We start from the raw sequence: 56376 nt of genomic DNA, 5'->3' as shown, positions 1-56376 counted from the left end.
GGTGAGGTGCAGACCACGTGCGCATCGGGGAGATGGTCCGCCGGACCGGGGTCAGCGAGCGACTGCTGCGCTACTACGAAGAACAGGGGCTGCTAGCGCCGACACGGCTGCCCAGCGGCTACCGTGCCTACAGCGACGCGGACGTGGACACCGTTCGGCGCATCCGCACCCTGCTCGCAGCCGGACTGTCGACCACCACCATCGCCCAGGTCCTGCCATGCGTCCGTGACGACGGCCCGAACCTCGCGCCGGTGTGTTCCGACCTGGTGGCGGAACTGCGCCGCGAGCGCGAGCGCATCACCCACGCGATCAAAGATCTGCAGAGGTCACAGGGCATGCTCGACGCGGTCATCGCCGCTGGCCCCGCCGATGCCGCCCCAGCAAGCCAGCAGCCGATGTCACAGGGCTGATGCCGACCGAGCGATGACAAGGTCGCACGCGAGATCGCCACGGCATACGACGACCAGTGATCTTCCCGGAACGTGTATCGCGGGCGTATCGAAAAATGCATACGCCAGCGCAACAGTCTTCCGTCTTCAGTGGAGGCATGAACCACAGCGCACCACCGTCAGCGCCAGGTTTGTCGACTGGGAAAGGACCGTGATCATGGACTCGGATTCGGTACAGGGCATCGACCGGCGGCGGCTGTTCAGATGGGGCGGACTGGCGGCCGCCGGCGTGGTGGCGGCCGGCGCGCCTCTGGTGAACGCCGGGCTCGGCCACGCCGACTCGATCCCAACCGCCTCGTCCGGGCACGACCAGATCCCGCCGGACACCCTGCCCGGCGGCGCCTACGACCGGTACGTGGCGCAGCTGGCCGCCGAGGGCAAGTTCTCCGGTGTGGTGCTGCTGTCGCACCGGGGCCGGACGGTGCTGTCCCGCAGCTACGGCATGGCTGACCAGGAGAAGGGGATCCCCAACCGCGAGGGCACCGCGTTCAGCCTCAGTTCGGCGGGCAAGCCGTTTCACGCGGTGGCCATCTTGCAGCTGGCCCAGCAGGGCAAGCTGCGGCTGTCGGACACGGTGGGCGCCCACCTGACCGGCTTCGCCAACGACATCGCCGAGCAGGTCAACATCCACCACCTGCTGTCCGGCACTTCCGGGCTGGACAGCCCGGATGAGGACGTGCAACGCGTCTTCCAGAGCCGGGACGAGGTGCACGAGTACTACGAGCAGCGGGCCCGGCAGGCGAAACTGGTGGGCGTCCCGGGCACTCCCGACACCGCCCACTCGGAGGCGGAGGTCACCATTTCCGCGCTGATCGTGGAGGCCGTGGCCGGCACGACGTACTGGGACTACGTCCAGGGGAACATCTTCAAGCGCTGCGGCATGACCGGCTCGGCGTTCTACACCCGGCCGCAGTGGCTCACCGACAAGCACATCGCGCATCCGTACATGAAGCTGGCCAACGGCAGCGTGGTGGACGCCCTCCGCAACCTGGACCAGGGCAGCCCGTACCCGTACATACTCGGCAAGAACCCGGGCCGTGCCTTCATCGATGCCCCCGGGGACGGTGGCTTCGCCACCGCGCCGGATCTGGTCCGGTTCGCCAACGCGCTTCGCGACGGCACGCTGCTCGAGCGGCCCTGGGCCGACGTGCTCCTCGGGGCCAAGATCCCCCACGGGCCGGCGTCGTTCGGTGCGTACGGGCTCGCGATCGACATCGTCAATGGCCAGTGGCAGTACCAGCGTTCCGGTGGAAACCCCGGTGTCGGCGCCAACTGGAGCATCTACCCGTACACCGGCTGGGTCGCCGTCACCCTCGTCAACCGCGACACCGCCAGCCTACTGGACCTCCTCGAGCAGGAGACGCAGGCCATCACCGGGGCCCCGGCCGGTGGCGGGGCGGGTGGCTGAGGGGTGGGCGAGGATTCCGTGTATCGCGAGCGTATCCAAAACTGCATACGCCACCGCAACGGCCCTCCGTCTCTAATGAGGGCATGAACCACAGCGCACCCCCGTCCGCACCACCCCGCCGCACGCGCAGGATCGTGCTCGTCAGTCTGGCGATCCTGGGCGTGGCGGGCGTCGCGGTCCTCGTGCGACGGCCGCTCATGATGACCGCTCCAGCGTGCATGGCCGGGCGGTGGCACGGCTGCTACGACACGTTCAACGGTCCGCTGCTGATGATGCTGGTCGGGCTGCCGTTGCCTGCGCTGCTGGTGTGGGCTCTGGCGAGCCTCCGGCGCGCCGCCGGCGTCACCTCGGTGTGGCGGATGTCGCTGGCCGAGGTGGGCATGGTCTACGGGACGGTGCCGATGGTGTGGCTGACCCTGCAACCGGGCCCGGGGGCCGGCATCGTCCCCGGCCGGGTAAGCCTGATCCCGCTGCGGGACCTGATCACGATGGGGCCGGTCGGGATCGGCGGCAACCTGCTCGTCTTCGCGGCGCTGGGGTTCTTCGCCCCGATGCGTTTCGCGGCACTGGGGTCCGTGCCGCGGATTCTGGCGCTCGGGGCGGGCTGCTCGGCCCTGATCGAAACCGCACAGTACTTCTTCCGGCTGGACCGGGTGTCCTCTGTCGATGACATACTGGTCAACGCCGCCGGCGCTCTGCTGGCCGGGCTGGCGTCACGCCGCTGGTGGCGCAATGCGGCGGAGGTGCCGTCGGACCAGTCTCACCCCGCGTCGGCCACGACGGACTGAGTCGCGTGTCCAGTAGGCAAACCGATCGTAGGCTTTCAGCATGCGCGTGCTGATCGTGGAGGACGAGCCCTACCTGGCCGAAGCCGTCCGCGACGGTCTGCGGCTGGAGGCGATCGCCGCCGACATCGCCGGCGACGGCGACACCGCCCTGGAACTGCTCAGCGTCAACTCCTACGACCTCGCGGTCCTCGACCGCGACATCCCCGGCCCCTCCGGCGACGAGGTCGCCCGGCGCATCGTCGCGTCCGGCAGCGGCATCCCGATCCTCATGCTCACCGCTGCGGACCGGATCGACGACAAGGCTTCCGGGTTCGAGCTCGGCGCCGACGACTACCTCACCAAACCGTTCGAGCTGCGAGAGCTCGTCCTGCGGCTGAGGGCGCTCAACCGCAGACGCGCGTACGCCCGACCCCCGGTCCGCGAGATCGCGGGCCTGCGCCTCGACCCCTTCCGCCGGGAGGTCTTCCGCGACGAACGCCACGTCGCACTCACCCGCAAACAGTTCGCCGTCCTGGAAGTCCTCATCGCCGCCGAGGGCGGCATCGTCAGCGCCGAAGAGCTACTGGAACGGGCCTGGGACGAGAACGCCAACCCCCTCACCAACGCCGTGCGCATCACCGTCTCCGCACTGCGCAAACGGCTCGGCCAACCATGGATCATCGCCACCGTGCCCGGCGTCGGCTACCGCATCGACACGCAACCGGCGGCCGGAGGCGAGCGTGGATAGGAAACCGGGGTTGAGCGTTCGCGTCAAACTCACCCTCAGCTACGCCGGATTCCTCATGCTTGCCGGCGCCCTGCTGCTCGCGACGGTGTGGGTGTTCCTCCTGCGTTACGTCCCCGACCGTGCGCTCCTCCTCCCCGGCTCCGGTGACATCCCCGCTGAGGGTGTTTTTCCCATCCGATCCAGCCTCCTGCACGTTTTCGCTCCGAGGGCCGCCGCCGTGTTGGCATTCCTGCTGGCGTTCGGCCTCGTCGGAGGATGGATCCTCGCCGGCCGGATGCTCGCACCACTCACACAGATCACGGATGCGGCCCGGATGGCTGGGAACGGGTCGCTGTCCCACCGGATCCGCATGAAGGGCCGCCAGGACGAATTCCGTGAACTCTCCGACGCGTTCGACTCGATGCTCGAACAAGTCGAGTCCCACGTCGCCGAGCAGCAGAGGTTCGCCGCGAATGCCTCCCACGAACTGCGCACCCCGCTGGCGATCTCGCGGACGCTCCTCGACGTCGCCCGCAAGGACCCCACGCGGGACCGGGACGAACTCATCGAACGCCTGCACGCTGTCAATACGCGGGCGATCGACCTCACCGAGGCCCTCCTGCTGCTCAGCCGCGGCGACCGCGGAGACTTCACCCGCGAGCGCGTCGAACTCTCCCTCATCGCCGAAGAAGCCGCCGAAACACTGCTTCCCCTTGCCGAACAGCGCCGGATCACGCTCGACGTCACCGGCGGGGCGGCCCAGACCAGCGGCTCCGCGGAGCTTCTGCTGCGGATGGTGACGAACCTCGTCCAGAACGCCATCGTCCACAACCTCCCCGCCGGCGGCATCGTGACGGTCCACACCGAGGCGCACGGCGACACGAGCGTGCTGCGGGTCGAGAACACGGGCCGTCGGCTCCCACCGGAACTGGTACCGACCCTCACCGAACCCTTCCAGCGCGGAACCGAACGCGTACGCACCGACGAGCACGCCGGTGTCGGCCTCGGCCTGGCCATCGTGCACAGCATTGTCCGGGCCCACGACGGGACCCTCGATCTCGCCCCCAGCCCCAACGGCGGTCTCCTCGTCACGGTCCGGCTTCCCGGCACGCCGTAGAATCCTCCCCGAACGGCGCCTCGTTCGGGCTGGCGTCCTCAACGATCCGGTGGCCGCCGCAGCAGGCGCTCGGCGATGACACCGAGCTGGCGCTGCACAGCCGCTCCGCGATGGTGCGGGGAGTTGAAACCGCTGTCCCCGTCGCGCGCTGTACCTCATAGCCGGCTATGCGTACGGTCCCATCCTGATCGTGTTCATGCTCGCCGTCTACAGCGCGACCCGGCACGGGCCGCTGCGGCCGGCGCTGTGGTGCTCCGCCGCAGCCCTCGGGCTGATGCTCGTACACCTGTTCAGCTCGGGCCGACCGCTGGGTTGGCTCGGCGTCGTGCCGGTCGCCGCCTGGACCGTCGTGCCGGCCACGGTCGGATACGGTCTGCGGCTGCGGCACGCCGCCGCGCAGCGGTCACGAGCCGAGGCGGTCCGCCAGCGTGTCGCCGAAGAGCGGCTGCGCGTGGCGCAGGAGGTCCACGACATCGTCGGCCACGGCCTGGTCGCCATCAAGATGCAGGCCGACGTTGCCCTGCACGTCATGGCGCGCCAGCCCAGCCACGCGCAGGTAGCCCTGACTGCGATCAGCCGTACCAGCCAGCAGGCTCTCGACGAGTTGCGCGCCACACTCGCCGTGGTCCGCCGGACCGACGACGAGCGAACTCCGTCGCACGGTCTGGCCAGTCTCGAACAGCTGAGCCGACGGATGGCCGACGCCGGCATCGACGTCCGCCTGAACATCTCCGGCGCGGCGGACCACCCGCTGACGGGCGCCGTCGACCTCGCCGCGTACCGCATCGTGCAAGAGTCCCTCACCAACGTCCTTCGGCACGGCGGTTGCGATCGGGCCGAGGTCACCGTCCGGTACCAGCCCGGCAGCGTCACGATCACCGTGGCCAACCCGCGGACCGGCGCGACGATCAGCGGCGCCGGCTCGGGCATCGCGGGCATGCGGGCCCGGGTCGAGGCGTTGGGTGGCGAGTTCACCGCCGGCCCGGTGGCCGAACGATTTGAAGTACACGCGCGGCTACCGATCGGAACCCAGGCATGATCAACGTGCTCATCGTCGACGATCAGGACCTGGTCCGGTTCGGGCTGCGGACACTCATCGACAACGAAGACGACCTGGCCTGCGTCGGCGAGGCCGCGGACGGACTCGGCGCGCTGGAGGCAGCCACGCGGACCCGCCCCGACATCGTGCTCATGGACGTCCGGATGCCCGGCATCGACGGACTTGAGGCCACCCGCCGCATCACCGCCGACCCCGAACTGGCGGAAACCCGGATCATCGTACTGACCACATTCGAGCATGATCAATACGTCTTTGACGCGCTACGCCACGGCGCGAGCGGCTTCCTGCTCAAGGACACCAGTCCCGCGGATCTGCTACGCGCCATCCGGACCGTAGCCGGCGGCGGGGCGCTGATGTCGCCGTCGGTCACGCGCACCCTGGTCCGCGAGTTTGTCACCCTCGCACCGCGGGCCACGACCCCGCACCCGCAACTGCGCACCCTCACCGATCGCGAACGCGAGATCATGGTCCTTGCCGCCGAGGGCTTGGCAAACCACGAAATCGCCGAACGGCTCGGCATCAGTGTCGCGACAGCCCGTACCCACGTCGGCCGCGCAATGATCAAGCTCGGTGCCCGTGACCGGGCCCAACTGGTGGTATTCGCCTACCAGTCCGGCCTCATCGCCTAGCGACCGCCCCGATCGGCCGGCCGCTCATCGTTCGCGGCCGCCGTCGCCTTCACCGATGTGGTGGGTCTGGTCGTGGTCGGCCGTCTGGGGCGCGCCGGCGAGTTCGCGTTGCAGCGCGGTGAGGTTGGTGGGTGGGCTGAAGTACTTCAGGTCCCGGGCGATTTTCGCCTGCTTGGCCTTGGCCCGTCCGCGTCCCATGCCCGCCCCCATCATGCCTGGGTCGCCGCCGCGACCGCGCGAGAGAATGTTCGTTCGTTCCCCAACAGTACATCGGAATCGGCCGGCGACGAGACGCCGACGTGACGCACGTGGATCAGCGACGCGCGCGGCGCGCGGTGGTCACCAGTCCGAGGGCGTAAGCGGTACAAATGGTGAGCAACGCAGGCATGATCGTCATCTTGTCGGCCACGTTTCCGGCTGGGTCGCCGATGATCCGGGGATCCATGCCGAGTGCGGTGACCGGGTAGACGCCCAGGGCCACGGACGCCGAGCCGAGAGCCGACGAGCCATACACGGCAAACGCCAGCACGCACGCCAGCACGCCACCGAGCGCCAGCGTGAGTACCGCGCGGCGCCGGCGTCCCCGGCGGACCAACCCGACGGCCACTGTGGACAGTGCGCCGGTCGCCGCCCACCAGCACCCGAGGGCGGCAATCATGGGCCATGAGCCAGTCCCGTTGAGGAGCAGCACCAGCGGCAGGGCGCCGACGGCGAGCCCCGTCGGCGCGAGCGCCGAGGTGAACGGCAGCCGCGCGTGCCCCGCCAGCCAGATCGCCCCCGCTGCGATCGGGAGGGCCGCTGCCGCCGACGCGATGCGCCAGGATGTCTGGTATGTGTCCGATACGCCGGCGATGGCGGCGACAGCTGCGAATGCCGACGCGCAGAGGGTGTAGACGGCGAGGTATGCGCCGGCGAAGGCCATGGGTGCGACGACCAGGCCGGCGGCCGCGTTCAGGTGGGGACGTAGCCGCGTGTACGTGAGTGCTTGCCGGTGTTCGGCGAGCGCGCTCCTGGCCACGTCGGCCAGGTCGCGGCCCGGTCGCCGTGAGTGGGCGAGCAGGTCGGCGATCTCCGGGCCATACCGGTCCCGGACGGGGCGCGGGTAGAGGGCGAGGACCAGCCGTGCGGCGCGGCTCATGACAGGGCCAACCGGCGCAGTCCGGCAGTGGAGACGGCCCGCATGCGTGCCAGTTCCGCCTGCAGCGCCGCCCGGCCACTGTCGGTGAGCTGGTACGGCTTGCGGCGTTCCCGCTCCGGCAGTGCCTGGATGAATCCCTGCTCCTCGAGGCGGCGGATCGCGCCGTACAACGTGCCAGGGCCGGGACGGTCCCCAGCGAGAGCGGCGATGTCGTCCTGCATCGCGTATCCGTGCTTTGGGCCCTCGGCGAGGCTGACGAGGATGAGCAAGGCCGGTTCTGAGAACCGGCCGAACTCGGTGAGTCCGGACATGCCACCTCCGATTACTACGTCGGACGTAGCATCGCAGGACGGAGTAGTGGCGTCAACCACCGACAGCGCCGCCAACCGTGTCCGCCTCCGCCGTCCGAGCCTGTGTCAATCCCCCGACGCCGTCGGGTACAGCCGGGTCATCGCCCGGATCGTTGCGGCGATCCGCTCGACCAGTTCGGGAGGGGCGAGTGCCTGCGCGTCCGCGCCGAGCCGGAGTAAGCCGGCAGTGGCGTGTTCCACGCTTTCCAGCGGGATGGTGACGCGTCGCCAGCCGTCCGGATCGGCGGGTGTGAGGGTGCGCGTCGCCAGCCGGCTGGCCCTCGGGCCGAGGATGTCGGGCAGGGCTGCGATCCCTGCGGGCGACAGGCGCACCACGGCGACCTCGGCCGTCTCGGCCCGCTCGTACCGTTCGACGTGTGCCTGCCAGAACTTGGCCAGGTCGAAGCCGTCGGGGCGGGTGAAGGTCTCCGGCAGCCGCTGCAGCTCGACGATGGCGGAGACCCGGTAGGTGCGCGGCTCATCGCGGCGGGCGGCGATCAGATACCAGACCCCCGCTTTGAGGACGAGTCCCAGTGGGTGCAGCCGCCGGACGACCACACCGGGCCGAGGCGCCCAGCGACGGTACCGGACCTCGATGACCTGGTCCTGCCAGAGCGCCTCCGCGACGGCGAGCAGATGTGGCACGGCGTCCGGCTCGCGGTACCAACCCGGCGCGTCGAGGTGGAAGCGCTGCCGGATTCGTGTCGACGCCTCCCGATATGGAGTGGGTAGCGCCGCCATCAACTTCAGTTCGGCGGCGGCCACCTGGGCGCCGAGTCCCAGTTCGGCGGCCGGCTGCGGCATACCGGTCAGGAACAGCGACTCGGCCTCGTCGGCGGTCAGTCCGGTCAACCGGGTGCGGTAGCCGTCCATTAGCTGGTACCCGCCGGTAGGCCCCTGCTCCGCGTAGATCGGCACGCCCGCCGCGGCCAGCGCCTCGACGTCTCGGTAGACGGTCCGGGCGGTGACGCCGAGCTCCGCGGCGAGCTGTGCGGCGCTCATCCGTCCGCGGTTCTGCAGCAACAGCAGCAGGGACAGTAATCGGCTGGCACGCACTGAGACAGTCTTCCAGACCACTGACGGAAGATGTCAGGGGTAGCGTCTCATGATCGCCTTCATGAACGACTTCGACTTCCTCGTCGGCTCGTGGAACGTGGTCAACCAGCGCCTCCGGACGCTCTTCGTCGACAGCGACGAGTGGGACCATTTCCCGAGCACAGTGACCTGCCAGAGCATCTTCAACGGTGGCGGCAACACCGAGGAGATCGTCTTCCCGACGCTGGGCAACCGCGGCTACACGCTGCGGCTGTTCGACGTCGAACGCAAGGAGTGGTCGATCTACTGGGCGAGCAGCACCACCGGCCTGCTCTACCCGCCGGTGGTCGGCACCTTCGTCGATGGTCGCGGCGACTTCTACGGCGACGACACGCACGAAGGAAGGCCGATCAAGGCGCACTTCATCTGGTCGGACATCACTCCCACCTCGGCGCGCTGGGAGCAGCGGTTCTCCGTCGACGGCGGGCAAACGTGGGAATCCAACTGGATCATGGAGTTCACCCGCGCCTGACCGGCAAGCCTGCACACCGTACTGGAGGTCGCCCTGTGCGACGCAGGTTGACCACGCTGGCGCGCGTCGCTGGGCTCACCGCTGTTGTCACCGGCATCGGCCTGCTACCCCCTACCGAGGCCGATGCGGGGCAACGGCACCGAACCAACTGGCACGGCTGCAGACCGGCCCGGATGACGATATCGGCGGGGATCTGGACCGGGCCGGTGCCGAGCGCGGCGACCTGGCGGTGCCGCTGGACCACGCCGCCCCGCGCGGCCGGACCATCACAGCGGTTATGTCCCGGCTGCGTTCCACCGGCCGGGCGAAGCGCCTCGGAGTGATGCTCGTCAACGTGCCGCCGTAGACGTGACCTACGCGCGTGTATCGGAACAGGACGGCACCGATCAGGAATATCGTTGATCACATGGTCTCGCAACCACCGGGGTTCGTCCGCGCCGGCAGTGCCGCGACCCACCTGCAGGCGTTCGTGCTCTGCGGTATCAGCACAGTCCTGCTCACCCGGGCGTACCTGGCAGCGACCGGGTATCCCAAGATTGCCGGCGGGAGCCTGCACATCGCCCACGTGCTGTGGGGCGGCCTGCTCATGATGGTGGCGCTCGGCGTCGCGCTGGTCTTCCTGGGCCGGGCCACGCGGATCTGCAGCGCCATGCTCGGCGGTGCGGGATTCGGGCTGTTCGTCGACGAGGTGGGCAAATTCATCACCGAAGAGACGGACTACTTCTACCGGCCCGCCGCCGGCATCATCTACCTCACGTTCGCCGTGCTGGTCGTCATGACGCAGTGGCTACGCCGGCCGGTCGAGCGCACGGTGGACGAGCGGCGTGCCGACGCCGCCAACGCCGCGCTGACCGGAGTCATCTCGGGCCTGACCACACGGCAGCGGATGGAGGCCGTCGAGCTGGTGACAGGATCGGAGCGCGACGTCGACCGCGCGCTGGTCCGGCTGCTCAACGCGATACCCGACGCCGAGCCGCGGCGCGTCGACCGTTGGCGCGCCGCAGGCGACCGGCTGCGCGCTCGGTTGGACACACTGCTTCGGCCATCGTGGACCCTGACGGCGGCGTCGTGCTATCTCATCGTGCTGCCCACGCTGACGATCGTCGGTGCAGTGGCCGAATCCGTCACCGGCGCCCTCGACCATGCCGGGGAGCGGCGAGCTGACCTGGTGGTCATCGGTGCGGCGGTGTGTACGGCGCTGCTGAGCATCCGCGGTGCGGCAGCGTTGCGCGGCGACCGCGCGACCGGCATCCGGTGGCTCAGACTCGCGTTGCTGACCGATCTGCTCGTCGGACAGGTCTTCAAGTTCACCGTCAACCAGTTCGCCGCGGTAACGGCCCTCGCGGTAGACATGCTGGTGTTGTGGGTGCTGGCCCAATGGAGTCGGCGCGTCTCACGTTGACCACGTCCGCGGTTCAGGCCGGCGCTCGTCTCCGGCAGGGTCTGAGGTGCGGGCGAGCGCCCCGGGTCCGTAGGTGACGCGTCGGACGAGGGATTCGAACGGTCCGCGGTTGCCGGCGTGGCGCATGCGATCGGCGAGGACCACCGTCACGATCCAGGTTCCCGTTGCGAGCAGTGCCGTGCCTGTGACACCCATGGTGCTGGAGAGGTCGAGCAGGAAGGGTGTGAAGGCGACGGCCCAGATCACCGACTGCATCAGGTAGCAGGTCATCGACCGTTGGCCCGTGGCGGCGATCGCGTCGGTGACCGGCCGTCGGCGGCCGTGGAGCCGGGCCGCGATCAGTGCCAGCAGGGCGGCATAACCGAAGCCGCCCAGCGTCCCGGTCGTGTCATGGAGGGAGCCCAGCAGTTCGAGCGTCGGTCGGTTCGGCGGCGTCACCACGCCGGCGAGCACCAGCGAGACCGGCTGAGCGCCGAGCACCGCGGCACCGATGCCGATCGACGCTGTGACGCCCAGAAGCAGGCGGTGCCGCTCCGGGTACTCGAGGATGCGCCGGCGGCCCGCCCACAACCCCACCATGAACGGGCATATGAAGCCCAGCGGGCCGAGGAACGCCACGAAGAGCGCCACCCGAGCTCGTTCGGCCACCATGGTGACTCCGTCCGGCGGAAGCATCGCGGCGTCGGGTCCGGCCAGGCTGATGACGAGCGAGCCGTCGCTCGGCAGGGAGTTGAGCACGAAGAACGCGAGCGCTGTCAGGAGCAGCCAGCGGTCGCGCCAGCGCACCGCCCAGGCCCCCAGGAACAGCAGCACCCCGTAGGCCGCCAGGATGTCACCGACGTAGAACAGCAGCGCGTCCAGCAGACCCACGACCAGGAGCGCGGCGCTGCGCCGCCATAGCAGCCGGCGCACCGCCCGAGGTTTCGATGCCTCATGGCGGCGGACGATCCGGGCGACGCCGTACCCGAACAGCAGCCCGAACATTGGGAACGCACGGCCGTCGACGAAGGTCGAGATCAGCCAGATGACGGCCGCGTCGAGACCCGATCCGTTCTGCGGGTAGCCACCCAGTACCGATGGGCCGGTCAGGAAATAGTGCGAGTTGGCCAGCGCGATGAACAGCAGCATGAACCCACGCGCCAGGTCTGGCGCCAGAGCGCGGGCCGCGGGAGTCATCGGCCCGGGCGATCGAGTGGGCATGTCGGCCGTCATGCGGCCACCGTACGGGCCGATCACCGGGCTCCGCAGTCGCCGAAAGTAGATCTGCGGCCGCTGGCCGCGACCGTTGTGGGCCGTCCCCCGCTCCGGACGGCCCGCAACGACTCAATCCGGGAGGATCCCGTATCGGCGGGCAGTCGTCGGGTCCCGCCGTACCGCCTCCGCCAGCTCTGGTTCGAGCATCGCGCGCAGGGCAACGGAAGCGCTGACGCCGAAGGCGTCAAGCTTGGGCGGGTCTCCCTGCCGACCGCCGGCGGCCCAGTCCCGCCACGCCGCTTCCAGCTCCCGATCCGCCGCGGTGCGGTCCTCGCCCGCCGCTCTGCGCTGGGCCGCTCCGATGAACGCCAGCGCGGCCCGTAGCGCGGAGATCGCCTCAGGGCCCAGGTGATCGGCACCGTGGACCAGGTGGTACTCGTGGCCGATGTCAAGGTCCCAGAGCGCCCGATGGAGTTGCTCGGTGCCGTCCTGCATCGCGAACACGTCAGCGTCGCCGCAACGCAGGAAGATCGGCAAGCCACTGGCTCGGACAGCGTCGGCGTTGCCTCGCAGTCGGTGCAGGACACTGTTGGCGGCGAACCCACCACCCTCGTCGGCCATCTCGCTGCTCAACCGGGCCAGCACATCGAGGGTGTTGCGAGCTCGTACCTCCTCGGGCGTCAGCACGGGTAGCAGAGCGGGAGCGACCGCCGCTACCGCGAGCCACCGCGACGGCTCCGCAAAGGCGATCTTCAGCGCGCCATAGCCGCCCATCGAAGAACCCATCAACGACACGCGGGTCAGATCTGCGCCGTACTGCTTCTCCAGCAACCGGGGGAAGGCCGTCGCGATCAAACTCTCCCAGCCGTTGCCGGCCCGGTCGATGTAGAAGCCGCCGGTCGTGGGAGTCGAGGCGCTGGCGATCACGGATCGGGGCAGCGATCCATTCGCCCATGCGCCGTCGGCGATCGACTGCACCATGGCCAGAAAGTCGCTGGAGGAGTTCGCGGCGTGCAGAAACAGGATCAGCGGCAGTGTCTCATCGCTCGTCCAGCCCTCCGGAGTGAGAACGGCGTACGGCACTTCTCCTTCCACCAGCGGGTCCTGGAAAACGTCGCGGATGAGATGACTACTCATGGTTGCCACCCTCGCATGGGCAGACCATCAGGGCTAACGCATTAGCGCCTGTGCAGGCGACGAAGGTCACCAGTCGCCGGGTGGGGCGTGCCGCACCGCCACGACGCCCGGCACGTTCGCGACCTCGTCCACGAGTGCGCCAAATGCGCCCGGGCTCCTCATGTAGACGGTCAAGTACCACGGTAGGGTCCGGCCGATCGCGTCGGGCAGCCGGGCGTCGCCGCAGTACGCCGTCTGGAACTCGCGGGAATGCGGGTCGCGGTTTGGCGTCGAACTGTGTGTCGCGGTGATCCGGTCGATGGCCTCCTGCACCAGTTGGACCTGGTCGGGCGTGGCCTGCGGGCTGACGAACACCCGGGCGGTGCGGCTGAGCCGGGTGGTGTGCGGGTCGGGTTCATCCGGTGGGCCTGTCGGGGCGCATCGCGACGTCGCTGCCACGGTCGTGTTGACCGTCCGGATCAGGTCGGCGGCCCTGTTCCAGCCGTCGGCCCAGATCACCGCGAGGAGGGCGACGAGCGCGATGATCGGTACGGCCTGCGCGCGCCAGGACGGTACCGGAGCCGGATCCCGCTGGGGTCGGGCTTTCCGCGACCGGTGTCGCTGCCAGACCGCGAGGCCGATGGCGGCGAGGCAGGGCAGTCCCAGGATCACGGCGAGTTCCGGCGCGGCCGACACGGCGGCCCAGAGCAGGACGACGGCGGTGAGGACGACGACGGGCACGACCCACATGCCACGCGCCGCGAGCCGGGCTGGTTCGCGCCGCTGGTCCGCCGGCGGCCGGCGTCGTCGCGGCCAGGCGGCCACGATGAGGACCGCCAGGCCCAGGATGCCGACAGTCTTGGTCAGGCCGCCGAAGAGGGTGAACAGCACGGCCCAGACGGGCTGCTCGGGTTGCCCCTGCGGAGTCTTATCCCCGCCTAGGATCAGGCCCAGGCATAGCAGCAGCAGCACGGGCAGCAGAAGGAGCAGGGCGAACCCGGTTGTGGCGGCGGCGAACAGGGTGGCCGGCCAACTGCGTTCGGTACGGCGGCTGACCCAGGCGGTGAGTGCCCAGCCGATCAGTGCGCCGAGAAGCGCGCCGAGCACGCCGGCCGGCAGGATCCATGGCGGCTCGGTTCGCGACAACTCGAACGTGGCCGCGCCGTCCGACTCAGTGGCCGGGCGGGGCCAGTAGACGTTGGACCAGTAGACGTTGGTGAAGCGCAGGGCCAGGCCGTCGCGGGTGGCCCAGAACGTCCGGGTGAACTGCTCCTTGTGTTGCTTGTCGTCGCCCTCGTCGCCAGGGTTGAGAACGGGGACCACGTCGCTGCGGATCTGCCAACCGGACGCCTGCAGGCGGTCCCGGACAGCCTCGCTGAACGCGCGCACTTCGCGGGTGGCGGGCGTGTGCTTGACCCAGTAGACGGCGTACCCGTACTGGATGCCCTCGTTGTCGTCGGTCCGGACAAACAGCGCGGCGTCACCGCCGCCCCACACCGTCATGTCCGGAAACACGGTCGCTTTCAGCTGCTCCGCCTCGGCGCCGGATGGCAGCGGCCGGGCGGCTTCCCAGCCAAGCCGCGCCCCCGCGATCGCGCCGAGCCCGGCACCGGCGAGCGCTACGAGTACGGCGAACACGACCACCGCAACGCTGCCGGGTCGGCCGAGCCGGGCGCGGGCGCCGTGGCGTAGCAGACTGATCGAGGCCCGCACGGTCGGCCACCGGCGACCGGGGGGCGCGGACTCCAGCAGTGTGTCGAGCAGCTCCTCGCGACGCGGCCCAGGCGGATAGACAGACAGCAGTCGACGGTACCGTCGGGCGAGGTCGCCGCTCACCAGGCCACCCGTTGCGCGTCGGCCAGCCCGAGCCCGAACCGCCGGCGCGTCGCCAGTTGGCTGGTCGCTGCCTCCAGGCTCCGCCGCAGCCGCTCGGTCTCGGCGCCCAGCGCTTCCGCGCCGTCACTGGTCAGCCGGTAGTACCGCCGGGTGCGCCCATCCACGATCTCGTCCCGGTCGATCTCGATGAGCCCCTCGGCGGTGAGCCGGTCGAGCGCGGCATACAGGGTCCCGGCCTGGAGAGTCACCGTGCCGCCCGACAACTGGGTGGTCTGCTGGATCACGCCATACCCGTGACGGGGTTGGGGCGCCAGCGCGGTGAGAATCCAGAACGTTGGTTCACGCATGCGAGTCGCCATGCCGGTCAATATAGAGATGATCTGAGTATCGAGTCAAGGCGCGACCCGACTGGTTGGCGCGGACCAAAAGTCCATTGTGGACAGTCATGGAGTTGGCGTGGAGTCCCTCGGTGGGAGGGGGTCTGCGGGTCAGCTCATCGCTGACCGTGCTCAGTCGATGAGCTTGTCGAGCAGCTCGAACGTGTCGTACGGCTGGTCGTAGTCGCCGAAGTGCCCGTCGTCGCGGACGATTTGCGTGCCGCCCAACCGCTCGAACATGGCACGTCCCTGCTGTTCGTCGCAGCCGTACGGGTCCACCCGCGAATTGACGAAGTACAGGTCCCGGACGTGGGCCTTGATCGCCGCCCAGTCGTACTGCTCCTGCAGGACAGGCTCGTCGGAGGTATTCGGCCGCGTGCAGTACCCGGCGACGAGGATGGCCTGCGGCACCGTCACGTCGATGTGCTCGAGGAGCGCGAGGAGCAGCGCAGCGCCGCCCGAGTGCCCGACAAGCACGGTGTGCTCATCGAAGCGGTGATTGGCCAGCACCTTCGGCAGGAATGTCGCGATCGGCTCCACGTTGATGTCCGGATAGTGTGGGATCTGCACCGCGTACCCACGCTCGGTCAGTCGCCGGCCCAACCAGGGAAGCCAGACGACGTCCGGGTTCGCGCCCGTGCCGTGGAAAATGATCGCGTTTCGTGGCAAGGTCGTCCTCCCCGTAGCACCTGCTCCGATTGTTCCCGGTTCGGCCCGTGGGCGCTCGCCGTTCAGCGGGCCGGGCCGTCGTCGCCTTCACTGATGTGGTGGGCCTGGTCGTGGTCGGCCGTCTGGGGCGCGTCGGCAAGCTCGCGTTGCAGCGCGGTGAGGTTGGTGGGTGGGCTGAAGTACTTCAGCTCCCGGGCGATCTTCGCCTGCTTGGCCTTGGCTCGTCCGCGTCCCATTGCCTGCCCCCGTTCTTGGCGGGTCGCCGTCGCGACCGCTTGAGAGAGTCCGTTCGTGTCGGACACGGTACCTCGAAGCCGGCCCAACGGGGGACCTGGGTTCGGACGTGGTGGTCAGTCTGGTCGGTGGAACTCGTCAACCGAATTCCGCGTACTCGGTCAGCACCTCGTCGATGACGCGTTTCGCCTCCGTGGCCGCGGCATGGTCGCTGGTCGGCGCACCGGCGTATGTGATCAACGCCTTCCACAGCGCCCACCCCCGCCCACGGGTCCACGTCATGGGGTCCACGTCGAGCCTGGCACGGAACGCTTCGCGGCTCGTTCCCGACAGGAGTGTCCAAGCGATCGCCAGGTCGCACGCGGGGTCGCCGACACCGCAGGTGCCGAAGTCGATGACGGCAGCCAACGCGCCGTCACGGACCAAGAGGTTTCCCAGCGCCACGTCGCCGTGGAACCACACCGGCCGGCGATCCCAGGGCGCCCCCAGCGCCGACTGCCAAACCGCCGAGACTGTTTCCCGGGGTACCCGGCCATCGAGCGCCTCGACCGCCCGTCGCGTCTGAGCATCGTAGATCTGCAGCGGCCCGCCACGGAACCAGTTGTGCAGCCCCGGCTCGGGCCCTCCGGCCGGATCGACGCGTCGCAGCGCGACCAAGAAGGCGGCCAGGCTGTCCGCGAACTCGGTCAGGTCGCCGATGGTGTCGATGCCGGCGGGGTCGCCGTCGATCCACTCATACACCGACCAGTGGAAGGCAAACCCATCGCCGGGCTCGCCCATTGCCAACGGCTTGGATATTGGCAGCGGCACCCGTGGTGCCAGTATCGGCAGCCATCGGTGCTCCTTGTCGACCGCCAGCGCATATTCCTGGGCAGTGGGCAGCCGTACCGACATGCGGTCACCGAGATGAAAGGTCTGGTTGTCCCAGCCGTTGGTCGCGACGGGCCGGACGGGGAGGTGGGCCCACTGCGGGAACTGCCTGGCGATCAGCCGTCGCACCACGCTTGGGTCGACCAGGCGGCGATCAGGAACCGGCACGGTGTCTGGATCCGAGGTCACGCTCACAACGTCACAAGGAAGACGCCCGATGGCAACCGATTTACCAAAGATTTTAAAGAATAAATGTCTGACTATGTCCAGCCCTGTTTGTGCAAAAAGAAGCAGGCGCCTGGGGTCTATATGTTTTTGTGCTACGGGGTCGAAGATTGACACTCGATACGCGACCCCAACGAGAAAGCTGAGCCCGTGACCGATTTTCATCCCATCCCCGAACCCCGCAAGACGCTCACCCACGCCAACTGCGTGGTCTCGACCCCGCTCGGGTACCGTCCGCTGCACCTCGACCTGCATGTGCCGCCGGGCGATGGTCCGTTCCCGGTTCTGCTCTGGATCCACGGCGGTGGGTGGATCACCGGCAGTCGGGTATGGACCGTGGATCACCGGTTCCACGAGCGCATGGTGGCCCGGGGTTACGCTGTCGCCGACGTCGACTACCGGCTGGCGCTGGAGGCCACCTACCCCGCGCAGCAGGCTGACATCGACGCGGCCATCCACTGGCTGCGCCACCACGCCTCGGCGCTGCGGATCGATCCGGGCCGCCTCGCCGTGCTGGGTGAATCGGCCGGCGGCCAGCTTGCGGCGATCGCCGGGCTCACCGGCACCGGTGACGCCGCGATCCAGGCCGTCATCCTCTGGTACGGCGCAGTCGACCTCTCGGCCGTACGAGCCCAGGACGACCCGTTCGCGGAACCGGCGATCCTTCTCGGCGGGCCGCTGGCCGAGCGTGCGGCCTTCGCGCGGCTCGCGAGCCCCCTGCACAACATCCATCCGGAAGCGCCGCCGTTCCTGCTCGTCCATGGCACCGATGACGAGATCGTTCCGCTCGCGGAGGCCGTCGGGTTTGCTGAAGCGCTGCGAGCGCAGGGCGTTCGGTGCGACGTGCTGCCGGTAGAGGGCGCGGGTCACGTCTTCGCTGGCGCCTCCGTCGAGGTCGGCACCCTCACCGAGGCCGGCGCGGACTTCCTCGACGACGTCTTCGACCAGTTGCGTCTCGATGTCAGCCGCGGTGCTGTCTGAACGGTCCTGACCGGCGGGCGAGTACTTTCCACTTCCCAAAGTGGAAAGTACTCGCTATGGTTTCCAGTATGGAAAGTGGCCAGGTGCGTGAGCAGCTGCTCCTCGTGGAGCGCGCCGCTGCTGCGCCCTATGTGCAGTACCCTCCGACCCCATGGTGGTACGCCCCGATCGTGGGCGCCTGGACCGCCGCGTTCATCGCAGGATTCGCCTGGTGGCGGGAGAACGGCGCGATCTTCACGGCCTGGCTTGGGATTCTGCTCGCGGCCGAGGCGCTGTTCTTGATCTGGATGCGCCGACGGCACGGTGCGCTGCCGATGCCCGGTCACGGCAAGCCCCCCGCGGAGATCGCGGCGGTGTGGCGCGGCTACTTCGTCGGCGTCGCGGCCATCGCGGTACTGGTCGCGCTCGCATGGTGGTTCGGCGGTGTGCCGGTGGCGGCAGCGGCCGCCTTCGCGCTCGTCACGGCCGGCCTCGTCATCTATGAGCGCAAGTACGCCATCGCCGCGGGCAAAGTCCGGGACAGGCTGGCATGATCGACGGTCTCGATCCGGTCATCCACGTCCCCAAGCGGCTCGCGGCAATGGCGATCCTGGCCAACGCGCCATCGGCGTCGTTTCGATTCCTCAAAGAACAACTGCGACTGACCGACTCCGACCTGTCCAAGCAGATGTCGGCGCTGGAAGCGGCCGACTACGTCAAGTCTACGAAGGACGGTCATGGGCGAGGTGCGAGCACGACCTTCTCGATGACCCGCGCAGGGCGGAAGGCGTACGCGGCGCATTGCGCGGCACTTCGGGCGCTCATGGATCCTGCTTAGCGACCGATAACCGGCCCGACTAGACACTTTGGACGGTGCGTGGCGCCGGTCTATCGCCCGGCGCCACGCAAGGCGGCGCGAGCGGCCTCGTCAAGGCATTCCGCCGGGCTGGACGCCCGATGTGACGACTCGCCGCGCAGCGCGACTACGGCGGCGACGGTCCTTGAGACAGGATGGTCGCGTGGATGCCATCGTGTCCGTCCTCTATATCGTGCTGCTCGTGACCGCCGGGGTGGCCGGTGCCGGCTTGCGTGGCTCGCCAGCGCCCGGCGCGGCACAACGACCACCGATCGCCACCATGGCCGCGTTCGTGCTCGTCGCGGTGCCCTCCCTGCTGCAGCTCACACTCGCGCCCGCGCTGTTCGAGGCGCTCCGGCGCGACCGGGCGGCGATCGGCGACGGGCAGCTGTGGCGCCTCGTGACGTCGTTCGTCGTGCAGGACAGCGGCTGGCCCGGCACGATCTTCAACCTCCTGAGCCTCGCCGTTCTCGGCACGCTCGCCGAGCAGCTCTGGGGTCGGGCTCGATGGGTCGTCCTCGCCCTCACCGTGCAGGTGCTGGGCGACCTCTGGGGTCTCGTGGTGCAACCTGTCGGCGCGGGCACCTCGCTCGTCATCTTCGGTTCCGCCGCGTCCCTCGCGGTGGCGGCGCTCCTGCTCGAAACCGGCCCCAGAAGCCGCCTGCCGGCCACCGTGAGCCTGCTTGTCGCGCTCGTACTGCTCGTCCTCGGCGACATTCACGGCGGTGCGGCCCTGCTCGGCGCGGTGGTCGGCGCGTTGCTCGCCGTCAACCGCCGAAGGCGACGGCTCAACGGATCGTTATGAGGTTCCATGTCGCCGCCGCTCGGGGACGGCCGGTCAGCGACGGGGTACCCAGAACTCGACCTCGGTGCCCCGGCCGGGGCGGCTGAAGATCTCCGTGCGGCCGCCCAGGTCGGCGATGCGGCCGCGCATCGACTGGGCCACGCCCAGCCGGCCGGCGTCCGCGGCCTGGGTGAGGCGGTCCGGGGGGAAGCCGACGCCGTCGTCGCGGACCGTCACTCGTACCGCGTCGCCCTCGTCTTCCAGCAGGATCCAGGCGCGTGCGTCCGGGCCGGCGTGGCGGCGGACGTTGTCGAGGGCCGCGTGGATCGCGGCCGTCAGTTCCGCCGCCGTGGCGTCGGCCAGGAGCACCGGGTCGGCAGGCGTGGCGACCTCGACCGTGGCTGTGGCGACGGCGGCGAGCCCGGCGCGCAGGTCCCGCTGCGCGGCGCTCCGGTCGGGTGGCGGGGTGGTGGCGCCGCTGAGGAGGTTGCGCAGGGCGACCTCCTGCTCTCCGGCGAGGGCGGCCAGTTGCGGGCCAGGGCCACCGAGGTCGCCGCCGTGGCGCTGCATCAGGGCCAGCACCTGCAGGACGCCGTCGTGAATGGGGCGGGCCAGCCGGTTGCGCTCGGCGTCGGCGGCCTCCCGGCGGATCTCTTCGGCGTGCCGGCGCTCGGCCCGGCGGGCCGTCCACTGCTGGGCGAAGCCCAGGCCGCCGGTGGCGGCTGCGGCGACGAGCAGCAGCGCGACCGACATGGTGAGGGGGTTTACGGAGTTGAAGTACGACGATTCGGGCAGGATGTAGGTGGCCTGCACCGTGCCCTGCCCGCCGATCGCCAGCATGCCCGCGAGTGGGCCGAGGGCGGCCGGCACGGCGCCGCTGGGGGCCAGTGCGGGCGCGCAGGCGCCGACGATCGCGGCAGTGGCCGCCGCGACGAGCCCCGCGATCAGCAGCCCCGGGATGACGCTTTGCTCGGTGGCGAGCCTCTCCGGGTGGCCGGTCGTCGCCGCGTACGCGATGAACAGCGCCGCCGCGGCCGCCACCGTGACCGCCGCGGCCAGCGCGAACCGCCAGCGGCTCCAGGCGAAGGCGCCGCCCAGTGCCAGGCCAGCGATCACGGCGGCCGCGACCGACGACGTGGCGCGCACCGCGCCTATCGCCAGCAGCATCGGCACCGCCACCGCCACCTGCACGGTCGCCGCGGTCAGCGCGCCGCCGAGCGACCACGGCCCGGCGATGACGGCGAGGCCGGCCACGACGGCGAGCATGATCGTGCCGACGACCGCTTCTTCGACGTACCCGTGCCGGGTCATGGCGTGCTGGGCCACACCGAGCAGCGCGGCGAGCCGCTTGCCGGTCAGCAGGCCCATCGGGAGGATCAGGGCGACGGCCAGGCTGCCCGCGAGGATCAGTCGCAGCCGGGACCAGCCCTGGCGACCGCCAACGGCCGGGCGGTCGCCGCGGCGCAGCAGCCACGCCGCCGGGGCCGCCGCGGCGAGGGACACCGCGATGACCACCAGGTACCACGCCTGTGTCGTGTTCGGCGTCCGCAGCCACCATGGACCGGTCAGCGCCAAACTGAGCAGTGGCGAACCCAAGGCCAATCCCGCGACGGTCGCGCCGCGACCGGTCTCGCCGCTGCGGATCAGCGACTGAGCGGCGGCGAGGACGCCGACGATGACGAGCGGCCGCGCGGCAGTGACCGGCACTGCGATCCACTCGGGGGACAAAACGCCCATCACTTCGGCCAGCGGCGGCCACGCGCCGAGCAGCCCCCCGGCGAGCAGCAGCAGCGGCCACCGGCGCAGCGCGACCAGCCCGATCACGATCGCGACGACCGGTATGGCGGCGTACGCGGCGGCGAGCGCACTGCGGGCCGTCACCCGCAGCGGCAGCCCCAGCAACGGCACGGGTCCGCCGCTGGGGTTGAACCGCGGCGCCGTGGCCACCAGCAGCGCGGCTCCGGCTATACCGGCAACGAGCGTCGCGGTTCGCGCTGCCGGCGAGCCGCACGGTTGGTCCATGCGAGTCATCATGGCCGATCCACCGGCCCCGCGCTGGCCCGCGGATCCCGCTCGGCGACGCCGGAATGCGGCAGTCGTATCGGCGGACCGTCCGGCCGGTACTCGAAGTGCCACCACTCGTTGTCGTACGGCCGGTACAGACGATGGCCGCCGCCGTGCCGCTCCAGCCAGCGCGCACCTTCGGTGGGACGCACGTCGAGCGCGGTCCCGGCGACGTGCCGGGACGCGTGCGGCGGCAGGACCGAACGCAAGGCCGCGGCGACGGATCCGTCGCGGGCCACCGCCGCGTCGAACAGGCGCCCCTGCTCGAGCGGGTCACGGTACCCGGAGGTCAGCCCGATGAGCTCACCGTCACGCCACAGCGCCTCGGCCCGCGCGGCCTCGAAGGCGGCCCGGGTCGCCGCGGTCAGCCCGGTGAGGTCCTCCGCCGGGAACCGCGCCGCGAGCGCCCACTGGCACGCGGTGTGCCGGGCCCGCGCCGGCGCGGCGAGCCAGGCCACCGGCAGCAGCATGAGGGCGAGCACGCGCGTGACGACGCGGTACACCGCATCGCGCCGTCGAACGGGGCCGTAGCCCTCGGAGGCGGCATCGCGGTCGGCGATGATGTACGGCATGCAAGGAAGATCTCCTGCCCGCCACCCTGGGAGCTTGAGTCGCGATACCCAATCGCGGTAGGTACCGCCACTCAGGACTATTGCGTGTAGACGGTCGCCTCACGGGAGGTCTGCTGGATGCCGTTGGGACCGTTGAACACTCGCCGGCCCCACCAGGTGAGAGCCTTGGCGTTGAACTGGGTCGCCATGTCGAGGTTGCTGACGTCTCCGCTGTTGCCGCTCCAGGACCAGGCGAGATAGCCGATGCGGTCCTTCTGCGCCTCGGACATGACCGCGTCCTCGTCGACGTCGCCGTCGTGGTGGGTGTACGCGAACTCGGTCACCGCGACGGGAAGCTTCGCCCGGATGTACCGGCCGAAGTAGTCGTGGATGTTCGTGGCGCGGCTGAAAGCGCCGTATATGTGAATGGAGAAGACGGTGTTCCGCTCCGGATCGGCGGCGAAGACGCCGGCGGCGTTGTCCCGCATGGTGTATGACAGGTCCTGACCCCAGTCGGGCGCATCGACCATGAGGGTGTGATGGAAGCCCGCTCGGCGCAGGCGGCGGATCGAGTCGATCGTGTCGCCGGGCCAGGTGCGGAAGTTGTCGAGGACGTATGGTTCGTTCGCGATGCCGATGACGGCGTACTTCTCCTGGCCGATGAGCGCCTTGCGAATGCTGATCCAGTAGTCCACCGCCCGGGCCTGCGGAATGGCCTCCTTGCGGTAGCCCCACCCCGTGGTGTCGTCCACCATCAGGACGCAGATGAGGCGGTTGCGCCGGCACAGCGCGATCAGGTGCGCGACATCGGCCGCGTCGTTTCTTTTCGCGATCACGCCCGTGGACAACTCGACACGTACGGTGTTGGCGCCCAACGCCCTGACGTCGCTGAACATCCGCGCGGTTCTTTCCGGATACATGGCGTGGTTCTGGCCCACGCCGCGCATGACGAACTGGTTGTCGTCGCCATCGTAGAGGCGCCCATTCTCCACATGGAACCCGGATCGTCGCGGTGCCCCATTCGAATGGTGCAGATGTCTCGAATAGTGCACGTGTCCCACGAGGATGACCGAGACGGCGACGACGGCGGCGGCGATGGCGGCGGCGATGAGCGACGTGCCCGCGACGGTGCGCATTCTCATGACCCACCTCGGACGGGGCTTCCTGGCGCTGGATCAAGGCCGGGCAGACGGCCTCCGGGCAGTAGAGCACTTCCCCGGTGTCGCCACGCAAACCGCTCGCGCGGCGATTTCTCCCGGCCGGCCGTCAGGCTTTGACGCTGCCGCTATGACACCGCAACGACGAAGGTAGACGCGATGTGTTCCGATCGGCCCAGTGGCGCGAAGAAACGTGAGGCAGGCATTTCGACAACTGGAGCCGCAGTCGTTACTGCACGCAGAGTGTCAGTTCTTTCGGTACGTTCAATTCCGGCTTAAGGTTCCCCGTACCTTACTTCCTTGACCGGCCCGGGCGGCGCGACGCTGTGTCGGTGAAAAGGTCGAAGCGCGTAGGGTCCCGCAGGTTCACGGCGATCGTCGTGTTGATGAGTGCGATGCTCGTCGGCGGGGCGCTGACCGCGTCGTTCGCGTCGGCGTCGATCGGCGGTGGCGGTGGGTCCAGCGCCGGCCCCGCCCACCGCTGGTTCTTCTGGCACGGCGGCCGATCGGGCCATGCGTCCCAGCCGGCGTCCCGGCTGGCGTCCCAGCCGGCGCCCTGGCCGACCGCCGTCCCGACGTCGTGGCCCACTGCCTGGCCGACCATCCCGGGCGGAGGGGGTATCGGTACGCCCGCCAGCACCCCCGCGACAACGACGACGCCCACGGCCACCGCGACCCCGAACCGCACGGGCAAATGCGCCGACGTGGAGGTGGTGTTCGCGCGGGGCACCGGCGAGCTTCCCGGCCTCGGCGTGCTGGGCACCCCGCTGGTGACCGCGATTCGCTCCGCGCTGCCCGGCCGCACCGTGGACGCGTACGCCGTGAACTACGCGGCCGAGGCGTCGCAGGCCAGCGCCGGCCCTGGCGCCACGGACATGAGCCGGCACGTGAGCACCGTCGCGGCGGCGTGCCCGGGCACCAGGTTCGTGATCGGGGGATACTCTCAGGGCGCAACCGTCACCGATATCGCGATCGGCATCCCGTTCGGCGTAGCCCAAGGCACGGCGATCCCGGCCGACCTCGCTTCACGAGTGGCGGCCGTGGTCGTGTTCGGCAACCCGCTCGGTATCACGCACCAGAGCATCGCGCAGCGCAGCCCGGTCTACGGACCGAAGACCAAAGAGTTCTGCAACGCTGGTGACACGATCTGCGGCAACGGCGACGGCGGCAACAGGCTGGCCCACCTGCAGTACGCGACCAACGGCTCGGTCCAGCAGGCTGCCCAGTTCGCGGCCGGCAAGCTCACTGGCGCCTGATCCATTTCCGATCCCACCGCAGGTCATGACCCACGTCGGCGGCCGTTCGCCAAGCTGTTAAGAATCCTTGCTGTCATGCATCGCCGTCGCTACGCTCAGTCTCGGTCGGCCGCTCTTGTTGCGTTGATGTGCGTCGAAGCGGCCGGACCCGCGGCATGTTCACCGCACACCAGGACGACAGAGTGGCCGTGGGCCAGTCGGAGGAGTGAACAGTGACGGTGCGGACAGCCCGCTGGATACCCGTGGTGATGCTGTGCGCCGCTGTCGCACTGGGCGGCTGCACCGACGGTACGCCCGGCAAGGGCTCGGCGTCGCCGACGGTAGTGGACGCCGCTCAGGAGGAAGCGAAGACCCGAGAAAAGTACAAAATCTGGGCCGCGTGCATGCGTGACCAGGGGGTCAATGTCTCCGACGACATGAACGCGAAGCAGATCAACGACGACGGGTCCTCCATTGAGCAAGTGAAAGCCGCGTATGCCGCCTGCAGGAAGGTGGCGCCCGGCGCGGATCTCAATCCGACTCAGGCAGCGGCAGACCTCGAGAAGCGGCGCCGTAACGCGAAGTGCATGCGGGAGAACGGGTATCCGGACTGGCCGGACCCGGATCCCAACGATCCCTTCCTCTCCCCGCCGCCCGGCACTGACATGGACAAGGCGATCGAGATGCTGAGCACTTGCGCGCGCAAGACCGACAGTGCGATGCGGTGAAGCGGGCAATACTGGCAGGCGGCACGGCATTGGCGCTCGTCGCGGTCGCCTTCCTCCTGGTAGCGCGTAACCGTCCCGCCACCGCGCCGACCAAGGCCGCGGTGGCAACGGCCCCGGTTGTTCGTGGTGACCTCGTCGGCACCCGCCAGTTGCGGGGCTCGGTCACCTACGGGCCGGTGACGCCCGTCGAGTCGGCGGCGTCCGGGGTGATCACCGCCGTCGCTCCGGTCGGCAGCACCGTGTCACGCGGCCAGCCCCTGTACTCGGTGAATGACCAGCCGGTCGTCCTGCTCTACGGCGACCTGCCGATGTGGCGGCGCCTCGCGCCCGGCGTGACCGGTCGCGATGTCCGTGAGCTGAAAGAGAACCTGGCCGCCCTCGGGTACCCGGGTCTCGCCGTCGACACCGCCTACACCGAGCAGACGGCGACCGCGGTACGCCGCTGGCAGAAGGCGCTCGGCCTGCCCCAGACCGGCGCCGTCGAGCCGGGACAGGTCCTTGTCCAGCCCGGTCCGGTGCGCGTCGCCGAACACCGGTCGCTCAAAGGCAGTCGCACGGCCGGCCCCGTCCTGGGGGTCACCGGTACGACGCGAATGATCCAGGTGCCACTCGTCCCCGCCGACCGCGCCCTTGCGAAGGCCGGTACCGAGGTCAACGTGATCCTGCAGGACGGCACGAGCGTCGCCGGCACGGTCACGGAGGTGGTCGCGGCGTCTGTGACCACCAACCAGCCCACAGACGCACAGCCGACCGCTCAGGCCCTGATCGCCCTGGCCGATCAGGCCCGGCTGGGCGCGGCGGCGGACGCTGGGGCGCAGGTGCGGTTCACGGTGGCCAAACACACCGGCGTGTTGTCGGTACCGGTGATCGCACTGCTGGCGTTGCAAGACGGCGGCTATGGTGTCGAGCTCGTCGACGGCGACAGCACGCGGATCGTGACGGTGGAGGTCGGCATGTTCACCTCCGGCCGGGTCGAGATCAGCGGTGCGGGCATCACCGCGGGCCAACAGGTCAAGGTGCCGGCGTCGTGACAATGCTGGAGTTCACCGACGTGTCGAAGGCATACCCCGGCGGGGTCACGGCGCTTCGCGGGGTGAGCCTGCGCGTCGAGGAGGGCGAGCTGGTCGGCATCGTCGGGCCGTCCGGCTCCGGCAAGTCGACGTTGCTGCATCTGGCCGGGCTGCTCGACCGCCCGTCGTCCGGGCGGATCAGCGTTGCCGGCCACCAGGTCGACGGCCTGGCCGACCGCCAGCTGTCGGCACTGCGGGCCAGCTCTATCGGCTTCGTGTTCCAGAGCTTCCACCTGGCGGGCCGGGTGAGCGCATTGGACAACGTGGCCGACGGGCTGCTCTACTGCGGCGTCCAGCGCGCCGAGCGGCGCAGCCGGGCCGCCGAGGCGCTGCACAAAGTCGGGCTGAGTCACCGGCTCGACCACGCGCCCCACCAGCTGTCCGGCGGTGAACGGCAGCGGGTGGCAATCGCCAGAGCCATCGTCAGCCGGCCGGCGCTGCTCTACGCCGACGAGCCGACCGGGAGCCTCGACAGCGCGTCCGGCGACGGTGTGCTGCAGGTACTGCGGGAACTGCACGCCGACGGCACCACGATCGTCATCATCACCCACGACCGCGACGTCGCCGCCGGCCTGCCGCGCCGGATCGGCATGCGCGACGGCCGCGTGGTGACGGCGTGACCGCGATCCTGACGCCGAAGCGGTTGACGCCGGCCGACGTGCTGCGGGTCGGCGCTTCGGGGCTGCGCACCCACCCGCTGCGGGTCCTGTTGTCGGCGCTCGGCATCGCCATCGGCATCGCGGCCATGGTATCGATCGTCGGCATCACCGCGTCCGGCCGCGCCGGCCTGAACGCGGAGCTGGCCAAGCTGGGCAATAACTTGCTGGTGGTCGGACCGGCGCAGGGAGCCCTCGGCACGGACGCGAAGCTGCCGACCGAAGCCGAGACGATGATCAACCGGATCGACCACGTGTGGTCGGTTACCGCCGTCGGGGCGGTGCGGGGCGCGAAGGTGTACCGCAACGACCACGTGCCGACGGAACTGTCCAACGGCATCACTGTCGTGGCGTCCCGGCTGAACCTGCCGGCGGTAGTCTCCGCCGACGTGGCCGCCGGCAGCTGGCTCACACCGGCGGCGCAGCGGTTTCCAACGGTCGTGCTCGGCGCGAAAGCCGCCGAATGGCTGGGATTTGACGCAAGTAACCTGGGTGGCCGGATTTGGCTGGGTGGCCGCTGGTACACCGTGATCGGCATCCTGCGCAGCGCCGCGCTGGCCGAGGAACTGGACGCGGTCGTGTTCGTCGGCTGGGAGAACGCCACCGAGGACCTCGGCTTCGACGGGCATGCCTCCGCCGTCTACGTGCGAGCCGAGGAATCGGCGATCGGATCGGTCCATAGTCGCCTCGCCCGTACCGCCAACCCGGAGAGCCCCGGCGAGGTGCGGGTTTCCCGTCCCTCGGACGTGTTGATCGCCAAGGCGGCCGCTGACCGGGCGTTGACGTCGCTCCTCGTGGGTCTGGGCGCTGTGGCGCTGCTGGTCGGCGGTATCGGAGTCGCCAACACGATGGTCATCTCGGTGTTGGAGCGGCGCGCGGAGATCGGGCTGCGCCGCGCGCTCGGGGCCACCCGGACGCAGATCTGGGTGCAGTTCCTGACCGAGGCCGTCCTGCTGGCACTGCTCGGTGGTGGTTCAGGAGTGATCCTCGGCGCCGCCGCGACCGCCGCATACGCGATGGCCCAGCATTGGACGATGGCGCTGCCCGGTTGGGCGGTGGCCGGCGCGGTCGGCGCGACCTTCACCATCGGCTGTCTCGCCGGCATCTATCCCGCGGTCCGGGCCGCCCGGCTCGCCCCGACCGAGGCGCTTGCCAGCAATTGACGGACCCTGTTCATACCGCAGGCCGAGGCGGCGCGCGAAGAGCAGGATGACGGCGAGGGTGAGTATCTCGGCCGCGGCGGTGGCGCCGGCCGCGCCCAGCGGCCCGAACCGGGGGACCCCGACCGCGACGGCCACCGTCAGCAGCGCTGCCAGCAGGGCGACCGCCCGGGTTGACCTGCCGTAGCGGCCGTCTCCGATGCCGTCGAACATGAACGCCCGCGTCACCGCCATGAACGGCAGTGCCAGCATGAACACGGCCAGCCACTCGGCGGAGTGGCGGTCGGGCAGCGAGAGCAACGTGCCGGTGAGCCAGGGCGAGAGCCAGGCGACGGCGGCCGCCATGGGAATCGCACAGACCAGCGCGACCGCCACCGAGAAGTGGGCCGGGTGCCTCGAGTGCTCGATGCCCAGCCGGCTGCGCGCCCGGGCGACCATCGGGACCTGCAGCGCCGACTGCAGGACGCCGCCGATGGCCTGGTACGCGGTGACGACCGCCCCGAAGCTGCCCATGACCGCGGGCGTCGCGACCAGTGACAGCACGAGCGTGGGCAGCCGAGCCACGTACAGGTCGCCGACGGCGAAGCCGAACAGGTGCCGGCCCGAGCCGTATGCCGAGAAGGCGTGCCGGAGGGACAGCCGCCGGAAGTGGTGGCGCCGCAGGGAGCCGTGCTTGCCGAGGACGACCTCGCCGACGGCGAGCTGCGCCAGCCCGGCGGTGGCCAGCGCGACGGTGAGCGGCACCCCGAGCAGGACCATGACCAGAGAAGACGCCTTGCTGCCGCAGATCAGCATGGCGTTGGCGAGAAACCGCATCCGCCGGCTGAAGTCGGCGATCTGCAGCTGGGCGAGGCCGTTGCCGAGCACGACCACGCCCGCCGCCGCCAGCGCGGGCGCACTGTAGCCCCGCCGCCGGTAGAACTCGCCGACGAGGAGCGCGCCGAGCAGCAGGGTGGGCACCACCACGAACGTCCACTGGCTGCGCACGGCCGAGCGCTGCTCCTCGGTGCCGTTGAGGTACAGCAGCGCGGACCCGCCGCCGACGATGACGAGCACGAAGGCGAGCGCCGACGTGACCACCGTGTACGCCGCGATCTCGCCGGTCTGCCCGCGCGCCGCGCACACCGCCAGGATCGCCGCGCTCAGCAGGCCGTTGGCGACGACGGCCCCCGCCGCGATCGCCGAGTTGCGGGCGAGCCTGCGGTAGCCGGGCTCGGAGCCCTCGGCCGGCGCGGCTTCCCGGTCGGGCCGGGCCTCGATCACCGCGTCGGCGTCCCTCATGGCACGCCGGCCGCGGTTCGCATGGTTCGTACTGTACGTCCACCGGCCGTCCGCTCAGTGCGTCGCTGCGGGCGTTTTCGAGATCGCGCCGCCGCCGGCACAGTGGCAGCCCGCCAAGTCCCCTCGCGCCGGGCCAACTGGGGCTAATTTGTCGTCCAGAGATGGGTAATGACCGTTTGGGTGAACCGGAAGGGGCGAGGGAGATGCAGGTGAACGAACTGCTGGTCGAGGGCTTCGGGCGGCTGCCCGAGCTGGTGCGCGGCGCCGTCGAGGGGCTCGATGCCGAGCGGCTGCGCTGGGCGCCGAGGCCGGGCGCGAACTCGATCGGCTGGCTGGTCTGGCACCTCACCCGGGTGCAGGACGACCACGTCGCCGACCTGCTGGACGGGGCCGGGCAGCTGTGGGTGACCGGCGACTACGCCTCGCGGTTCGGGCTCGAGGCGCAGGCTCACGACATCGGTTACGGGCACACCCCGGAGCAGGTGGCAGCGGTACGCCCGGAGTCGCCGGACGCGCTGCTGGAGTACTTCGACGCGGTGTACGCCCGCACGCACGCCTTCGTGACCCGGCTCGCGCCCGAGGACCTCGACCGGATCGTCGACGAGCGATGGGACCCACCGGTGTCGCTCGGCGTACGGCTCGTCAGCGTGCTCGACGACGACACCCAGCACGTGGGCCAGGCGGCGTACGTGCGCGGGTTGCTGCCCGCGTAGCGGACGACACACTGCCGCGATCCGTGTGTGGTGGTGTACTTGAACTGCACGAGCCAATGCCCCGTCGGGAGATGCACATGGAAGAGCGTGCGAAGCAGCGGCACCGGGTCGTCATCGTCGGCGCCGGATTCGGGGGCCTGTTCGCGACCAAGGCGCTCAAGGGGGCGCCGGTCGACATCACCCTCATCAACGGCACCGCGCACCACCTGTTCCAGCCGTTGCTGTACCAGATGGCCACCGGCATCCTGTCGGAGGGCGAGATCGCGCCGCCGATCCGGGAGATCCTCAAGCGGCAGAAGAACGTCAAGACGCTGCTCGGCACCGTGACGCGGGTCGATCCGCAGGCCCGGAAGGTCTCCGTCGTCGCGCCCGGGATCGGCTACGAGGTGGAGTACGACTCGCTGATCGTGGCGGCCGGCGCGTCGCAGTCGTACTTCGGCAAGAACGAGTTCGCCGAGTTCGCGCCCGGCATGAAGAGCATCGACGACGCCCTCGAGCTGCGCGGGCGCATCTTCGGCGCGTTCGAGCTCGCCGAGCTGGAGAGCGATCCGGCCGTGATCGAGCGCCTGCTCACCTTCGTCGTGGTCGGTGCCGGCCCGACGGGTGTGGAGATGGCCGGGCAGATCGCGGAGCTCGCGCACCGGCACCTGCCGGGGCAGTATCACAACATCGACACCCGGCAGGCGCGCATCATCCTCATCGACGCGCTGCCCACGGTCCTGTCCACGTTCGGCGACCACCTCTCCACCCAGGCGCTGCGCCAGCTGCACAAGCTCGGCGTCGAGGTGGAGCTCAACACGAAGGTCGTCGACGTCGACGAGAACGGCATCGAGGTGGAGACGCCGGACGGGCGGCGCCGCATCGAGTCGGTCACCAAGATCTGGGCGGCCGGCGTGGCCGCGCCCGCGCTGTCCCGGCAGCTCGCCGAGGCGACCGGGGCGCAGACCGACCGGGCCGGCCGGCTGATCGTCAACCCGGACACCACCGTGCCCGGGCACCCGGAGATCTTCGCGGTCGGCGACATGATGGCGTTGGACAAGCTGCCGGGTGTGGCGCAGGTGGCGATCCAGAGCGGGCGGCACGCGGCCGGGCAGATCCGCAAGCGCCTCGCCGGCGAGCCGGCCGGGCAGCCGTTCAAGTATCACGACAAGGGCAGCCTCGCGACCATCTCGCGCTTCTCGGCCGTGGCGAGCGTCGGCCGGTTCCACTTCTCCGGCCTGCTCGGCTGGCTGCTGTGGCTCGTGGTGCACCTGCTCTACCTGGTCGGCTTCAAGAACCGGGTCACCGCGGTCCTGCACTGGTTCGTGAGCTTCATCGGCCGCGGCCGCTCGGAGCGCGTCTCGACCTTCCAGCAGGTGTTCGCGCGGCAGGCGATGCGGGAGTATCAGGAGAAGCTGCCGTAACCGTCTTCCGGCTCCCGGATCGGGTGCATGGCGAGCTCCTCGGCGCTCGGCCCGCCACCCGCGGCCCCGGCGTCGCGCGCGACCGCGTCCGGCTCGTCGTCCGTCAGGCCGCCCTCGTCGGGCCCGACGAGCCGGCCGACCAGCTCGTCGCGCAGACCGCCGCCGACGTCGTACATGGAGGCGTGGGAGTGCGGCGGCAGCGCCGGCGCGTCCTCGTCCTCCTCGTCCGGCGCCGGCCCGGCGGACCCGTCGTCCTCGGGCATCTCCCGGCCGAGCTTCAGCTCCAGCGGCTCGCCGGCCCAGGACTCCCAGGCCGTCGTGCCGTAATGGTCCACGGCGACCGGCGTGTCGTCGCGGTCGAGCGGGAGCGGGCCGGGGTCCGGGCCGTCGGCGATGCGGGGCGAGTCGACGTCGTCCCACGCGGTGGAGTCGGGGTCCGCGGTACCAGGTAGCCCGAGCGCCTCCGGGTCGGAGACGGGCCGCGGGTAGCAGTCCCTGCGCATACCTCCCGGATACCCGACTTCACCCGAAACGACACCTTTTCGTCTCACCATGGGGCGAACCCCGCCCACCGCGACGCCTGAAACCGGCGTCGCACCGATCTTTAAGGTTTGCTTTGCTCGCGGGTGCGGCCCGGCCTGCGCCGATACGATGCCGCCGTGGTGGACGACAGCGTGCCGGCCGCGTCGCGGTGGCGGGGCAGGCGTACATGGGCGATAGCCGGGGCCGGCGTCGTCGTGGCCGGCGCCGCGACCGTGGCCCTCGTGGCTCAGGCGTCAGGGGCGGCCTGCGCGGCCGCCGCGGCCACCTCGGGGCAGGCGACCTACTACGCCGCCGACGGAGGCGGGAACTGCTCCTTCGACAAGGTGTCCGAGCCGCTGGTGGTCGCGCTCGGCAACGCCGAGTACCGGGCCGGCGCGGCCTGCGGCGGCTACCTCGACGTCAAGGGGCCGAAGGGGACCGTGCGGGTCAAGGTCACCGACCGGTGCCCCGAGTGCGCGGCCGGGCACATCGACCTGAGCAAGCAGGCGTTCGCCCGCATCGGTGACGTCAGCGCCGGGGTCATCAAGGTCACGTACAGCCAGGTCGCCAACCCGCCGGCGCTGGGCCCGATGACGGTCCGGGTCAAGGAGGGCTCGTCGCGGTACTGGCTGGCGCTGCGCTTCGACAACACGGGCAACCCGCTGGCGAGCGCCGAGCTGCAGTCCGGTGGCGCCTGGAAGGCGCTCGGGCGCACCGATTACAACTACTGGATCGCCGAGAGCGGCGCGGGCAACGGGCCGTTCACAGTCCGGGTGACCGACACCGCGGGCCGGCGCACCACGCTCAGCGGGATCACGCTGACCCCCAGCGCCGTGCAGCGCCCGGGGGCCGAGGCGGCCGGCACTGCCGTGGCGAAGACGACCGGGCCGGCCCGTACGTCTGCGGCAGCCTCGGCGGTTCCGTCCCCTGCCGCCGCGGCCGTTCCGTCCCTTGCCGCCGCGGCGGAGGGCTCGGCCGGCGCCCGGCTGGAGCTCGCCACCACGTCGCCGGCGGCGGACCCGGCCGCCACCGGGGCCGCCACCGGCCGGCGCTGCTGATCGGCGCCGCGGATCGGGGCGGTCAGCCGACCGACGCCAGGTCGGCCGGGCTCTTCACCGGGTTGAACACGTCGTCCGGTGTCCCGGCCTCGATGGGTTCGTAGATGTACCGCAGGAACTCCCCGCCGGGCCGCTCGTCGTCGCCGCCGGGCCACATCCCGTTGGTGTCCACCCCGACGACGATGGTGTGCTCGCTGCCGGTGTCCCTGGCCAGCGCCCACGTCGTGATGGGGTACGTCACCGTTCTGTGCGTGCCGAAGCGCCATCGGGCGTACCAGCCGGGCGGGGCGGGAATGATCGACGTAAGTGACTTCATGGCTCAACTCCCCTCGGTGAGCACCTGGCGCGCCCGGTCGGCGTACCCGGCGTCGACCACCAGCTTGTACGTGGCGGCCTGCAGCTCACTCGCGGACGTGAAGTCTCGCCGGCCACCGGTCATCGCGTGGGCGGTCGCGCCGAACACGGCGCCCCACAGCAGGCCGGCGACGACGGCGAACACCACGACCTGCCACCAGGCACCCACCGCGAAGATGCCCAGCAGCACGCCGACGAGCAGGCCGAACCACCCGCCCGTGCCGGCGCCCGCGAGTGCCGCCCGGCCGACGGTCATGCGGCCCAGCACCCGCTCCACCAGGCGGATGTCTTCTCCGACGATGGCGACCCGGTCGACGGGGAAGCCCGCGTCGGAGAGCCGGTCCACGGCACGCTGGGCGTCGAGGTACTCGGGGTAGGTCGCGACCGTCACCGTCGCGCGCGGCTGCGCGTCACGGTCGGCGCCGGACCGCCGGTAGGGACGGTTGCTGGGAAACATCGTGCCGCCGTCTCGTGGTGTGTTGGGGTGGCTCGTCCCGGCCATCGCTAAACTCTCCTTCCCACGCTCAGGGCGCCCGCAGCAGCTCCCGGTACCGGCCCGGCAGTTGCGCCTGAACGTCGAGGAACGCCTCGTCGTCGACGACGTCCCGCAGCGCCGACATGACCGCCTGGATGAGCCGGATCGCGCGCTGCGGCGACAGCCCGGTGTGCCGGGCCACCGCGACCACGAACTCGGCCGGGCCCAGGTCCGGCGCCGGCGCGGCCCGGCCGCGCCGCAGTGCGGGGTGCAGCCGCACCGGCAGGAAGGTCGTGAGGTCGTCGGCATCACCGCCGACCTTCCGGGCCAGGGTCTCCAGGACCACCTCGGTCCCCCGCTCGGCCTCCGCCGGTGGCAGTCCGGCGCGGGCCGCCACCGTGGCCCCCCACTCGTCCGGGGTGGCGCCGCCACCGGCGAACTCGCCCCTCGGCAACAGCGGGGCGTACGAGTGCGGCAGCCGCTCGGTGAGGTGCCGGTAGGCCTCGTCGTCCAGCGTCTGACCGAGCGCGGTCAGGACCACGGACGCGTGCCGCTCGGCGACCTCGCGGGGCGTGCCCTCCCGGCTTGCGACCCGGCCCACGAACTCGACCGGGTCGAAGCCCTGCGCGGGTCCGGTGGTGAACAGCCACTCCGCCGCCTCCGGCGGCAGGGCCGGGACCAGGAGTCTCGCCTCGTCGCTGCCGATCCGTTCGGCGATCGTCCGCAGCGTCGCGGCGACGGCCCGCCGCGCGGTGTCGTCGTCGCCGAGGCTCTCGCGTACCGGCTCCAATAGCTGTTCCAACCCGACTGCCATCCGGATCACACCACCAAATGCGTTACCGGGCCGTTCGCCGGCCCTGCTGACCCGGCTGGCCCTGCTGCGCAGCCTGGCGCTGGATCTCGATGCGGCGCGGCTGGGCGTCGCGGGCCTTGGCGACGCTGACCGTCAGCACGCCGTTGGTGTACGTCGCCTCGACACGCTCCGGGTCGACGTCGTTGGGCAGGTCGACGGCGTATTCGAACTCGCCCGTCTGCCGGTTCTGCCGGCGTACCACGCCGCCGCGGTCGGTCTGCTGGAACGTGCCGGAGACCCGCAGTTCCTCGCCGCGCATCTCGAGGCTGACGTCGGACGGGTCGACGTTGGGCAGGTCGATGTCGACGATGTAGGCGTTCTCGGTCTCCTCGACGTCGATCGGTGGCCCGAGCGGCGAGACGCCGGCCGTCGTCAGCGCCGGGCTCTCGCCCATGAACGCCCGCATCAGCTGGCCGAACCTGCTGTTGATCTCATCGATCTCCCGGCGCGGATCCCAGCGGTACGGCACGGGCGCGAGCTGACCGCCGCCGCGGCGGCGGGACCCGAAGGGTGCGATAGACATGGCTGATCGATTTCCCTCCTGGAGCGATGTCGCGGTCTGTGGTGGCCCCGCGGGCCGCATCGGTCCGGGGACCTCCCTTCCAGCCTCTGCCGCCGTCCGGGTGGTGGGCTTCCCCTGGTGCGAATGAGGCCGGCATGAACGCGGTCGCGGTGGGCAGCGGCCATGGCATCATCCGCGGACTCATAGCGAGCCGCCCTCCTCGGCGTGGATGACGCGGAACACCGCGTTGATGAGCGCCAGGTGCGTGAGTGCCTGCGGGAAGTTGCCCAGGTGCCGCCCGCTGTGCGCGTCGATCTCCTCGGCGTAGAGGCCGAGCGGGCCCGCGAACGACAGCAGCTTCGCGCACAGCCGGCGGGCGCGTTCCGTCTCGCCGATCTCGACCAGGGCCGAGACCAGCCAGAACGAGCAGACGGCGAACGTGCCCTCGTCGCCGTTCACGCCGTCGTCGGTCTCCTCAGGGCGATACCGCAGCACCAGCTCGTTGACGGTCAGCTCGTCCTGGATCGCGAGCACCGTCGCGCGCACCCGGTCGTCGTGCGCCGGCAGGAAGTTGACCAGCGGCACCAGCAGCACCGAGGCGTCCAGGGCGGTGGTGTCGTAGTGCTGCGTGAAGACCCCGCGCTCGTCGACGCCGTGCTCGATGACGTCCGCGCGGATCTCGTCGGCGATGTCCCGCCAGCGCTTCGCGAGGGGGCGATCGTCGCGCAGCTCGGCCAGGCGGGCGCCGCGGTCGAGCGCCACCCAGCACATGACCTTCGAGGACGTGAAGTGCCGCGGCTCGCCCCGGACCTCCCAGATGCCGCGGTCCGGCTCGCGCCAGTGCTCCACGGCGGCCTCCACCTGGTGCACCAGCACCGGCCACATGCGCTCGTCGAACCGGTCCCGATGCCTGGTGTGCAGCCAGACCGAGTCGAGCATCGCGCCCCAGACGTCGTGCTGGCGGTGCGTGTACGCGTCGTTGCCGCCCCGCACCGGGCGCGCGCCTTCGTAGCCGTAGAGGTGCTCCAGCGTGTGCTCGTCCAGGTCGCGCTCGCCGCCGACGCCGTACATGACCTGCAGGTCGACGTACTGGTTGGCGATCTCGGTGATGAACCGGCGGAAGTCGTCGGCCTCCCAGTCCAGCCCGAGCGTGAACAGACCCCAGAGCGCGAAGGTGGAGTCGCGGATCCAGCAGTACCGGTAGTCCCAGTTGCGCTCGCCGCCCGGCGTCTCCGGCAGCGACGTCGTGGCCGCCGCGGCCAGCGCGCCGGTGGGTGCGAAGGTCAGGCCCTTCAGCGTCAGCGCGCTGCGCTCGAGGTCGGCCCGGAACGGGTGGTCGGGGAAGCGGCCCCGGGCCAGCCAGTGCTGCCAGTGGTGCGCGGTCCACACCAGCCGCCGATCGGCCTCGGCGAGGTCGCACGGCGGCTCGTGTTCGGTCCACGACAGCGCGCAGAACCGGGTGTCGCCGTCCTTGAGCAGCGTGCGCGCGATGGCCCGGCCGCCCTCGAAGCCCAGCCGCAGGTCGGTGGTGAGGCGCAGCTCGATGTCGCCGCTGTCGGCCCGGCAGCGGCCGTCGTGGTAGCCCGGCCCGTGATACTCCCACCGGCCCGGCATCCGCCCGTAGTCGAACATCGGCTCGCAGTCGAGCGTGATCTGGACCTCCCCGCTGACGCACCGGACCATGCGCAGCAGCACGTGCTCCGCGTCGTAGTCGGTCGGCGCGCGCCGGTGCGTGCCGGACCGCTCCGTGTCGTGGTGCCAGGGCCCCATGAGCAGCACGTCCAGCACGACGATCCAGCCGGTCGGGGTGCCCCAGCTCGTCTCCAGCACCATCGTGCCGGGCAGGTACCGCCGCGCCGCGGGCACCCGCAGGTCGGACGGGCCCAGCCGGAACCCGCCCGCGCCGCGGTCCAGCAGCGCGCCGAAGACGCTGGGGGAGTCCAGCCGTGGCAGGCAGAGCCACTCGACGTTGCCGCTCGGCGCGACGAGCGCGGTCGTCTCGCAGTCGGAGAGGAAGCCGTACGACTCGATCGGCGGGAACGGCGACAGCGTCATGTGATCACGGTGTTCATGGCGAAGGCTTTTAGATGCCGTGTGCGAAGGACGCGAAGCCGGCGTCGTGCGTCGGTGACGCCTGCCGCTCCAGCTGGTGCAGGACCCGGTGCAGGTCGGCCAGCAGCAGGTCGGCGAGGTCGTGGGTGAAACCGTTGCGCACCACGATCCGCAGGACCGCCAGGTCGGTGCGGTGCTCGGGGAAGGTGTAGGCGGGCACGATCCAGCCGGTCTCCCGCAGCGCCAGCGAGACGTCGAAGACCGAGTAGTTCAGCACGTCGTCGTGCAGCGCGACCGCCATCACCGGCAGTTGCGCGCCGTGGGTGAGGACCCGGAACGGCCCGAGGCCCGCTATGCGCTCCGCGAGCAGCATCGCCACCTCGCGGCTGTACCGCTGGATTCGGCGGTACCCGCTGAAGCCCAGCCGCAGGAAGTTGTAGTACTGCGCCACGACCTGCGCGCCGGGCCGCGAGAAGGCCAGCGTGAACGTGGGCATCTCGCCGCCGAGGTAGTTGACCCGGAACACGAGGTCCTCGGGCAGCGCGCCGGCGTCGCGCCACACGATCCAGCCCAGCCCCGGGTACACCAGCCCGTACTTGTGCCCGGACACGTTGATCGACGCCACCCGGGGCAGCCGGAAGTCCCACTCGAGCCCCGGGTCGCAGAACGGCGCGACCATCGCGCCCGAGGCACCGTCCACGTGCACCGGCACGTCCCACCCGGTGCGCCGCTCCAGCTCGTCCAGCGCGGCACAGATGCCGGCCACCGGCTCGTAGCTGCCGTCGAACGTGGAGCCGAGGATCGTGACGACGCCGATCGTGTTCTCGTCGCAGCGGGCCACCGCCTCCTGCGGCGTGAGGTGGAAGCGGTCGCCCTCCATCGGCACCAGTCGCGCCTCGACGTCCCAGTAGTTGGCGAACTTCTCCCAGCACACCTGCGTGTTGATGCCCATCACGATGTTCGGGCGGTCCGCGGGCCGGCCGGCGGCGCGGCGGGCGTGCTGCCATCGGCGCTTGAGCGCCAGCCCGCCGAGCATGCACGCCTCGCTCGAGCCGCCCGTCGAGACCCCGGGGGCGGCGCGGTCGTCGGGCGCGTGCCACAGCCCGGCCAGCATCCGCACGCAGCGGGCCTCCAGGTCGCTGGTGCGCGGGTACTCGTCCCGGTCGACGAGGTTCTTGTCCAGGCTCTCCGACACCAGCCGGGTCGCCTCCGGCTCCATCCATGTGGTGACGAAGGTGGCCAGATTGAGCCGCGGGTTGCCGTCGAGCAGCAGCTCGTCGTGGACCACCTGGTAAGCGACCTGCGGGTCCAGCTCGGCGCCCGGGAGGCGGTCGCGGGGAATGCGCACGGGCTCGCGGGTGAAGACCGGGTTCACCGAGAGCACCGGGGATCGCTCGTTCATCCCCGCGGGCTACCCCGGGCCCCTGGTGGCAAACCGGGGTCGGCGGGTATGGACGGCGCATGCGAGCTGTTGTCTACGAGGGCCCGCGCAGCGTCGCGGTCAAGGACGTGCCCGACGCCCGCATTGAGCGCCCGACCGACGTCCTCGTGAGGGTCACGACCACCAACATCTGCGGCTCCGACCTGCACATGTACGAGGGGCGAACCGACATGGAGACCGGGCGGGTGCTCGGCCACGAGAACGTCGGTGAGGTCATCGAGGTCGGCGCGGCCGTCGACCGGGTGCGCGTCGGCGACATGGTCTGCCTGCCGTTCAACATCTCGTGCGGCTTCTGCGCCAACTGCGAGCGCGGCCTCACCGCGTTCTGTCTGACCACCAACCCGGACCCGCGGATGGCCGGCGCGGCGTACGGCTTCGCCGACATGGGCCCCTACAACGGTGGGCAGGCCGAACTGCTGCGCGTGCCGTACGGCGACTTCAACTGCCTGGTGCTGCCGGAGAACGCGCGAGAGCGCGACTGGCAGCGCGAGTACGTGATGCTGGCCGACATCTTCCCGACGGGCTGGCACGCCACCCAGCTCGCCTGCGTCCAGCCTGGTGACACCGTCGTCATCTACGGCGCCGGGCCGGTCGGCCAGATGGCGGCGCTGTCGGCCGGCATCAAGAACGCGAGCAAGGTCATGGTCGTCGACCACCACCAGGACCGGCTCGAGCTGGCAGAGAGCATCGGCGCGATCACCATCGACGAGTCCCGGGAGTCCGCGATCGACCGGGTCATGGCGGAGACCGGCGGCCTCGGCGCGGACCGCGGCTGCGAGTGCGTCGGCTACCAGGCGCACGACCCGCAGGAGCACGAGCAGCCGAACCTGACGCTCAACTCGCTCGTGGGGTCGGTCCGCTTCGCGGGCTCGATCGGCGTCGTCGGCGACTTCGTCCGCAAGGACCCCGGCAGCCCCGACCCGAACTATCGGGAGAGGGGCGAGCTGGGCTTCGACTATGGCGAGTTCTGGACCCGCGGCCAGTCGATGGGCACCGGCCAGTGCAACGTCAAGAACTACAACCGGGCCCTGCTGCGGCTCATCGAGGAGAACCGGGCCAAGCCGTCTTTCGTGGTGTCGCACGACCTGACGCTCGACCGCGCGCCCGCCGGCTACGACCACTTCGACAAGCGCAGCGCCGGCTGGACGAAGGTGGTGCTGCACCCCGACAACGTGTGAGCGGCGCGGTCGGGTGAACGGCCTGCGTTCCGCGGGCGGCGGCGCGCCCGGGCCGGTAGGAAAGCGGGTCATGGCCCTGACACGCCCGGCGGAACGGGACGGATCGGACGTGCGCCCCGAGCGGGCCGGACGGGTACGCCGGATCCCGTGGCGGTCCGGCTGGTGGCCGGCCGGCCTGGTGTTCGCCGCCACCGCCGCCGTGCTCCACCGCTACGGCGTCTCGCTCGTCACCTTCGCCGTCTTCGCCGCGTACGTCGGGCTCGCCGTCACACTGCCGGGCCTGCTGCTGTGGCGGCTGATCCACCGCGGCTCGCGCGGGCTCGGCGAGGACCTGGCCGTCGGCACCGCGGTCGGCTACGGGGTCGAGGTGCTCGCCTACGTCCCTGCCCGGGCGCTCGGCGTGCCGCTCGCCGCGCTCGCGGTGCCGGCCGCGATCGTCGCCTCGTTCGCGGGGTTCAGGGGGCTGCGGCGGTACTGGCGCGGCACCGGCCCGGCGGGCCGTGCCCCGGCCGCGCACTCGTGGACGCTCGCCGGGATCGCCCTGGTGCTGCTCTTCTGGAGCACGCTCTACTACCGCCACCACGGCTTCGCCTGGCCCAGCTACGGCCGGCCCGACATCGATGTGCCGTTCCACCTGGCGCTCGTCGGCGAGCTGAAGCACCACATGGGCCTCGTCACGCCGTGGGTGATCAGTGAGCCGATCCACTACCACTGGTTCGCCTACGCGGACATGGCCGCGGCGAGCTGGGCGACCGGCATCGAGCCGTACGTCCTCGTGACCCGCCTGTCGATGCTCCCGGTGATCTTCGCGCTGGTGGTAGCGGTCGCCGCCGTGGGCCGGCGGGTGGGCGGCTCCTGGCGCGCGGGGGCGCTCACCGCGCTCGCCTCCTTCTTCGTCCTCGCCCCGGACCCGTACGGCTGGGTGCAGGACCTCTTCTACCGCGACTACGGGTTCAACGCGATCGACGACGGCTCCAACGTGCGGCTCACCCTGTGGAGCAGCCCCACCCAGACGTTCGGGGCGCTCCTGTTCGTACCGCTGATGCTCGTCCTGCTGGATCTCCTGCGCGACGGCCACGCCGACCGCCGCCGGTGGACGGCGCTGGCCCTGCTGCCCGCCGCCGTCATGGGCGCGAAGGCGAGCTTCCTGCCCACGCTGCTCTGCGCCCTGCTCCTGGCGCTGGCGGTCCACGCCGCACGCCGCTGCCGTCTGCACCGCCCCGCCGCGGCCGCGCTGGGCATCGTGCTCGGCTGGATGCTGTTCGCGCAGGTGGTGCTCTTCGGCGGGGAGAGCCAGGGCCTGGGCCTCGCCCCACTGGACGTGCTGCGCCGCAACCCGGCCGGGGTCAGCACGCTCTACACCCAGGATCCGCGGCTGTACCGCCTGATCGTTCTCCTCGGCCTGACGCTGTTGGGCTGGACGGTCATGTGGTGCGGCGCCGCGGGCCTGCGCCGCCGGCTGCTCGAGCCCGACGCGGTGCTGCTGCTGGGCCTGGGTGCCGCGGGGTGCGCGGTGCTGTTGCTGTTCGGCCACTCGGGCGGCCAGGCGGAGGGCTTCTTCCTGCAGGGTGCCCGCCCATACGTGGCGGCCCTGGCAACGTGGGGCCTGCTGTCCCTGCTGCCCGCTGCCGGCGACCGAACCGTTGGACCGGGCAGGTCCGGACGCCGGCGCGTCCAGACTTGGCCGGCGCTCGGCGGGGTCTTCGTGGCGGGGGCGTTCTTCGTCCTGATCGTGCGCCTGGTCGACGGGCCGGGCGTGCCGGTCATCGGGCCCGAGCGCCGCGCCGTGGCCGTCACCCTCGCGCTCGTCTGGCCCTTGGCCGCCCTCGCCGCCGCCGGGCTCGTCGCCGCGCTGCTCGCCCGGCGGGCGCGCACGGCGTTCGCGGCCGCACTGGTCGTCGTGTTCCTGCTCGGCTGTACCGCCCCGACCGCCCTGCGCCAGGTCGGCTACGCCTACGCCGACGGCCGGGACAAGGGCTGGCACGAGCGCGCCGACCTGTGGCCCGTCGTCACCGAGGGCACGGTCGAGGCCGGCCGCTGGCTGCGCGATCATTCGTCCCCAAACGACCTCGTCGCGACCAACATGCACTGCGCCTACGAGGGGCGTCGCGGCAAGTCGGCGTGCGATCGCCGGCACTTCGGCATCGCCGCGTACAGCGAGCGCAGGGTCCTGGTCGAATCCTGGGCCTACACCGCCGAGGCGCACAACCAGCAAGCCATTCAGGGCGCGGCGCAGGAGCACACCCGCTACTGGCACCCCCGGCTGCTCGCCGACAATGACGCCGCCTTCAGCGACCCGTCGCCGCGGACGATCGGCGTGCTGCGCGACCGGTACAACGTCACCTGGCTCTTCACCGAGGACGACATCATGCCGCCATCGCCCGAACTGCCGCGGTACGCGACGCTGATGTTCCGCTCGGGCCACTGCGCGGTCTACCGGATCCGATGATGGTCGGGCTATCCGGCCTGCCGCAGTGTGGCGGCGTTCAGCTCCCGGTAGGCCGGCACACCCAACAACTACACCAGCGGGCCGCCCTCGTCCGCGATGTGGTGGCGCGCCGGCCGATTCGCGGTCAGAGATCCTTCACCCAGCGCCGCCACTGCGGCTGGGCCGCGTAGCCGCCGGCCGTCCAGGCGTGGTGGGCCAGCGTGTTGTCGTCGAGGACCATGGCGTCGGCGCGCCGCCCGCCGAAGTCGTGGAACCGCTGTTCGGCCGCCTCCAGCAGGACCTTGCCGATGCCGCGGCGGCGCCGGTCCGGATGCACCGCGAAGCGGTACAGGTGGCAGCGCCAGCCGTCGAAGCCGGCGATGAGCGAGCCGACGATCTCGTCGCCTTCGACGGCGAGCAGGAGCGCCTCCGGGTCGCGGGCGATGAGCGCGGTCACCGCGGCCGCGTCGTCGCCGACGCGGTTGGTGTCCTCGGCGGCGGTCTTCCAGAACGCGAGGAGGGCGGGCACGTCGTCGGGGGTCGCGGGGCGCAGTCGCATCGGCCCAACGTATTGGACCGGAATACGCCCCATGTGCCGCGATTTCGGGCCGCTACCCCATCGGGAGCGGCCTGACCCGGTCATCGCGCCCGCGGTCTTCAGCGGCCCGCCGGTGTTCGCCACGATCCTGTCGGCGTACCAGCCCTGGGGCCGCACCGAGCGCGCTGAGCAGCGTCGCGGCGCCGAGCAGGCCGATGACCGCGCCGGCGGGCAGCGCCTCGGCCAGGAGGCCGGCCAGGGCGGGCAGTAGCCCCTGCGCGGTCATCAGCCCGGTGGTGAGCAGCCCGAACGCCTGCCCGCGGCCGCCGGCCGGCAGCGCGTCGCGGAACGCCTCCTGCACGCCGAGGCTGTACGCGAACCCGGCGCCGACCACGACCAGTGCGGCGGCGAGCGGCAGCCACGGCACCGGGGCGGCGAAGGCCAGGCACGGCAGCCCCATCAGCGCGATCAGGATCGGCACCAGCCGTTCCCGCCACGCCGGGCGGACCAGGCGGGCGACCACGAGGTCGCCGGCGATCATCCCGACCGGGACCGCGGCCAGCAGCCAGCCGGCCACGCCGATGGGGAAGCCGCGCCCGGCCGCGTACGGGACCATGAGCGCTTCGGCCCCGGTGATGAACGCGGGCGGCAGCCACTGGATGAGCAGCAGGCGGCGGATCGTCCGGTCGCGTAGCAGTTCGAGGTTGCCCCGCCAGCTCGCCGCGGCCAGCCCGCCCCGGACCCGCGAGACCGCGGGCGTGTTGGCGAGGCCGAGGCGGGTCCAGGCCGCCGCGACGGCGTGGCCGAGCGCGGCGAGCAGCATCGCCCGCCGGCCGCCGAGCGCGGCGACCGCGAGCCCCGCGCCGGCCATGCCGGCGAGCTGGGCCAGCGACGAGGCCATGTTGGCCAGGGAGCGGCCCAGCACGTACGTGTCGCCGGCGAGCGCCTCGGCGATCAGCGAGTTCTGCGCCCCGGCGAAGATCGGGGTCAGCAGCGCCACCGTGGCGACCAGCGCCAGGCATCCCCACACCGGCAGCGGCACCGCGGCGAGCAGCACCGTGGCGCCCGCCTCGGCGAGGTAGCCGAGCACGATCAGGCGCCGTGGGCGGACCCGGTCGGCGAGCGCCCCGAACAGCCCGGCGCCCAGCAGCTGCGGCAGAAACCCGATGCCGTAGGCGAGCGCGGCCAGTGCCGGCGAGCCGGTCGTGGCGTAGACGAGCAGCGAGAGCGCGATGAGCCGCAGCGTGCCCGCGATGATGTTCAGCGTGCGGGTGCCGAGCAGGACCCGGAACGTGCCGTTACGCAGCACCGCCGTGTACGTCGTCATGCCGTCAGGCTCCGGGAGGTACGACGTCCGGGTTAGGTTTTCGTCCCTGGACGTAAGGTCGGGGACATGCTCCGGCTGGAGGTCGACGCCGCCGACCTGCTGCACACGCGCTTCGGCGTCTCGCCGCTGTTCGAGCTCGGCGCCCTGCTGCGCAAGCTCGCCGGCCTGGCGCCGCCGGGCCCGTTCGCGCGGCTGCGCCCCACGTACGAGCGGCTGTGCGCCGAGACCGACCTCGACGCCGTCGTGGCGTTGCACACCGCCCATTACGGTGCCGACTTCATCGGGCCGCCGCCGCCCGGCATGCAGCAGACGTGGGAGGCCGACCTCGCCGTGGTGCGCGAGACGCCGCTGCCGGTGGCGCGCCGGGAGATCGCGCAGGCCCTGGCCCAGGGTCCCAAGATCCCGGATTCGGTACTTCGCGTGCTCCGCTCCGCCGACGTCGTCGACCGGCTGGCCGCCGCGCTCGAGTCGGCGTGGCTGGCGCTGCTCGCCCCCGACTGGCCGCAGCTGCGCGCGATCTGCGAGAGCGACGTCGTGCACCGCGCCGGCCGGCTCGGCGAGGGCGGCTGGGCGGCCGCGTTCAACGGACTGCACCGCGACGTGCGCTGGCACGACGGCGCGATCGAGTTGGGCGACCGCTCCGCCGGGGCGCGCACGGTCCCCTCCGACGGCACGGGCCTGCTGCTGGTGCCGTCCGCGCTGATCTGGCCGGGCGTGGGCGCGTTCGCCGACCCGCCGTGGCGGCGCGCGCTCGTCTACCCGGCTCGCGGCGTGGCCGCCCTGTGGGAGGCGCCCACCGGCGGCGGCGCGCTCGCCGAGCTCGTCGGCCGCTCGCGGGCCCGGCTCCTCGTGGCACTGGAGGCCCCGGCGAGCACGACGCAGCTCGCGGCCCGGCTGGGCCTGGCCGTCGGCGCCGTCGGCGACCACCTCGCGATCCTGCGCCGGGCGGGCCTGGTGCGCCCGGCCCGGGCCGGGCGCTCGGTGCTCTACCGGCGCACCCCGCTCGGCGACGCGCTGGCCGCCCAGAGCCCCGGCTGAGCGATTGGGCCCGGCCGGCTACGTGTGGAGCCCTAGGCTGCGGGTATCGCACGTCACACGACCAAGGGAGTTTGCTGTGACATCGAGGCTCAACCCGTACATCAGTTTCCGGGGCAACGCCCGACAGGCGATGGAGTTCTACCAGAACGTCTTCGGTGGCGAACTGCACATGAACACGTTCGGCGAGTACGGCTCGGACGACGCGAGCCTCGCCGACCAGATCATGCACGCGATGCTGGTGACGCCCGGCGGCTACACGCTCATGGCGTCGGACACGCCGCCGAACATGACGGTCACCCCGGGCGACAACATCACGATCAGCCTCAGCGGTGACGACGGCGTCGAGCTGCGCGGCTACTGGCAGCGGCTCTCCACCGGCGGCAAGGTCTCCATCCCGCTGGAGAAGCAGATGTGGGGCGACGAGTTCGGCTCCTGCGTCGACCAGTTCGGCATCCAGTGGATGGTGAACATCACCCAGCCCCAGGGCTGACCCGCGGCCCGCCCGCGGGCACGGCATATCGTCGGTCCGTGGCTTTGGAGGCTTTGGCGCCCATGGGGTCCATGGACCCCGACGAGCTGGTCGCGCTCGACCGCGAGCACGTCTGGCACCCGTATGCGCCGATGCCGGCGACCCAGCGCCCGCTGGTGGTCTCGTCGGCGTCGGGCGTGCGGCTGACCCTCGCCGGCGGCGAGGAGCTCGTCGACGGGATGTCCTCGTGGTGGGCGGCGATCCACGGGTACGCCCACCCGGTCCTCGACGCCGCCGTGCGCGACCAGCTCGGCCGGATGAGCCACGTCATGTTCGGCGGGCTGACGCACGAGCCGGCCGTCCGGCTGGCCAAGACCCTCGTGGACATCACGCCCGACCCGCTGCGGCACGTGTTCTTCTGCGACTCCGGGTCCGTGGCGGTCGAGGTCGCGGTCAAGATGTGCCTGCAGTACCACCGGTCGCTCGGCCGCCCCGGGAAGCGCCGGATGCTGACCTGGCGCGGCGGCTACCACGGCGACACGTTCCACCCGATGTCGGTGACCGACCCCGACGGCGGGATGCACAGCCTGTGGCGCGGCGTGCTGCCCGAGCAGGTCTTCGTGCCCATGCCGCCGGTGGAGTACGACCCCGCCTACGTCGCCGGGCTGGACGAGACCCTGCGCCGGCAGCGCGACGAGATCGCCGGGATCATCGTCGAGCCGGTCGTGCAGGGCGCGGGCGGCATGCGCTTCCACAGCCCTCAATACCTCACCGCGCTGCGCGAGCTCGCCGACGAGCACGACGTCCTGCTCGTCTTCGACGAGATCGCGACCGGCTTCGGCCGCACCGGCGCGCTGTTCGCGGCCGGCCACGCGGGCGTCACGCCCGACGTGATGTGCATCGGCAAGGCGATGACCGGGGGGTACCTCTCGATGGGCGCGACCCTGTGCGTCCCCCGGGTGGCGCGGGGCATCAGCCGCGGCGAGACGCCGGTGCTGGCCCACGGTCCGACGTTCATGGGCAACCCGCTCGCCTCGGCGGTGGCCAACGCCTCGATCGAGCTGCTGCTCTCGGGCGACTGGGCCGGCGCGGTGAAGCGCATCGAGACCGGCCTGATCGACGGCCTCGCGCCCGCCCGCGAGGTCGCCGGGGTCCGCGACGTGCGCGTGCTCGGCGCGATCGGCGTGGTGCAGGTCGACCACGAGGTCGACCTGGCCGCGGCCACGACGGCCGCGATCGAGCACGGGGTCTGGCTGCGGCCGTTCCGCGATCTCGTGTACACGATGCCGCCGTACGTCACCGGCGACGACGACCTCGGGCGCATCTGCGCGGCCATCGTCGCCGCGGCCGCTGCCGCATAACGCCCGCACCGTCCATTTGGGACATCGCGCTGCAATCCAGCGCGCCTTGCTGTGCAAGAATGGCGCAACGTTACGCAAATATTTCGCGGGCCCTTGTGTAATGGGGTACGGCGGCCCTACTGTCACCTCACTCACGGCGTCCGCCCCCCGCCTCGAGCGTCCGAGGTGCACACCCCATCACCCCGCTCGACGTCCGCCCACCTCGATGCGACCGGTGCGTTCGTCCGTCAGAGAGACCGCTTTCCGAGAGAAACGAGTCAATCGATGTCACGGAGCACCACAGGAGCACCGCCGCGGTGGTCCGCGGCGGCGGCCGCGGCCGCGGTAGGCCTCGGGGTCATCGTCGCCGGCGGCAGCGTCGCCCTCGCCGCGCCGGCAGGGGCGGCGGGGCCGATCGTCACGCGGGCGGCCCTCAACCCCGCGCTCGTCGCAGGCCGGGGCGCGAGCGTCAACTTCGCCGAGCAGGAGGCGGAGAACGCCAAGACCAACGGGGTGGTCATCGGCCCGGACCGCACGGCGTACACGCTGGCCGCTGAGGCGTCCGGCCGGTCGGCGGTCAAGCTCACGCCCGGGCAGTATGTCGAGTTCACGCTGCCGAGCGCGGCGAACGCGATCAACGTGCGGTACAGCATCCCGGACGCGCCCAACGGCGGGGGCATCACCGCGCCGCTCGACGTGACGGTCAACGGCAAGTCCAAGCAGACGATGACGCTGACGTCGCAGTACTCCTGGCTGTACAACCAGTACCCGTTCACCAACGACCCCAACGCGGGCCTGCTGCACCCCGACTGGTGGATCACGGAGTGCGGCTGCGTGCCGGCCTTCACCACGCCGGCGCCGCAGATCACCAAGCCGTTCCGCCCGTTCCACTTCTACGACGAGCAGCGGCTGCTGCTCGGCAAGTCGTACAAGGCGGGCGACAAGGTCCGGCTCCAGGTCCCGGCCGGCAGCAACGCCGCCTGGACCGTGATCGACCTGCTCGACTCCGAGCTCGTGGGCGCCCCGAAGGTCAACCTGCTGGCGTCCAACGTGCTGTTCTTCGGCGCCGACCCGACCGGCAAGCGCGACTCGGCCGCCGCGTTCGACATGGCAATCGCCTTCGCCAAGTGGGCGCGCCTCAAGGTCTACGTGCCGCCGGGCACGTACCAGGTCAACCGGCACATCATCGTCGACGACGTGACGATCGAGGGCGCCGGCTCCTGGTACACGATCATCAAGGGCCGTGAGGTCGCCCTCAGCCAGCCCCTGCCCGACAACTCGATCCACACCGGGGTCGGCTTCTACGGCAAGTACGCCCAGGACGGCGGCAGCCGCAACGTCCACCTCTCCGGGTTCTCGATCATCGGCGACGTGCGCGAGCGCATCGACACCGACCAGGTCAACGGCATCGGCGGGGCGATGTCGGACTCCACCATCGACGGGCTGTACATCCAGCACACGAAGGTGGGCTTGTGGTTCGACGGCCCGATGAACAACATGAAGATCACCAACACCACGGTCGTCGACCAGATCGCCGACGGCCTGAACTTCCACACCGGTGTCACCAACTCGAGCGTGTCGAACAGCTTCTTCCGCAACACGGGCGACGACGCGCTGGCGATGTGGTCGGAGACCACGTCCAACGCGAACAACAAGTTCGACCGCAACACCATCCAGACCCCGACGCTGGCCAACGGCATCGCGATCTACGGCGGCAAGGACATCACGGTCTCCGGCAACCTGATCGCCGACCCGATCCGCGAGGGTAGCGCCCTGCACCTGGGCACCCGCTTCGGCTCGCAGCCCTTCGCCGGCACGATCAACATCGCGAACAACACCACGGTCCGGTCCGGGACCTACGAGCTCAACTGGAACATCGGCCTGGGCGCGATCTGGCTCTTCGCCCTCGAGCGCAACATCGACGCCAACATCCAGGTCGTGGGCGACCACTTCCTCGACAACACCTACAACGCGATCATGCTGGTCACCGACTGGCCCGTGAAGGACCAGTACAAGATCACGAACGTCCACTTCAAGGACATCAGGGTCGACGGCACCGGCACATCGGTCCTCAGCGCCCGGGCCGCGGGCTCCGCGACCTTCGAGAACGTCGACGCCCGCAACGTGGGCGCGGTGGGCGTGAACAACTGCGGCTCGTTCAACTTCACCCCGGCCGGCTCGGAGTTCTCCCTGGTCGACCTGGGCGGCAACGACGGCGGCGGCACCACGGGCCCGTGGCTGGCGCCGTGGGAGCTGCCGAACACCATCACCTGCGACGACCGCCCGCCGGTCGTGGCTCCCCCGGCTCCGCAGCCCTGGTGACCTTCTACTAAGGGGATAGGGGAGCGCCCCCGCCGGCACGAGCCGGCGGGGGCGCCTTTGCGTTTACCCAGTCAGACGCCCGTCCCCGCCTGCCCGTCGGTGCCCTCCGGCACAACCCGGAACGTGCGGCGGTACGCACTCGGAGCGACCCCGATCGTGTTCTGCAGGTGCTGGCGCAACCCCGCGGCCGTGCCCAGGCCCGAGCGGCGGGCGACGACCTCGACCGGCAGGTCGGTGCTCTCCAGCAGGGCGCGGGCGTGGTCGACCCGCTGCTGGAGCAGCCAGCGCGCCGGGCTCACCCCGGTCTCCTCGCGGAAGCGCCGGGTGAACGTGCGCACGCTCATGCTCGCGTGTCCGGCCATCTCCTGCAGCGACAGCGGCGCGTCCAGTCGTTGCATGGCCCAGGCGCGCGTCGCGGACAGGGTCGCGTCGGCCGGGCGGGGGAGGGGGCGCTCGATGTACTGCGCCTGGCCGCCCTCCCGGTACGGCGGGACCACGCTGCGCCGCGCCGCACGGTTGGCGACCTCGCTGCCGAAGTCCGTGCGCACGACGTGCAGGCACAGGTCGATGCCCGCCCCGACGCCCGCGCTGGTGAGTAGGTCGCCGTCGTCGACGAACAGCACGTCGCGGTCGAGCTTGACCTGTGGAAACAGCTCCTGGAACCGCTCCGCCCACCACCAGTGCGTGGTCGCCGGGCGCTCGTCGAGCAGGCCCGCGGCGGCGAGCACGAACGCGCCGGTGCAGATCGACATCACCCGGGCGCCGCGCGCGTGCGCGTCACGCAGCGCCTCGGCCACCAGCGGGTCGACGGTGCCGTCCTGCACCGGGCCGCCGAAGGAGATGCCGGCCACGATCACGGTGTCGGCGCGCTCGATGAGCTCGAGCCCGTGTTCGGGCGCCACCCGGTAGCCGGACTCCGTGGCCACGGGCCGGCCTCCGGGGCTGCAGATCTGGACGCGGTACTTCCGGTGGCCGTGCTCGTCGCGAGCGGTGCCGAGGATCTGTGTCGGGGTGCCGAGGTCGAACGGGACGACCCCGTCGAGCGCCACGACGGCCACGAGGTGCTGCTCGGTCATGGCTCGATTCTTGCGCACTATGGCTGTCGGGCCACTCGTCCCGGGGTACCGAATTCGCTGCAATGTTTTATGTGAAACGACTCCACCCGGCCTGGCTGGTCTCCGGCGTAGCGTTTGTCGCCCTGGTCGGCGCCGCGGGCTTCCGCGCGACGCCGGGCGTGCTGATCCACCCGCTGCACGACGAGTTCGGCTGGTCGCTGGGGACCATTTCGCTGGCCGTGTCGATCAACCTGCTGCTCTTCGGCCTGACCGCGCCCTTCGCGGCCGCCCTGATGGAGCGCTTCGGCATTCGGCGGGTCGTGGCCTACGCGCTGCTGCTCGTCTCCGCCGGCAGCGGCCTGACCGTGTTCATGCGGCACAGCTGGGAGCTCATCGCGCTCTGGGGTGTGCTCGTCGGCCTCGGCACCGGCTCGATGGCGCTCGCGTTCGTGGCCACGCTCACCAGTCGCTGGTTCGTCAAGCGCCGCGGCCTGGTCACCGGCGTGCTCACCGCCGGCGGCGCGGCCGGCCAGCTCGTCTTCCTGCCCCTTCTCGCGCTGCTCGCCGAGGAGCACGGCTGGCGCTCGGCCGCATTGACCGTCGCGGGTGCGGCCCTCGCGGTGGTACCGCTGGTGCTCTGGCGCCTGCGCGACCACCCGTCCGAGCTCGGCGTCACCGCCTACGGCGCGGACGGTGATGTCACCCCGCCTCCCGCGGCCACCACCGGCGCGGCCCGCCGCGCGCTCGGCGCCCTGCGCGCCGCCGCTCGCACCCCGGCGTTCTGGCTGCTGGCGGGCGGCTTCGCGATCTGCGGCGCGACCACCAACGGCCTCATCGGGACCCACTTCATTCCGGCCGCGCACGACCACGGCATGGCCGAGCCCACCGCCGCTTCGCTGCTCGCCCTCATCGGCCTCTTCGACATCGTCGGGACCATCGCCTCGGGCTGGCTGACCGATCGAATGGACAGCCGCGTGCTGCTGGGCTGGTACTACGCGCTCCGTGGCCTCTCGCTGCTCATCCTGCCGGTCCTGTTCGCCGCCACCGTCCGCCCGAGCATGCTCGTCTTCATCCTGTTCTACGGCCTGGACTGGGTGGCGACGGTCCCGCCGACGGTGGCACTGTGCCGCGAGTACTTCGGCGTCAGCGGCCCCGTCGTCTTCGGCTGGGTGTTCGCGTCGCACCAGTTCGGCGCGGCGATCGCGGCGACCTCGACCGGCATCCTGCGGGACCGGCTCGGCAACTACGACCTGGCCTGGTACATCGCGGGCGGGCTGTCCATCGCGGCGGCCGCGCTGTCGCTGATGCTGTTCAAGAGGTGGCGCGGGGCCCCGGCCACAACGCCGCAGTCTCAGGTAGCGGCCGTCGCCGCCTGACGCCTCTCGCTGGCCTGCACCGACTGGCCGGGGAGGTTCGCAGGACCTGCTTGCTGAACGGCCGGGCCCTTCGGAGCCCGGCCGTCACGATGTGCTTCTTTCTCGAAGATTTCGGATATATCGGTTTTGGTGGTCGGGTGCGGCGGTGCTTGCGGCCGGTCGGCAGTAGCGTGCCGCTTTGGTGGTCGGGTGCGGCGGTGCTTGCGGCCGGTCGGGCAGTAGCGTGCCGCTTTGGTGGTTAGGTGCGGCGGCGCTTGCGGCCGGTCAGCAGCAGCGTGCCGCCGCCGAACACCGCGGCCATGCCCAGCTGCAGCAGCGCCGCGATCGGCGCGCCGGTCACCGCGAGGTCACCGCCGCCGCCACCGCCGCCACTACCGCCGCCGCCCTGAGCCTGCACCGTGATCGCCATCTTCAGGCTGTGCGGCTGCCCGTTCGGCCCGATCCCGGTCGCCACCAGCACGTGCCCGCCTGCGGCGAGGTCCGGCGGCACGCGCACCGGCTTGCTGAAGTTGCCCTGCCCATCCGTGACGACCGTGCCCAGCTCGATCGGCGTCGAGTAGATGACGATGGTCGCCGTCGAGTGCGGCATGAAGCCGGTCCCGATCACCACGATGTTCTGGCCCGGCTCGGCCGTGGTGATGAGCCCCTGGTCGGTCGTCAGCGTCAGGTTGGTGTCCGGTGGCGTGGACGGGATCGCCGGCGCCGTCGGCGTGGCAGCGTTCGAGGGCCCCGAGGCCACCGAGTCACCGCTCTGGTTGTTGGTGACGACGGTGACCGTGTACGTCACGCCAGCCGTGCCGCCCATCACGCACGTGGTCGCCGTGGCCGAGGTCGTCGAGCAGGTCGCCGGCCCCGGGTTCGCGATCGCGGTGTACCCGGTCACGCCGCTCAGGTCGCCGGGCGCCTGCCAGGTCACGCTGATCGAGGACGGCCCGCCGGTAGCCACCACCGACGTCGGCGGCGGGGTCGCCCCGCTCACCGTAAACGAGCGCGTCACCTGCGTGGCCGCGCTGTACGTCGGGTCCCCCGCCTGATCCGCCGCGATCGTGCACGTCCCGGCGTCCACCAGCGTCGCGGTGGCTCCCGAGACGGTGCACACCAACGGCGTCGAGCTGGTGAACGTCACCGGGAGTCCCGACGATGCCGTCGCGACGAGCGGCACGGTGTGCTTGGATACCGACGAGTTCGCCGGTTGCGTGAAGTCGACCGTCTGGCCCTTCGCCTCCACGTCGAGCGTCGCCCCACAGCTGACCTCGGCCCGCCCCCGCTCCGCGCACTGGATCCTGGCCACGACGCCCGACGTGTCGACCACGGACGTGTTGTCCACCTCGTAGTGGCCCGCGATCGCGCTCGTGACGGGGACGGACAGCTCGCAGTGGGCCGGGAATCCGGTGAGCGACGCGCCGGCGAGCGTGAGGAAGCCCGTTTCGGTGGCCGCCGTCAGCGTGCCGCCGCAGTTGTTGATCCGGTCGCCCGCCCCGATGGTCACGCCCTCCGGCAGGTTTACCCGGAAGCCCAGCCCGCTGGAAACCGCGGAGGCGTTCTCATCCGTGCGCGCCAGGCGCACAGACAGCCGGCTGACGCCGAGCGCGACGATCGTCGAGGGCGAGATGCCGGCCCCGACCATCGCGGGCGCCGTGGTCACGGTCAGCGTCTGGGGCGTCTGGTTCACCATCGCCCCGTTCACGCCGGTGAAGTGCGCCGACGTCAGCTCATACGTCCCGGACTTGTCCGCCCGCACCGGGAACGAGATCGTGCAACTCTCGACCTCGTCCGCCATGCCGGCGCCTGTGACGCTGAGCTCGCTGGACCCGGCCGGCGCGCTGATCGCCGTCGTGCTGCACGTCGCCGTGTGGGAACCCTGCGCCCGATACAGCGGCGCCGGCAACTCGATCTCCAGATCGACCCCACTGACCGCTCCGCACACGTCGGGCCGGCTGAGCGTGACGACGAGCGCGGTGACCTCATGGTCCTCGATGGTCGCGTCGGACCAGGCCGCGCTCACCTCGACGGCCATGCCCTCCATGCACGCTTGCTGTACGACGCCAGCCTGGTCGATGGATGCCTGGGGGGCGACTCCGAGCGCCCCCGCGACACCCTGCGCCTGGTCCGAGCCTTGCGCCTTGTCGGAGCCTTGCGTCTTGTCCGAGTCCTGTGCCTTGTCCTGGCTTTGTGTCTTGTCCGAGTCGTGTGCCTTGCTCGGGCCGCGTGCCTTGTCCTGGCTTTGCGTCTTGTCCGACCCGCGTGTCTTGTCCGAGCCCTGTGCTTTGCTCGAGCCGCGTGTCTTGTCCTGGCTTTGTGTCTTGTCCGAGCCCTGTGCCTTGTCCGAGCCGTGTCGGCCGGAGACCGCCGTGAGCGTGCTGTCCTGGTCGCCCGCAGCACCCTTGCCGGCCCGGCTGTCGGCCTTCGCCTGGTCGCCGGCCCTGCCTTGACCGCCGGCCTTGGCCTGGCTCGTGGCCTTGCTGTCGGCCTTGGTCTGATCCCCGGCGTTGCTCTTCTTCCCGGCCTTGGCGTGGCTCCCGAGCTCGGTCTGGCTGCCGGGCTTGGCCCGGTTGGTGCGATCGGTTCGGTCGTCGCGGCCGGTCGAATCGCTGTGGACGGACCCTGTGCCGTCCGCGGTTGGTTGCGCCACCGCCGCGAAGCCCGCCTGCGGCACGGCCAGCGCGCCGCACGTGGCAAGCATCGCCACCGCGGCCCAGCGAATCGACCGTGCCCTTCTGTGCTGAGTATTCATGGTTCCCCCGTTCTGGGGTTCGCCCGCCAACCGAAGCGCGAGCGAGCCCGAAGGGGAATTTACGGCAAATATCCGTATTGTTATGGTCCGAGCCGATAATCCGGGTCCGATGTAATTGTCAGGATGTACATCCCCACGCCCGAACGCGCCACGGGTGGGTGTAAGTGTCCTAGCTCTGCGTCTCGGCAGGGTCGAACGCCAGTTGCCCGCCGAACTGGTCGCGCAGCGGCTCGTCATAGTAGTCGGCGGTGTCGGCCACCCAGTCGCAGGCGTTGCTCAGCTCGATCGGGTCCAGCGTCGAGGCCAGCATCTCCGCCGCGGCGAACACGCAGTCGTCGCGCCAGAACAGCCGGATGAAGTTGAGTCGCCCATTGAGGTCGTTGAGCTCGGCCAGCAGCTCCGGCGACCGGCTCAGCCCCCGCAGCAGCGGTGAGAAGACGCGCACCAGCGGCGGCTCGCTCGCGATCAGCCGCAGGTAGACCACCGCCGTGCCGCTGCGGATCGCCGCCGGCTCCGCCACCAGGTCAGCGGGCACCTCTTGGCCGCAGAGGTACTCCGTGACCAGCCGATGCACCTTCGCCCGTAACGCGTCGTCTATCGACACGCGTTCACCATACAAGTGGCCCGCACCCCGGCCTCAGCCGCTCTTGCCGGGCCGCCCGGGCGGCAGGAACCCGCGTCGCCGGGCCTCCTTCACCCACCGGTGCGCCGTGCTCACCGGCACCCCGTGCTGATCGGCGAGGTCGCAGGCGGGCCGCGGCGAGGCCTGCGCGAACGTGAGATACACGTCGGCGACCTGTCGATAGAACACGTCGGGCCGCCCACGCAGCCGCGAGGTCTCGGGCGGCGCGGAGCGCGTGACAGCCAGCGAAGGCTCGACCATCTCCCACCCGACGTCCTCGGCGACCGGCGGCGCGACGGGCCTCGCCCGGGTGTTGACGGCAGGAGTCGTGTCGCGGCCGGCCTCCACGGCGGCCAGCTGCGCGTTGGCGGCGGCCTCGATGCGCCCGACCGGGATGGCCCGCAACAGATCGGCGCTCGGCGTGCCCTCGATGCGCAGGCCGGTCAGCACCAGCCGGCCGCCCACCCCGACGCCGACCCGCACCAGCACGGTCCCGGCCAGCGACGGCTCGTCCTGGCGCCATTCGTACCAATCATCGGCCACTGGGAAGAGACGGCCCCGCACGCGGCAAGGCTAAACCACATTTCCGCAAATCAACAATTGCGCTGACCTAGACGTCTAGATACGCTGATCTGGACCCACCAGCCACAGGGCGTTGGGGGACCGGGGGGCGGTCGCATGCCTGGCATGCAACCGATTGGCTGGTGGCAGCGTCCGCGTCGAGGACGGGGGAAACGGGGCGATGCGGACGGTGGTCGCCGAGCGGAACGTGCACAGGCGCGTTCCGCTCGGCGGCGTCATCGCGGAGCCGCGGCCGCGGGGTCTCGCCGGGCCTCGCGGCCGCTTATCCGGCCGCGCCTGACCGGCCGCGCCTGACCGGCCGCGCCTGACCGGCCGCGCCTGACCGGCCGCGCCTGACCGGCCGCGCCTGACCGGCCG

General features: G+C 70.9%; 56 protein-coding genes. 28 read left to right on the top strand and 28 right to left on the bottom strand.

Annotated features, from left to right (window positions below):
* The first annotated feature begins 17 nt into the window (after positions 1–17).
* The 7 genes from ABT297_RS24760 to ABT297_RS24730 all read left to right on the top strand — a co-directional run bounded on the left by ABT297_RS24760 (position 18) and on the right by ABT297_RS24730 (position 6157).
* Positions 18–410, top strand: a complete 393-nt coding sequence (locus ABT297_RS24760; protein WP_350553687.1) for a MerR family transcriptional regulator — start codon at positions 18–20, stop codon at positions 408–410.
* 196 nt (positions 411–606) lie between these two features.
* A complete protein-coding gene (locus tag ABT297_RS24755) occupies positions 607–1857 on the top strand; it encodes a serine hydrolase domain-containing protein (RefSeq protein WP_350553685.1) in 1251 nt (416 codons plus the stop codon).
* A gap of 83 nt (positions 1858–1940) precedes the next feature.
* Positions 1941–2645, top strand: a complete 705-nt coding sequence (locus tag ABT297_RS24750; RefSeq protein WP_350553683.1) for a VanZ family protein — start codon at positions 1941–1943, stop codon at positions 2643–2645.
* Between the two features lie 40 nt (positions 2646–2685).
* Positions 2686–3372 carry a response regulator transcription factor gene (locus ABT297_RS24745; RefSeq protein ID WP_350553681.1) on the top strand — a complete coding sequence of 229 codons (687 nt, stop codon included), beginning with the start codon at positions 2686–2688 and terminating at the stop codon, positions 3370–3372.
* A 10-nt stretch (positions 3373–3382) separates the two neighbouring features.
* Positions 3383–4468, top strand: a complete 1086-nt coding sequence (locus ABT297_RS24740) for a sensor histidine kinase (RefSeq protein WP_350553679.1) — start codon at positions 3383–3385, stop codon at positions 4466–4468.
* 196 nt (positions 4469–4664) lie between these two features.
* Positions 4665–5507 carry a sensor histidine kinase gene (locus ABT297_RS24735; RefSeq protein WP_350553719.1) on the top strand — a complete coding sequence of 281 codons (843 nt, stop codon included), beginning with the start codon at positions 4665–4667 and terminating at the stop codon, positions 5505–5507.
* Complete coding sequence (locus ABT297_RS24730; protein WP_350553677.1) at positions 5504–6157, top strand: response regulator; 654 nt, start codon at positions 5504–5506, stop codon at positions 6155–6157. The genes ABT297_RS24735 and ABT297_RS24730 overlap by 4 nt, the downstream gene beginning before the upstream one ends.
* Before the next feature lie 24 nt (positions 6158–6181).
* Here ABT297_RS24730 and ABT297_RS24725 read toward each other — a convergent pair whose 3' ends face one another.
* From ABT297_RS24725 to ABT297_RS24710, 4 genes are all read right to left on the bottom strand, one after another.
* Positions 6182–6355, bottom strand: coding sequence for a DUF3073 domain-containing protein (locus ABT297_RS24725; RefSeq protein ID WP_350553675.1), 174 nt, complete (start codon positions 6353–6355; stop codon positions 6182–6184).
* A gap of 115 nt (positions 6356–6470) precedes the next feature.
* Entirely contained in the window at positions 6471–7295 is an 825-nt protein-coding gene (locus ABT297_RS24720; RefSeq protein WP_350553673.1) for a hypothetical protein, read from the bottom strand.
* Entirely contained in the window at positions 7292–7606 is a 315-nt protein-coding gene (locus tag ABT297_RS24715; RefSeq protein ID WP_350553671.1) for a PadR family transcriptional regulator, read from the bottom strand. The genes ABT297_RS24720 and ABT297_RS24715 overlap by 4 nt, the downstream gene beginning before the upstream one ends.
* A 105-nt stretch (positions 7607–7711) precedes the next feature.
* On the bottom strand, positions 7712–8701 hold the full coding sequence (locus tag ABT297_RS24710; protein WP_350553669.1) for a helix-turn-helix transcriptional regulator: 990 nt from the start codon (positions 8699–8701) through the stop codon (positions 7712–7714).
* Between the two features lie 61 nt (positions 8702–8762).
* Between ABT297_RS24710 and ABT297_RS24705 the strand changes: the two genes are divergently transcribed.
* Both ABT297_RS24705 and ABT297_RS24700 read left to right on the top strand, forming a co-directional pair.
* Entirely contained in the window at positions 8763–9212 is a 450-nt protein-coding gene (locus ABT297_RS24705) for a hypothetical protein (RefSeq protein ID WP_350553667.1), read from the top strand.
* A 406-nt stretch (positions 9213–9618) separates the two neighbouring features.
* Positions 9619–10614, top strand: a complete 996-nt coding sequence (locus tag ABT297_RS24700; RefSeq protein ID WP_350553665.1) for a hypothetical protein — start codon at positions 9619–9621, stop codon at positions 10612–10614.
* Here the strand turns inward: ABT297_RS24700 and ABT297_RS24695 are convergent.
* The 7 genes from ABT297_RS24695 to ABT297_RS24665 all read right to left on the bottom strand — a co-directional run bounded on the left by ABT297_RS24695 (position 10606) and on the right by ABT297_RS24665 (position 17105).
* A complete protein-coding gene (locus tag ABT297_RS24695) occupies positions 10606–11826 on the bottom strand; it encodes a DUF418 domain-containing protein (protein WP_350553663.1) in 1221 nt (406 codons plus the stop codon). The two genes, ABT297_RS24700 and ABT297_RS24695, sit on opposite strands and share 9 nt — an antisense overlap.
* A gap of 111 nt (positions 11827–11937) precedes the next feature.
* Complete coding sequence (locus ABT297_RS24690; protein ID WP_350553661.1) at positions 11938–12945, bottom strand: alpha/beta hydrolase-fold protein; 1008 nt, start codon at positions 12943–12945, stop codon at positions 11938–11940.
* 66 nt (positions 12946–13011) lie between these two features.
* Positions 13012–14760 carry a hypothetical protein gene (locus tag ABT297_RS24685; protein WP_350553659.1) on the bottom strand — a complete coding sequence of 583 codons (1749 nt, stop codon included), beginning with the start codon at positions 14758–14760 and terminating at the stop codon, positions 13012–13014.
* On the bottom strand, positions 14757–15119 hold the full coding sequence (locus tag ABT297_RS24680) for a PadR family transcriptional regulator (protein WP_350553657.1): 363 nt from the start codon (positions 15117–15119) through the stop codon (positions 14757–14759). The genes ABT297_RS24685 and ABT297_RS24680 overlap by 4 nt, the downstream gene beginning before the upstream one ends.
* Before the next feature lie 150 nt (positions 15120–15269).
* The gene (locus ABT297_RS24675) at positions 15270–15806 is read right to left on the bottom strand and encodes an alpha/beta hydrolase (protein WP_350553655.1); all 537 of its coding nucleotides are present in this window, start codon (positions 15804–15806) and stop codon (positions 15270–15272) included.
* Positions 15807–15868: 62 nt separating this feature from the next.
* Positions 15869–16042: a DUF3073 domain-containing protein gene (locus tag ABT297_RS24670; protein ID WP_350553653.1), complete on the bottom strand. Its 174-nt coding sequence runs from the start codon at positions 16040–16042 to the stop codon at positions 15869–15871.
* A gap of 136 nt (positions 16043–16178) precedes the next feature.
* On the bottom strand, positions 16179–17105 hold the full coding sequence (locus tag ABT297_RS24665) for an aminoglycoside phosphotransferase family protein (RefSeq protein ID WP_350553652.1): 927 nt from the start codon (positions 17103–17105) through the stop codon (positions 16179–16181).
* A gap of 180 nt (positions 17106–17285) precedes the next feature.
* On the opposite strand from ABT297_RS24665, the gene ABT297_RS24660 reads away from it, so the two are divergent.
* The 4 genes from ABT297_RS24660 to ABT297_RS24645 all read left to right on the top strand — a co-directional run bounded on the left by ABT297_RS24660 (position 17286) and on the right by ABT297_RS24645 (position 19756).
* Positions 17286–18116, top strand: a complete 831-nt coding sequence (locus ABT297_RS24660) for an alpha/beta hydrolase fold domain-containing protein (protein WP_350553650.1) — start codon at positions 17286–17288, stop codon at positions 18114–18116.
* A gap of 68 nt (positions 18117–18184) precedes the next feature.
* A complete protein-coding gene (locus ABT297_RS24655; protein WP_350553648.1) occupies positions 18185–18649 on the top strand; it encodes a hypothetical protein in 465 nt (154 codons plus the stop codon).
* On the top strand, positions 18646–18933 hold the full coding sequence (locus tag ABT297_RS24650) for a winged helix-turn-helix domain-containing protein (RefSeq protein WP_350553646.1): 288 nt from the start codon (positions 18646–18648) through the stop codon (positions 18931–18933). Before ABT297_RS24655 ends, ABT297_RS24650 begins: the two co-directional genes overlap by 4 nt.
* Before the next feature lie 193 nt (positions 18934–19126).
* Entirely contained in the window at positions 19127–19756 is a 630-nt protein-coding gene (locus tag ABT297_RS24645) for a rhomboid family intramembrane serine protease (RefSeq protein WP_350553644.1), read from the top strand.
* Between the two features lie 33 nt (positions 19757–19789).
* Here ABT297_RS24645 and ABT297_RS24640 read toward each other — a convergent pair whose 3' ends face one another.
* The 4 genes from ABT297_RS24640 to ABT297_RS24625 all read right to left on the bottom strand — a co-directional run bounded on the left by ABT297_RS24640 (position 19790) and on the right by ABT297_RS24625 (position 24195).
* Positions 19790–21757, bottom strand: a complete 1968-nt coding sequence (locus ABT297_RS24640) for a sensor histidine kinase (protein WP_350553642.1) — start codon at positions 21755–21757, stop codon at positions 19790–19792.
* An 8-nt stretch (positions 21758–21765) separates the two neighbouring features.
* A complete protein-coding gene (locus ABT297_RS24635) occupies positions 21766–22371 on the bottom strand; it encodes a D-alanyl-D-alanine carboxypeptidase family protein (RefSeq protein ID WP_350553640.1) in 606 nt (201 codons plus the stop codon).
* Between the two features lie 77 nt (positions 22372–22448).
* Positions 22449–23492 (bottom strand): cellulase family glycosylhydrolase, encoded by a 1044-nt coding sequence (locus tag ABT297_RS24630; RefSeq protein WP_350553638.1) that lies wholly within the window; start codon positions 23490–23492, stop codon positions 22449–22451.
* Positions 23493–23799: 307 nt separating this feature from the next.
* The gene (locus ABT297_RS24625) at positions 23800–24195 is read right to left on the bottom strand and encodes a hypothetical protein (protein ID WP_350553636.1); all 396 of its coding nucleotides are present in this window, start codon (positions 24193–24195) and stop codon (positions 23800–23802) included.
* A gap of 16 nt (positions 24196–24211) precedes the next feature.
* Here ABT297_RS24625 and ABT297_RS24620 point away from each other — a divergent pair, with 16 nt between their 5' ends.
* The 7 genes from ABT297_RS24620 to ABT297_RS24590 all read left to right on the top strand — a co-directional run bounded on the left by ABT297_RS24620 (position 24212) and on the right by ABT297_RS24590 (position 31753).
* Positions 24212–24763, top strand: coding sequence for a cutinase family protein (locus ABT297_RS24620; RefSeq protein ID WP_350553634.1), 552 nt, complete (start codon positions 24212–24214; stop codon positions 24761–24763).
* A 212-nt stretch (positions 24764–24975) separates the two neighbouring features.
* Positions 24976–25470 carry a hypothetical protein gene (locus ABT297_RS24615; RefSeq protein ID WP_350553632.1) on the top strand — a complete coding sequence of 165 codons (495 nt, stop codon included), beginning with the start codon at positions 24976–24978 and terminating at the stop codon, positions 25468–25470.
* On the top strand, positions 25467–26501 hold the full coding sequence (locus tag ABT297_RS24610) for a peptidoglycan-binding protein (RefSeq protein WP_350553630.1): 1035 nt from the start codon (positions 25467–25469) through the stop codon (positions 26499–26501). The genes ABT297_RS24615 and ABT297_RS24610 overlap by 4 nt, the downstream gene beginning before the upstream one ends.
* A 2-nt stretch (positions 26502–26503) precedes the next feature.
* Positions 26504–27160: an ABC transporter ATP-binding protein gene (locus tag ABT297_RS24605; protein ID WP_350553717.1), complete on the top strand. Its 657-nt coding sequence runs from the start codon at positions 26504–26506 to the stop codon at positions 27158–27160.
* A 5-nt stretch (positions 27161–27165) separates the two neighbouring features.
* Positions 27166–28359, top strand: a complete 1194-nt coding sequence (locus ABT297_RS24600) for an ABC transporter permease (protein ID WP_502885640.1) — start codon at positions 27166–27168, stop codon at positions 28357–28359.
* Positions 28360–29840: 1481 nt separating this feature from the next.
* Positions 29841–30350, top strand: a complete 510-nt coding sequence (locus ABT297_RS24595; RefSeq protein WP_350553626.1) for a mycothiol transferase — start codon at positions 29841–29843, stop codon at positions 30348–30350.
* 77 nt (positions 30351–30427) lie between these two features.
* Positions 30428–31753: an NAD(P)/FAD-dependent oxidoreductase gene (locus ABT297_RS24590; RefSeq protein ID WP_350553624.1), complete on the top strand. Its 1326-nt coding sequence runs from the start codon at positions 30428–30430 to the stop codon at positions 31751–31753.
* On the opposite strand, the gene ABT297_RS24585 is transcribed toward ABT297_RS24590, so the two are convergent.
* Complete coding sequence (locus ABT297_RS24585; RefSeq protein WP_350553622.1) at positions 31735–32256, bottom strand: DUF5709 domain-containing protein; 522 nt, start codon at positions 32254–32256, stop codon at positions 31735–31737. The two genes, ABT297_RS24590 and ABT297_RS24585, sit on opposite strands and share 19 nt — an antisense overlap.
* 156 nt (positions 32257–32412) lie before the next feature.
* Here ABT297_RS24585 and ABT297_RS24580 point away from each other — a divergent pair, with 156 nt between their 5' ends.
* Positions 32413–33333, top strand: a complete 921-nt coding sequence (locus ABT297_RS24580) for an expansin EXLX1 family cellulose-binding protein (RefSeq protein ID WP_350553620.1) — start codon at positions 32413–32415, stop codon at positions 33331–33333.
* 22 nt (positions 33334–33355) lie between these two features.
* On the opposite strand, the gene ABT297_RS24575 is transcribed toward ABT297_RS24580, so the two are convergent.
* The 6 genes from ABT297_RS24575 to gad all read right to left on the bottom strand — a co-directional run bounded on the left by ABT297_RS24575 (position 33356) and on the right by gad (position 38971).
* On the bottom strand, positions 33356–33649 hold the full coding sequence (locus ABT297_RS24575; RefSeq protein WP_350553618.1) for a hypothetical protein: 294 nt from the start codon (positions 33647–33649) through the stop codon (positions 33356–33358).
* A 3-nt stretch (positions 33650–33652) separates the two neighbouring features.
* Positions 33653–34189, bottom strand: a complete 537-nt coding sequence (locus tag ABT297_RS24570) for a YflT domain-containing protein (protein WP_350553616.1) — start codon at positions 34187–34189, stop codon at positions 33653–33655.
* A gap of 22 nt (positions 34190–34211) precedes the next feature.
* A complete protein-coding gene (locus tag ABT297_RS24565) occupies positions 34212–34976 on the bottom strand; it encodes a DUF2267 domain-containing protein (RefSeq protein WP_350553614.1) in 765 nt (254 codons plus the stop codon).
* 22 nt (positions 34977–34998) lie between these two features.
* Positions 34999–35538, bottom strand: a complete 540-nt coding sequence (locus ABT297_RS24560) for an Hsp20/alpha crystallin family protein (RefSeq protein ID WP_350553612.1) — start codon at positions 35536–35538, stop codon at positions 34999–35001.
* Positions 35539–35718: 180 nt separating this feature from the next.
* Positions 35719–37572 carry a glycoside hydrolase family 15 protein gene (locus ABT297_RS24555; RefSeq protein WP_350553610.1) on the bottom strand — a complete coding sequence of 618 codons (1854 nt, stop codon included), beginning with the start codon at positions 37570–37572 and terminating at the stop codon, positions 35719–35721.
* A gap of 28 nt (positions 37573–37600) precedes the next feature.
* The gene (gene gad, locus ABT297_RS24550; protein ID WP_350553608.1) at positions 37601–38971 is read right to left on the bottom strand and encodes a glutamate decarboxylase; all 1371 of its coding nucleotides are present in this window, start codon (positions 38969–38971) and stop codon (positions 37601–37603) included.
* Positions 38972–39030: 59 nt separating this feature from the next.
* Between gad and ABT297_RS24545 the strand changes: the two genes are divergently transcribed.
* Both ABT297_RS24545 and ABT297_RS24540 read left to right on the top strand, forming a co-directional pair.
* Positions 39031–40188 (top strand): glutathione-independent formaldehyde dehydrogenase, encoded by a 1158-nt coding sequence (locus ABT297_RS24545; protein ID WP_350553606.1) that lies wholly within the window; start codon positions 39031–39033, stop codon positions 40186–40188.
* A gap of 70 nt (positions 40189–40258) precedes the next feature.
* Positions 40259–42637, top strand: coding sequence for a hypothetical protein (locus tag ABT297_RS24540; RefSeq protein WP_350553604.1), 2379 nt, complete (start codon positions 40259–40261; stop codon positions 42635–42637).
* A gap of 124 nt (positions 42638–42761) precedes the next feature.
* Here the strand turns inward: ABT297_RS24540 and ABT297_RS24535 are convergent, their stop codons facing one another.
* Positions 42762–43175, bottom strand: a complete 414-nt coding sequence (locus ABT297_RS24535) for a GNAT family N-acetyltransferase (protein WP_350553602.1) — start codon at positions 43173–43175, stop codon at positions 42762–42764.
* A gap of 52 nt (positions 43176–43227) precedes the next feature.
* Positions 43228–44481: an MFS transporter gene (locus ABT297_RS24530; RefSeq protein WP_350553600.1), complete on the bottom strand. Its 1254-nt coding sequence runs from the start codon at positions 44479–44481 to the stop codon at positions 43228–43230.
* A 66-nt stretch (positions 44482–44547) separates the two neighbouring features.
* On the opposite strand from ABT297_RS24530, the gene ABT297_RS24525 reads away from it, so the two are divergent.
* The 4 genes from ABT297_RS24525 (at position 44548) to ABT297_RS24510 (ending at position 49650) form a co-directional block, all read left to right on the top strand.
* Positions 44548–45519 (top strand): DUF5937 family protein, encoded by a 972-nt coding sequence (locus ABT297_RS24525; protein WP_350553598.1) that lies wholly within the window; start codon positions 44548–44550, stop codon positions 45517–45519.
* A 76-nt stretch (positions 45520–45595) separates the two neighbouring features.
* Positions 45596–46009 carry a VOC family protein gene (locus ABT297_RS24520; RefSeq protein ID WP_350553596.1) on the top strand — a complete coding sequence of 138 codons (414 nt, stop codon included), beginning with the start codon at positions 45596–45598 and terminating at the stop codon, positions 46007–46009.
* 71 nt (positions 46010–46080) lie between these two features.
* Positions 46081–47349, top strand: a complete 1269-nt coding sequence (locus ABT297_RS24515; RefSeq protein WP_350553715.1) for an adenosylmethionine--8-amino-7-oxononanoate transaminase — start codon at positions 46081–46083, stop codon at positions 47347–47349.
* Between the two features lie 264 nt (positions 47350–47613).
* On the top strand, positions 47614–49650 hold the full coding sequence (locus tag ABT297_RS24510; protein WP_350553594.1) for a glycosyl hydrolase family 28-related protein: 2037 nt from the start codon (positions 47614–47616) through the stop codon (positions 49648–49650).
* A gap of 71 nt (positions 49651–49721) precedes the next feature.
* Here the strand turns inward: ABT297_RS24510 and ABT297_RS24505 are convergent, their stop codons facing one another.
* On the bottom strand, positions 49722–50726 hold the full coding sequence (locus tag ABT297_RS24505) for a GlxA family transcriptional regulator (RefSeq protein ID WP_350553592.1): 1005 nt from the start codon (positions 50724–50726) through the stop codon (positions 49722–49724).
* Between the two features lie 62 nt (positions 50727–50788).
* On the opposite strand from ABT297_RS24505, the gene ABT297_RS24500 reads away from it, so the two are divergent.
* Positions 50789–52081, top strand: a complete 1293-nt coding sequence (locus tag ABT297_RS24500; protein WP_350553590.1) for an MFS transporter — start codon at positions 50789–50791, stop codon at positions 52079–52081.
* Between the two features lie 238 nt (positions 52082–52319).
* Here ABT297_RS24500 and ABT297_RS24495 read toward each other — a convergent pair whose 3' ends face one another.
* From ABT297_RS24495 to ABT297_RS24485, 3 genes are all read right to left on the bottom strand, one after another.
* A complete protein-coding gene (locus ABT297_RS24495; RefSeq protein ID WP_502885639.1) occupies positions 52320–54764 on the bottom strand; it encodes a DUF7933 domain-containing protein in 2445 nt (814 codons plus the stop codon).
* Positions 54765–54984: 220 nt separating this feature from the next.
* Positions 54985–55419: a T3SS (YopN, CesT) and YbjN peptide-binding chaperone 1 gene (locus ABT297_RS24490; RefSeq protein WP_350553586.1), complete on the bottom strand. Its 435-nt coding sequence runs from the start codon at positions 55417–55419 to the stop codon at positions 54985–54987.
* 33 nt (positions 55420–55452) lie between these two features.
* Complete coding sequence (locus ABT297_RS24485) at positions 55453–56001, bottom strand: hypothetical protein (RefSeq protein WP_350553584.1); 549 nt, start codon at positions 55999–56001, stop codon at positions 55453–55455.
* Between the last annotated feature and the right edge of the window lie 375 nt (positions 56002–56376).

It is taken from the genome of Dactylosporangium sp. NPDC000555 (assembly GCF_040300025.1).
In the GTDB taxonomy this organism is placed as follows: domain Bacteria; phylum Actinomycetota; class Actinomycetes; order Mycobacteriales; family Micromonosporaceae; genus Dactylosporangium.
The sequence above is the reverse complement of the archived record's forward strand: the minus strand, read 5'-3'. Positions and strand labels throughout refer to the sequence as shown.

Bases quoted from the DNA above. Each gene is read 5' to 3' on its own strand.
- ABT297_RS24755 (WP_350553685.1), top strand. From the start codon at position 607: ATGGACTCGGATTCGGTACAGGGCATCGACCGGCGGCGGCTGTTCAGA.
- ABT297_RS24750 (WP_350553683.1), top strand. From the start codon at position 1,941: ATGAACCACAGCGCACCCCCGTCCGCACCACCCCGCCGCACGCGCAGG.
- ABT297_RS24745 (WP_350553681.1), top strand. From the start codon at position 2,686: ATGCGCGTGCTGATCGTGGAGGACGAGCCCTACCTGGCCGAAGCCGTC.
- ABT297_RS24735 (WP_350553719.1), top strand. From the start codon at position 4,665: ATGCTCGCCGTCTACAGCGCGACCCGGCACGGGCCGCTGCGGCCGGCG.
- ABT297_RS24730 (WP_350553677.1), top strand. From the start codon at position 5,504: ATGATCAACGTGCTCATCGTCGACGATCAGGACCTGGTCCGGTTCGGG.
- ABT297_RS24725 (WP_350553675.1), bottom strand. From the start codon at position 6,355: ATGGGACGCGGACGGGCCAAGGCCAAGCAGGCGAAAATCGCCCGGGAC.
- ABT297_RS24720 (WP_350553673.1), bottom strand. From the start codon at position 7,295: ATGAGCCGCGCCGCACGGCTGGTCCTCGCCCTCTACCCGCGCCCCGTC.
- ABT297_RS24715 (WP_350553671.1), bottom strand. From the start codon at position 7,606: ATGTCCGGACTCACCGAGTTCGGCCGGTTCTCAGAACCGGCCTTGCTC.
- ABT297_RS24705 (WP_350553667.1), top strand. From the start codon at position 8,763: ATGAACGACTTCGACTTCCTCGTCGGCTCGTGGAACGTGGTCAACCAG.
- ABT297_RS24700 (WP_350553665.1), top strand. From the start codon at position 9,619: ATGGTCTCGCAACCACCGGGGTTCGTCCGCGCCGGCAGTGCCGCGACC.
- ABT297_RS24695 (WP_350553663.1), bottom strand. From the start codon at position 11,826: ATGACGGCCGACATGCCCACTCGATCGCCCGGGCCGATGACTCCCGCG.
- ABT297_RS24690 (WP_350553661.1), bottom strand. From the start codon at position 12,945: ATGAGTAGTCATCTCATCCGCGACGTTTTCCAGGACCCGCTGGTGGAA.
- ABT297_RS24680 (WP_350553657.1), bottom strand. From the start codon at position 15,119: ATGGCGACTCGCATGCGTGAACCAACGTTCTGGATTCTCACCGCGCTG.
- ABT297_RS24670 (WP_350553653.1), bottom strand. From the start codon at position 16,042: ATGGGACGCGGACGAGCCAAGGCCAAGCAGGCGAAGATCGCCCGGGAG.
- ABT297_RS24655 (WP_350553648.1), top strand. From the start codon at position 18,185: ATGGAAAGTGGCCAGGTGCGTGAGCAGCTGCTCCTCGTGGAGCGCGCC.
- ABT297_RS24650 (WP_350553646.1), top strand. From the start codon at position 18,646: ATGATCGACGGTCTCGATCCGGTCATCCACGTCCCCAAGCGGCTCGCG.
- ABT297_RS24640 (WP_350553642.1), bottom strand. From the start codon at position 21,757: ATGGACCAACCGTGCGGCTCGCCGGCAGCGCGAACCGCGACGCTCGTT.
- ABT297_RS24635 (WP_350553640.1), bottom strand. From the start codon at position 22,371: ATGCCGTACATCATCGCCGACCGCGATGCCGCCTCCGAGGGCTACGGC.
- ABT297_RS24630 (WP_350553638.1), bottom strand. From the start codon at position 23,492: ATGAGAATGCGCACCGTCGCGGGCACGTCGCTCATCGCCGCCGCCATC.
- ABT297_RS24605 (WP_350553717.1), top strand. From the start codon at position 26,504: ATGCTGGAGTTCACCGACGTGTCGAAGGCATACCCCGGCGGGGTCACG.
- ABT297_RS24595 (WP_350553626.1), top strand. From the start codon at position 29,841: ATGCAGGTGAACGAACTGCTGGTCGAGGGCTTCGGGCGGCTGCCCGAG.
- ABT297_RS24590 (WP_350553624.1), top strand. From the start codon at position 30,428: ATGGAAGAGCGTGCGAAGCAGCGGCACCGGGTCGTCATCGTCGGCGCC.
- ABT297_RS24585 (WP_350553622.1), bottom strand. From the start codon at position 32,256: ATGCGCAGGGACTGCTACCCGCGGCCCGTCTCCGACCCGGAGGCGCTC.
- ABT297_RS24575 (WP_350553618.1), bottom strand. From the start codon at position 33,649: ATGAAGTCACTTACGTCGATCATTCCCGCCCCGCCCGGCTGGTACGCC.
- ABT297_RS24570 (WP_350553616.1), bottom strand. From the start codon at position 34,189: ATGGCCGGGACGAGCCACCCCAACACACCACGAGACGGCGGCACGATG.
- ABT297_RS24565 (WP_350553614.1), bottom strand. From the start codon at position 34,976: ATGGCAGTCGGGTTGGAACAGCTATTGGAGCCGGTACGCGAGAGCCTC.
- ABT297_RS24560 (WP_350553612.1), bottom strand. From the start codon at position 35,538: ATGTCTATCGCACCCTTCGGGTCCCGCCGCCGCGGCGGCGGTCAGCTC.
- ABT297_RS24555 (WP_350553610.1), bottom strand. From the start codon at position 37,572: ATGACGCTGTCGCCGTTCCCGCCGATCGAGTCGTACGGCTTCCTCTCC.
- gad (WP_350553608.1), bottom strand. From the start codon at position 38,971: ATGAACGAGCGATCCCCGGTGCTCTCGGTGAACCCGGTCTTCACCCGC.
- ABT297_RS24545 (WP_350553606.1), top strand. From the start codon at position 39,031: ATGCGAGCTGTTGTCTACGAGGGCCCGCGCAGCGTCGCGGTCAAGGAC.
- ABT297_RS24540 (WP_350553604.1), top strand. From the start codon at position 40,259: ATGGCCCTGACACGCCCGGCGGAACGGGACGGATCGGACGTGCGCCCC.
- ABT297_RS24535 (WP_350553602.1), bottom strand. From the start codon at position 43,175: ATGCGACTGCGCCCCGCGACCCCCGACGACGTGCCCGCCCTCCTCGCG.
- ABT297_RS24530 (WP_350553600.1), bottom strand. From the start codon at position 44,481: ATGACGACGTACACGGCGGTGCTGCGTAACGGCACGTTCCGGGTCCTG.
- ABT297_RS24525 (WP_350553598.1), top strand. From the start codon at position 44,548: ATGCTCCGGCTGGAGGTCGACGCCGCCGACCTGCTGCACACGCGCTTC.
- ABT297_RS24515 (WP_350553715.1), top strand. From the start codon at position 46,081: ATGGACCCCGACGAGCTGGTCGCGCTCGACCGCGAGCACGTCTGGCAC.
- ABT297_RS24510 (WP_350553594.1), top strand. From the start codon at position 47,614: ATGTCACGGAGCACCACAGGAGCACCGCCGCGGTGGTCCGCGGCGGCG.
- ABT297_RS24505 (WP_350553592.1), bottom strand. From the start codon at position 50,726: ATGACCGAGCAGCACCTCGTGGCCGTCGTGGCGCTCGACGGGGTCGTC.
- ABT297_RS24500 (WP_350553590.1), top strand. From the start codon at position 50,789: ATGTTTTATGTGAAACGACTCCACCCGGCCTGGCTGGTCTCCGGCGTA.
- ABT297_RS24495 (WP_502885639.1), bottom strand. From the start codon at position 54,764: ATGCTTGCCACGTGCGGCGCGCTGGCCGTGCCGCAGGCGGGCTTCGCG.